We start from the raw sequence: 57,432 nt of genomic DNA, 5'->3' as shown, positions 1-57,432 counted from the left end.
TCAACGCGCCAAAGTCCACCAGTTCCATACGCATGGTTTCGTAGTTAAATGCAGCACCGACAGGGTTTTGCATCCAACCATTGGCAATCAAAATCCACAAGGCCGACATATTCGAGCCAATCGCCACTAACCAAGTTACACCTAAGTGTTGGACTTTAGATAGGCGATCCCAACCAAAGAAGAACAAACCAATAAAGGTAGATTCAAGGAAGAAAGCCATTAGGCCTTCAATTGCAAGCGGTGCCCCGAAAATATCGCCTACATAGTGAGAGTAATAAGCCCAGTTGGTACCGAACTGGAATTCCATAGTCAGACCAGTGGTTACCCCTAAGGCAAAGTTAATCCCGAAGAGTTTCCCCCAGAATTTGGTCATATCTTTATAAATTTCTTTGCCTGAAATCACATAGGTGGTTTCCATGATGGCAAGAATAAAAGCCAGACCTAAAGTTAGAGGGACGAAAAGAAAGTGATACATTGCGGTCATTGCAAATTGGAACCGCGAAAGATCGACCACGCTTTCAGAAATCATCAACGTGTCTCCTGAGTTTTGGACATGTCACCAGCAATACGCTCGGCAACTTCATTGTTAAAATCTTTTGGAATCGTTGGCGCATCAAACCAGATGTGTTTAATCACCAAGAGAAGTGCAACTTTAATAATAAGAATAATCGTGATTTCTCTAATGAGCCGCCGATTTGGATCTTGAGAACTTGTGTTCATTGAACCTAGCCTCATATTTAAAGAAGATGTAAAACATTATTAAATAAAATTCATTAAAAATAAACCTTTAGGGTTTGTAAATAATTTAAAATAAAATAATTGTTTTAAATCAGTATGATAATTAATTTTTATTAAATATTTTAAAATATTTGTTTTAACCAACTAAAATAATCTGAATTTATTTTAAAATCTGATTAAAACAGTTGTATTTATATTTTTAAATCCGATTAAAAAGATATGATTTATACTGAATTAAATAAATATTAAACCAACTAAAATAGTATGTTTATAAAATTGATAATATATACAGTGACTTATCGTTTTAAATACAACATTAAATACTTCTCGTAATCAAGTCTTTATAAAATCGAGTGTATAGGTAGGAATTATTCTAAAAAATGTGATAGTAATCACTGTTGTGTTTTTTGTGCCAGTGAGATCATGAAAACAACAAGAAGGGAAGAGCTAAATTTAAAACTTTTAGCCAGTATATTTGTAACAAAATGTAAATTTAATAGGTTTCATGCAGAAAAGAGCTTTTTTGAATGAAAATTTAGTCTGGTGTAAACAGATTATTTGAAAGTGAGATTTTTTTGGCGAGATAGTGTGAGTTCGATTTTTGACTAATCAACAATACTTGTGATTGCAATTCAAGTTCGCCGTATTCCGGTTCGACTTGTACATAATATAACTGACCAAATTCATCACGGACACGTGCTTGGGCTGAGAATCCAGGACGTGCATTGCCAGTTGAAATAGTGGCTAAACGTCCCACCAAATTGCTATGGGTATGAATGACCTTTGGCTTGATCACCTGATCCAAACAATGAATCATAAATACAGTAAAGAAAATATCAATGATTAAAGCAGGAACAAATAAATAATAAGGTGAAATAAAGTAGTGTTGTAAAGCAAAGAACGAGAGTTCTAAAAAATAGCCTGCAAAACTAAAGTTGATCAATAAGAACACAAAGATCAGGTATTTAGAAAATTTAACATCAAGTAGTGGGGAGTTCAGTAACCATTCTGGCGTCAGCTTCTTAACTAAATGGCTGGGACGTAATCCAATCACAATGCCGATGGTTTCTGCAATACTGAGCACAATTAAAGCAACGACGCTCATATGAAATGGCATCAAGTAGTAATTGAGGAAAAACTCAGTCATTGCAGAATTCATAATTTAGGGATTAATCAATATAGATACCACCATCCGAGTGGACTTCCAATTTTACTTTTTCAAGGTACTCACCCAAACATGGCCCAGAAATACATTCGCCAGTCTCGATTGAAAATAATGCACCATGAGTAGAACATTGAATGTATTCTTTATCTTGATCTAGGAACTGATTCTCTAAATACTCAAGTTCAGTTTGTAAATGTGGGCAAACATTTTGATAGGCGTAGAAACTGCCATCTTTTTGAGTAATAAAAATGGTTGTTCCTTTCATGGTGTCGTATGCACGAGACTCACGTTCAGGAACTTCCTCAGTCATGCAAATCTTTTCCATGTTATGTATATTCCTGTTGAGCTTTTTGAAATTGTTCAAAGAGTTTAGCGTAGTTCTCGACACTTAAACGTGGCCCAAATTGCGCAACTACTTCACTTGAGATCAAAATAGCAAGTTGTGCTGCGGCTTCCAAGCTTAAACCTGCATTAATTGCATATAAAAATGCACCTGAAAATGCATCGCCTGCGCCATTGGTATCGACTGCTTCAACAGCCCGACCATTGACGTGGAAGTGGTGTGCGCCATCTACAATCACAGCACCTTTAGCGCCTTGGGTGATGACCACTTGTTTGTTTTTTAAGCTTAGGCTTTCAATTGCAGCTTCGAGGTTATCAGTTTCTGTAAACATCAGTGCTTCTTGTTCATTACAGAATAATAAGTCCACACCATCATCTAACAGTTCTTCTAAACCTTGACGCGCATATTGCACCATTGCAGGGTCAGACAGCGACAAGGCAATTTTAACACCCTGTGCTTTTGCCAGTTCACGCGCCTGTTTAACCGCAACACGTGCAGTATCGCTGGTCGATAAATAACCTTCGATATACAGCCATTTTGCAGTTTTAAGCGGCTCAAGATCGATTTGTTCAGTTGATAATTCAGCCGTGATACCTAGATAGGTTTGCATGGTACGTTCTGAATCTGGGCTGATTAGAACCATACAGGTGCCTGTTACGCCTTCACTAATCGACAGTGTCGTGGTGGTGATACCTGCCTCGTTCAAGCCGTCTAGATATATTGTACCGAGTTCATCATTACCGACGCGGCAGCCATAAAATGCAGTACCGCCTAAGGCACTAAATGCAACCGTTGTATTCGCTGCTGAACCACCACTTGCTTGCCCTTTATAGCTTTGTGTGCTTTGTAGTTTTTGATATAAATCAGCTTGCGTTTCACCATCGGCTAACTGCATTGTGCCTTTTTGCAATGCCTGTTGCGTTAAAAACTCATTTGAAACCTTAAATTCTTGGTCAATGAGTGCATTACCAATTGCAAAAAGATCAACAGTTGCCATGTTTGTCATCACAGTAAAAATCAAAAAGCAAAGTTTACACGAATGCTACGGATTACAGTAGTTTGTTGAAGAAATTTCAGCAAAGCATGAGATCACAGTGCAATCAAGGAAAGAAGATGAGGCAAGATCGGTTTAGAATTGAAAGAAGCTTGGAATTGCCTGCACAAATCGATGTTCTGATTCAATATTCAGAACTGGAGGGCTTTCACTTTATACGGAGATTAAAGCAAGATTTTCAATCAGGTGCGAATAGTTTTGCTCAGATTGAGGAAGCGCTATTTACAGTTTATGATCAGCAGCATCACTTGGTTGCTGTGGGTGGGCTGAATCAAGATCCTTGGGCCGAGTCAAATAAAATTGGGCGTCTGCGTCGTTTTTACATTCATCCATCCAGATTATCGCCGTAACCAGATTGGTACGTATTTATTAGAGCATATTGAACAATACGCATAGACTTATTTTGAGCGACTTGACCTATTCACAGATACGCTTCAGACGGTGCATTTTTATCAAAGTCGAGGCTATCAGCCCATCGTATCAGCGCATTGTAATTTTTATAAAATTTTCTGAAACTCAGTTTTGAGTTAGGCGCTGCATTTTTCTACAAAAATAGAGTAATTTACATGGATATCGATACGTATTCTTCGGTAGACTCTCTATAATCAATCGTAATGATTTAATAGAGATAAATTGGAGATCACATGACTGTAGATGTTACTGAAAGCATTACTCAAACGACACATCCCGCGTTTCAGCTATTACGTCAACACCATGTAGAAGCACTCGATATTCAAGTTTCAGAATATAAGCATAAAGTGACTGGTGCAGTTCACTATCATTTAGCCACAAGTCATGACGAAAATGTATTCTTGGTGGCATTTAGAACTCAGCCGATGGATTCAAAAGGAACCGCACATATTTTAGAGCATACGGCGCTATGTGGTTCAGAGAAGTTTCCTGTACGTGATCCATTTTTCTTGATGATCCGCCGTTCTTTGAATACGTTTATGAATGCTTTTACTGCGGCGGATTGGACGGCATATCCGTTTGCCACGCAGAATAAAAAAGATTTTCAAAACTTATTGTCAGTTTATTTAGATGCAGCTTTTGCCGCGAATCTGAATCCGCTGGATTTCGCCCAAGAAGGGATTCGTATTGAACTGGAAAACGATCAAGCTGTTTATAAGGGTGTGGTCTTCAATGAAATGAAGGGCGCAATGAGCTCTCCTACAGATCAGTTGTATCACCAACTCGCACATCATTTGTTCCCTGAAACGACCTATCACTATAACTCTGGTGGTGATCCAAAAGATATTCCTGACTTGAGTTATGAGCAATTGGTTGATTTCTATAAAGTTCATTATCACCCAAGTAATGCAGTGTTTATGACTTTTGGTAATCAGAGTGCTTATGACCTGCAAGAGCAATTTGAGAGCTTAGCCTTACATAAGTTTTCACAAGGCACAACTTTGTATTCAACGCCAGAAAAGCGTTTGACTGCACCTGTAGAGGTGACTGAAAGCTATGCTGTCGATAGTGAAGATTTGAAAGATAAAACTTATCATGTGATGTCATGGCTATTGCCTGAAACCAGCGATATTAAACTACGTTTGGGAATGCGTTTGGTTGAAGGGATTTTATTAGAAAACTCTGCTTCGCCTTTACGTCAGTATTTAGAAACATGTGGCTATGCGCAATCTACAGGCCCGTTAATGGGTGTAGATGACAGTAACTTTGAAATGACGTTCTACTGTGGTGTGCAAGGTTCAAATGCAGAACATGCAGAAACATTTAAAACAGGTGTTTTAGATATTCTAAAAGATGTTGCCTCTAAACCTGTTGATACCGATCTGGTGGATGCGATTCTCCATCAGATTGAACTGCATCAACGTGAAATAAATGGTGATGGCACACCGTATGGCTTGAGCTTGATCTTGAATGGTTTAGGCAGTGCGATTCACCACAATGACCCTATTCATGTTTGGGATGTTGACTCAGCAATCGAGCAAGTTAAAGAAGAGCTCAAAGATCCAATGTGGTTATCGAATCTGATTCAAACCCATTTATTGGATAATCCGCATCGTGTGCAAATGACTTTAGTTCCGGATGCAGCCAAGTCGGTGAAAGAACAGCAAGCTGAACAGGCACGCTTGGCTGAGATCACTGCCAATTTAACCGATGCTGAAAAAGTTACAATTCAGGAAAAAACGGAAGCGCTGAAAAAGCGTCAAGATACACCAGATAATCTTGAGTTGTTACCTAAAGTCGGTTTGGAGGATATCCCAGCAGAATTGCAGATTGTACAAGGGCAATTACGTGAGATTATCTGCAATGGTCTGGATACGCCGTTGAATCTTTATCATGCAGGCACCAATGGTATTTACTATCAGCAAGTGCTGATTCAGATTCCAGATGAAATCGTGCAATCACCTTACTTTAATCTACTCTCAATTTTGATGGGTGAAGTGGGTGCGGGCGAGTATGATTATCTTGAATTGCAGCAAATCCAAACTGCGGTCAGTGGCGGCCTCGGTATGGGAGCATCTTTACGCAGTAAAGTAGATGATAAAGACCGCATCAGTGCGTGGCTCACTTTAACCACCAAATCATTAACTCAAAAGTTGGATGCGATTCAGCTGCTTAAACTTGCTTTTGAACAACTCCGTTTTGATGAAAAAGACCGTATTATCGAGTTATTACAGCAACGTAAGACCCGTTGGCAGTCACGTTTATCTGGCTCAGGTCATAGTTACGCCATGCAGGCTGCTTCTCGTCAAATGAGTGCATTGGCTCGCCGTGATTATCACAATACGGGGTTAGGTGCATTAAACTGGCTCAGTGACCTTGTTGCGAAAATTGATCAGGATGATAATGCTTATCAAGGGCTTATTACTGAATTACAAGCGATTCATCGTAAGTTAATGCAAGCGCCAAAACAATTCTTGTTGGTCTGTGAAGAACATCAATCGGATCGTTTGGTGGAAGAAGTGCAAAATGTTTGGGACAAGCTTGCGGTTGATCAAGCAGCTGTGACTTTGACCCAAGTCGATCAAGTGAATAGCAACGACGATGAAGCATGGTTGATTCAAGCCAATGTGCAATTCTGTGCTTCGGCTTATCAGGCTGTGGATGTCGCACATCCAGATGCAGCGCCATTGATGGTATTGGCCGCTTATTTACGTAATGGTTTCTTGCATAGTGCTATTCGCGAAAAAGGCGGTGCATATGGTGGTGGTGCAAGTTATGATGGCAATGCATGTTCATTCCGTTTTTATAGCTACCGCGATCCACGCTTAGCGGAAACGTTTAATGATTTTGAAGCCAGCGTGCAATGGTTACTCAATACGGAACAACAACCACATCAACTCGAAGAAGCCATTCTTGGTTTGGTTGCAAGTATGGACAAGCCAGGTTCACCGGCTGGGGAAGCAATTACGGCATGTTATGCTTTGTTGCATGCACGTACGCCGAAATTCCGTAAACTCTTACGTGAGCGTTTACTCAACGTGAACTTGGATGATTTACAGCGTGTGGCGAAGCAATATCTATTGGCTCAAAAACCTGTGAAAGCTGTGGTCGCGCCATTTGCGAAACGTGAAGAATTGCAGAAACTTGGATTTAATATCCAGCAAGTCAATTAGTAAAATAAAAAATCGGAGAAATCTATGGCGTTCAAATCTTTTGAACGTAGTCATTTGGAGCTGAGTATCCTTGCGATACTTGGTTCTTTAACGACCTCGTTGTCACATGCTGAATCGATAGCACCTGCAAGCCCTGCGACCGTTGATGCCTGTGTAGCTTTGGCTGCAAATGCCGAACGTCTGGCTTGTTATGATCGCCTTTTTAAAGCACCAACCATTATTCCAACACAAGTTCAGACCGATGCTGCACCTGTTGTTGCAGCCACTATGCCCGTGGTTGAGTCGAATGAACCTGCTAAACCTGAGTCTTTGAAAGATAAAGTTGTGCAAAAGGTCAGTGACTTGCATTTATTAGGTGCTGCACCAAAATTTGATCCAAACGTCTCGTTACTTGATCGTCGTTGGGAGTTGTCAGAAGAAAGTAAGTTGGGGGTATGGAATATTCGTGCCTATCAACCTGTTTATCTATTACCGGTGTTCTGGACCAGCGATAAAAATGAATTCCCAACTAGCCCAAACCCTGAAAATACAGTCAAAGATAAGCAAGAGTTGACCTCGAGCGAAGCAAAGTTCCAGCTTTCATTTAAAACCAAAGCTTGGGAAAACATCTTAGGTAATAATGGCGATCTCTGGTTGGGCTATACCCAATCTTCACGCTGGCAGGTGTATAACTCTGAAGAATCACGACCATTCCGTGAGACCAATTACGAGCCTGAAGCAAGTTTGATGTTTAGAACCAATTATGAAATTCTAGGTCTAAATGCACGTTTGCTTGGGGTGACCTTGAACCACCAATCCAATGGTCGTTCAGATCCACTTTCGCGTAGTTGGAATCGTGTGATTTTTAATCTTGGTTTTGAAAAAGACAACTTCGCACTGATGCTGCGTCCTTGGTATCGTGTTGAAGAAGATGCCAAAGATGATAATAACCCAGACATTAAGGATTATATCGGTCGTGGTGATTTAACTGCATTTTACCGTAAAGGGAATAATGATTTCTCCTTGATGTTACGTCATTCATTAAAAGGTGGCGATCGTTCACATGGTGCGGTTCAGTTTGACTGGGCTTTCCCAATTAAAGACAAATTACGTGGCCATTTGCAAATATTTGATGGCTATGGCGAGAGCTTGATTGATTATAACCACCGAGCAACCTATGTGGGCTTGGGCGTATCTTTAATGAACTGGTATTAAATGAGTTTAAATATTCCAGAGTCCTTATTGCAGCTTGAAGCAAATGGTGGGGTCTTTGCACTCTGGTTAATCGTAAAGCAATATCATACCCATGCTGATATTGCTGACTTGATTCGCTTGTCAGGCCATGACCGAGAAGATGGGACATATACCATTGCTTTGGCTGTGGCACTGAAAAAACTAGGGTTTCAGGTATCGTTCTATACGGCGCCTGACCCTAATATTGATGAGAAGGAAAAGCAAAGTTATCTTGATGCACAGCGTCTTCAGATTCCCATTCAAGCTGCTTTAACGTATTCAGAGATTCAACAGGTCTTTGAACAAGGTAAGTTTGTCATTGTGTTTTATGACACGTTACAAGGGATAGGAAACCAATCCTTGGTTTATTCCATTGACACACAAGAAATTAGTTTTTGTGATCATTTTGATGTGATGTCTAAGGTAGTATTCGAGCAACAACGCCAAGCTGACGGAATCTGTCAGCAAGTAATAGTGATTGAGCAACCTCTAGAGCATTATCCAATCTGAATATTGGCATTGGCATGTTTTAAGCGGCTCTTCTTTGGAGTCGCAATCAAATAGGCAAGTGTTAACGGCCCTAATCGTCCCGTAAACATCAGCAAACTCAGCACAAACAAGCTGCCATCATGTAACTGACCTGTTGCACCTCGTGACAGCCCTACAGTACATGCGGCAGAGACCACTTCAAACATCAGGTCGAGTACATCTAATTTTGGTTCCAGCAGGAAGATAATAAAGCAGCCGACAAAGACCAACATACCTGTAATTGCGGTTACAGCAAGTGCTTTATAAGTGGTTTCTTGTGACACTGAATGGTTAAAAATACGGATTTCTTCATTACGCCGTAAAAAAGAAATTACGCAGAGTAGTAAAATTACAAACGTACCGACTTTAATACCGCCAGCGGTACTGAGAGAACCACCACCAATAAACATGAGTAACATCGTGAGTAAGGCTGTACTGTGTTCCATTGAGCCGGTGTCAATGGTATTAAAGCCTGAAGAGCGCGGTACAGTCGCTTGGAACCAAGCATTCATGGCTTGTTCAGCTAAGCCCATTGAGCCAAGCGTGAGCGGGTTGTTAGACTCTAAAATCCAGATTAATACGAAGGCAACAAGGTTTAATATCGCGATGGTACTCAAGATTAGTTTGCTGTTTGGGGTCAGTTTGCTCCAGCGTTTATTCTGTTTCACATCAATCAGTACCAAGAAGCCGATACCACCTAAGGTGTATAGAATACTGATGGTAAGGCAAATTAGATAGTGACTTTGAAAGTTAATCAGACTGTTATCAAATAGGGAAAAACCAGCATTGTTAAATGCCGAAACACTATAGAAAACCGCATAATAAAGACCCCGAGCAAAACCATACATGGGCGCAAAGGAGGCGGTCAGGATAATGACCCCAATCAACTCAAAAAATAGGGTATATAGCACGACGCCCTTGGCAACAAAGGTGACTTTGGAGAGGCTAGTTTGACCCAAGCTGTCTTGCGCCATCATTTGTTGTTTTAGCCCCAGTTTCGGTGCAAGACTTAAGGCAGCCAAGATCGCAAAGGTCATGAAACCCAGACCACCAGATTGAATCAGCAAAAGAATAATAAACTGCCCGAAATGATTGAAGGAATCATTCAGATTGACCACCGATAAGCCTGTAATGGTCACCGCTGAGGTGGCTGTAAACAAGGCATCCATCCAACTGACATTACCTTTATTTGCGATGGGGAGTTTGAGTAATATGGTGCCAATAATAATAAAACTAAGAAACCCTATCGCGAGCAAAGACGGTGGGCTCAGGTTAAATGTCTTTTGGGGGTTTATTTTAAATGCCATATTATGCGAAACATCCTGAAAGTTTTCTTAGATGGCTGAGTGAACCTTCTAAAATCAGGACATCACCCGTTTGCAAGGTAAAGTTTGCATCTGTTTCATAGTGAATCTGTTGATCGCGTTTCAGTAGCAAAAGCTTGATATTCGGTTCTTGTTTTAATATGCCGGATAAATTTACATTGTTGAGTTTTTCATTGACCGGAACTTTAACAATGTAATGATCATCATCTAAAGCCATGTAACGGCTCACCATCGGATAATTGAGGGCTTGAGCAACCCGCACACCCATATCTTCTTCAGGGTGAATTATCTTACTTACATTTAAATGGGAGAGAATCGTGTGATGTGCTTTGGTTTTGGCTTTAACCAGGATTTTTTCCACACCAAGATTCTTGAGGTTTAACACACACAGAATACTGGCTTCAATATCTTCACCAATGGCAACCACAACAGCATCACAATTCTGGATATTGAGTTCTTCTAAAACATGTTCGTCGGTAGCATCGGCAATCACAGCATGGGTAATGCGATCTGCAAGACTTTCGACATTGCGTTTGATGGTATCAATACCAATAACATCATGATTGAGTTTGGTGAGTTCTAATGCAACAGTTGCCCCAAAACTCCCTAAACCAATGACTGCAAACTGTGCCATAACTGTCCTTAACTAAATGATAAAAATATCTTTTTATCCATTTTAAGATGGAATGATTTTCGATTTGTAATGATTTTGTTTGCTGCTGGCATAGATAACCTGAACATTGAACAAAAATAAAGCCGACATCATGTCGGCTTTATCGGATTGCTTTTATTATTTAAGAAAACGCTGGTAGCCAATATTATCGGTGATTTCAGCATATGGATAAGTGATTTTTTCCAATGTTTCCACGAGACCGTCAGGGTTTTGTTTGGCATCAGTTGCTTGTAAACCAACCAACACACGACCTTCAGCTGCGCCGTGGTTACGGTAATGGAATAAGGTAATGTTATGGGTTGGACCCAAACGTTCTAAGAAGGTTAACAGGGCGCCTGGGCGTTCTGGAAACTCAACACGGAATAAACGCTCATGTTCGATATTGGCATGACCACCAATCAAATAGCGGATATGTAGTTTAGCAACCTCATCATCAGACAGGTCATCTACTTCATACTGCTGTTTTAACAGCTCATGAATTTCGTGGCGTTCAGTTTCACCGCCTTTGAGGCTAATCCCGACAAAGACTTGTGCCAGACTACTGTCGCTGGCACGATAGTTGAATTCAGTAATATTACGACCTTGCAGGGCACGACAGAAATGCAAGAAAGCACCTTTCTGCTCAGGAATTGTTACCGCATAGATTGCTTCACGACGTTCACCCAACTCAGTACGTTCCGCAATATAGCGTAAACGATCAAAGTTCATATTGGCACCACACACAATGGATACCATGTTTTTACCACTAAGCTGGTGTTCGGCTACATATTTCTTGATGCCAGCTAAGGCCATTGCACCTGATGGTTCAACAATGCTGCGATTTTCATCAAAGGTATCTTTAATTGCAGCACAGATTTCATCGGTATTGACAGTGACAATGTCAGGGTCGACGATTGGGCCAGAGTTATCTGATTTGCGTAGACGGATAATATCGAAAGGTAACTCACCAATTTGTGCCACTGCGGTACCGTCAGCAAATAGCCCTACATGTGGCAAAATCACACGTTCATTAGTTTCAAGTGCTGCTTTTAAGCAAGCGGATTCTTCGTATTCAACACCAATCACTTTAACGTGCGGTGCAACTTCACCTAAATAGGCTGCAACACCTGCAATGAGACCACCGCCACCAACAGCAACAAAGACGTATTCAACATCACGCCACTGGCGTAATAACTCGTTTGCGATGGTTCCTTGACCCGCAATCACCAGTTCATCGTCATAAGGCGGGATAAATACCAAGCCTTCATCTTCAGCACGTTGTTTTGCATATTTATTGGCAACGTCGAAACTATCACCATGTAGTACGACTTGGCCACCTAAACTTTTCACGGCCTGAACTTTAATATCAGGGGTGGTGCTTGGCATGACAATAATGGCATGAATGCCTAATTTTTTTCCAGATAGCGCAACGCCTTGTGCATGGTTGCCGGCAGATGCGCAAATTACACCACGCTCCAGTTGGTCTTTGGGCAATTGGCTAATGCGGTTATAAGCACCACGTAGCTTGAAAGAGAAAACGGGTTGTAAATCTTCACGTTTAAATCGAATGTTATTATTAATTTTTTGACTAATTCGTGGAGCTGCTTCAAGCGGTGTTTCAATCGCAACATCGTAAACCGTTGCTTGTAAAATTTGTCGTACCACACGAGACAGCATGTTCATCTTCCCTATAACAGTTTAAAATAGGCAATCATTGTAGCAAACCCCTGTGCATTTGCGCTGTTTTCTTGCAGCAAATGTCAAAATAGTTGAGTGAAGTCATGAGTCTATATGCAAGCCAAGATGAAAAGAAACAAGCTGCAGCGACAGCAGCCTTGAAACATTTGCCTAAAGGCGGCATTTTGGGCGTAGGAACAGGAAGTACCGTTAATTTTTTAATTGATTTATTACCTGAATTGCAATTAGAAGCAGCAGTTGCAAGTTCAAATGCAACTGCAGAGCGTTTGCAAAAGCTCGGAATTGAAGTGGTTGATATGAACTCAGTGGGTGGGTTGGATGCCTATGTGGATGGTGCTGATGAAATTGACCGCCATATGCATATGATCAAAGGTGGCGGTGCAGCCTTAACCCGTGAAAAAATTGTGGCGTCAATCGCAAAGAAATTTGTATGTATCGTTGATGACTCTAAATGGGTGGATCAATTAGGACGTGATTTTCCACTGCCTGTTGAGGTCATTCCTATGGCGCGTTCTGCCGTAGCCCGTAAGATTGTTGCCTTAGGTGGTGATCCTGTTTATCGCGAAGGTGTTGTAACCGATAATGGCAATGTGATTTTAGATGTTTTTAATCTCAATATTTTAAATGCACTTGAATTGGAACGCACGCTGAATAATATTCCAGGTGTTGTGACTAATGGTATCTTTGCATTAAATGCAGCAACCATTGCGGTTGTTGCAACGGATCATGGTATCGAAGAGCGTACAGCACAATAATGCAATTAGTTTCATTGGAAACGCTGTTACCTGAAATTAAAGTTGTTCGACATGCAAGGGCGAGAAATTTGCGCTTGCGTGTTGAGCCAACAGGTATTCGTCTCACAGTTCCTTTATTTTGTAGCAAACGACAGATTCAGCAGTTTTTGCATCAATCAGAACAATGGTTGATTGAGACTTGGGCTAAACAGCAACAACAATTTAATCAAAGTACGGTATTTCCTGAACAAATTTCTTTGTTTTTTCATGCACAAGCATTTCAAATTATTCTGCAACAGCAGCGTCATATTTTTAAATTTGATTTTGATCAGCACATCATCTGCGTAAGAGATCAACTGTCAGAACAAGCGTTGCAAGCAGCCGTTTTGGCCTATGCAAAGCAGTTTTTACCTAAATATTTAGCTCAAGTGAGTCAACACATCAGTTTGCCATACCAGCAATGTAGTATCCGAAAACCTAAAACCCGCTGGGGGAGTTGTAGCTCCAAACACGACATCATGTTAAATGCTGCATTGGTGCTGATGCCTGAGCATATTGTACGATCTGTTTGTGTACATGAGTTGGTGCATACCAAACATTTTGATCATAGTGCAGCATTCTGGAATGAGGTCGCAAAGCACGATACGCATTATCTTGAGCATCGAAAACAGCTGAAACAGACGCAATTGCCCAATTGGTATTATAAAAAATAAAATCGCCTAGCCATTAAAGAGACGATTTTGTTGGACCGGCAAGCCTTTGCGAATACGGAATGCCTGTTTCAGGCTCGGTACATCATTTTGCCATTGCTTAAGTACTAGAATAATAGCGATGATCTCAGCTCGTGTCAGAATACCCAACCCAAAAACAATCCAGAATAAAATTTGACTTTGGCCTATGAGTGTCACTTGTACCAATAAGGCAAAGAGAAATAAGGTCCAAATTTTTGCACCAATACTATGAGTGGCCACTTCTTTATGGAATTTAATCCAGCTAACCATATAGATCGCCACTTCAAATAAAATTAGAATGAGAATCGGCCAAATGTATTGTTGAAAAAAAAGAGGTTGTTGTAAGTAAATTGATATGATTGCACAAATAAAGAAGATTTGATCAATATTGGAGTCTAAGCGACGCAATTTTTCATTTGATACACCTAAATGTCTTGCAATGATGCCATCAAAGATGTCACTCATCAGTCCCAGCGTTAAAAATACCACGGTATAAATAGGGAAGAACTGAGGTTGTAGTAGGGTCACAATAAGAATGAGAAAACCCAAGAGTAGTCTGGAATAAACAAGTAAAGTTGGAATTTGATACTTAAATGACATTACATACAAGATAGTTGTGTTCATTAAGATTAAGTATATCAGCTGAAGCTGAAAACTCAGGTTGAAATAACATGTCTCATATAAAACAACAGCTTAAATAAAGCTATTGTTTTATCGGAAAAGCTAAGATCATTTTGAGTCTGATGTGTTGAACAATGTCTTAACTTAGCTTTAACTATGAAAAATTACATTGCAATTGGGTCGTCTGTAACTGGTCGGGTGCTTTGCGATTATCCAGACCAGCACTTGCGCTTAGCACCTGATTTGCTTTAATTTTTACTTGAATAAAATTATATTGCAATGTGCTGTTGTTTGGTTCTGTTGAGCTGCTATTTAATAAATATTCAGCATTGGCCTTATTTACCTGCAATAAATTATCAGTACTATCACCATCTAATTTTGAGCTAAAAGTTTGTCCATCCCGAATAAGTTCTAACCAGCCATCACCACGGACATTCAGCTGACAATTACCAGAAGAGTCTTTGTAGCTGCCGATTAAATATTCAATTGAAGGTAAACTTGCATCTACAATATTGATACCAGTGATGCCTTGTTTACATGCATAAGCAGAACCATTGCATGTTTGAGTAGTATCTGCGAATCCAACCGCACGACGATAGTCGCCAGCACCAATGACACGGAAAGCATTGGCTGTATTATTTATTGGTGTATTTCCAGCATAAGACTTTTGTTGCAGTAAGGTATAACCTTGTGGATTTAAAGAGGTTTGACGATAATTGTCCGCCAGTTGCAGTACGGCTTGTTTTAAAGACGCTGCAAAAGTATCCCTTGTATTCTTTTGAGCTTCTGCAATAAATATCAGGTTGTTTTTAGATGGGTCGAGATTATCGGGGGGAGGGACCACTAAAGAGGTTAAGCTGCTTTGATCTCCGCGTAATTTTTTGGCGTCAAGATAGCCATCTTTTAAATCAACCGCTAGGTTCTTGGTGAATTCCGCAAAATTATTGCTAGGGTATAGATTCGCCCATTGCTGTATTAAACCAAAACTGAGATAGCTATTAATGTATAAATTCGACTTAAAGGTTGCATTTACTGGCGAAAAAACATTTAAAAGTGAAGATGAATTTAAATTGGGGATATCCAATTGATAAAAAGCACTGGTCAGTGCGGAATTTACATCTGCTGTAGCAAGATTTAGCTGTAATGTACTAACTTTTGTCAGATTGTTATTACTATCTGAAGGTAGTGTTCCAGAGCGTACTAGCGCACGTTGATAAATAGCTTCTGAGCTAGGATTGATATAAATTGTTTGAGTTAGGTTGCTGGTATTAACTTCAACTAAACTATGCAAAGTCATCGAAATATTTGAATATTGGCCACTTTGGAAGTCATAAATCAATGAGTTTGGTGTTGTCGAGATTTCTATTCGGTATAAACGCTCTTTATCTAGAACACGCGGTAAAGTGATATTGATGTCAGAGGTCGTACTTAAATTCTGTTCTAAAACGAGTGTGTTATCAAAGTTATCAAAGATTTTAAGCACAACATCTCGCATTTCAACTGCAGCTTTGATATTGAAACTCTTTGGTTTAGGTTCTTGTACTGTAGGTGTTGTTTCTATGTTTGCTTTACTTTCACCACTTCCACAGCCAATTAATGCAGAGCTGAGAAGAAGGGTACTGAGTCCTAAGCAAATATGATGATGTAGTCTATGTTTTGACATCAAAGAAGGCATTCCAGCTCTCCAAAAAATTTTGCATCCATGAAATTTATTATTACCGCAATTTTTTTATTCTATTCGAATAGTGAAATGATTCAATAGTATTTCTTGACCAATGGTAGAATCAGCCCAAATATAATCTATTTATTTGTATCCAAGTTTAGACTTTTGACTGTATAGGGGCTTAACTGTCCTGTTATTTTCTTAAAAGTTAGATACTTGAAGATTGTGTAAAATGGGTCAAACTGCCATACTATTTATCTAATTGAACGCTTGAGGTGTCACACGTGATTTCTGTTGGTATTGTTGGTGGAACTGGATACACTGGGGTTGAGCTATTACGTCTTTTATTAAGACATTCACAAGTTCAGGTTCGTATTCTCACTTCTCGTACAGAAACAGGAAAGCGTGTTGCAGATATGTTCCCAAGTCTACGCGGGCATACAACACTCGAGTTTTCAGATCTGGATTTAGATCAATTAGCACAATGTGATGTTGTGTTTTTTGCAACGCCACATGGTGTCGCAATGCAACATGCTGAAAAATTGATTGCTGCAGGGACAAAAGTGATTGATCTTGCCGCTGATTTTCGTTTGCAGGATTTGGTTCAGTTTGAGAAATGGTATGGTATGCAACATAGTTGTCCTGCCATATTAAAAGATTCTGTTTATGGTTTAACTGAGTTAAATCGAGAGAAGATCAAGCAAGCACAAGTAATTGGCAATCCAGGTTGTTATCCAACCACGGTGCAACTAGGCCTAGCTCCATTACTTAAAAATCCAGACCAGCTGATTCAAACACAAAGTATTATTGTGGATGCGAAGTCTGGCGTGTCTGGAGCGGGGCGTAAAGCAAGTCTGGGTATGATTTATAGCGAAAATGCTGATAATTTTAAGGCTTATGGTGTGGCTGGACATCGTCATCATCCAGAGATTGTTGAAGCGCTTGAAAATATCTCGGGGCAAAAAGGGCAATTCGATCAGCTTATTTTTGTGCCACATCTTGTGCCCATGATTCGTGGCATGTTGAGTACGATTTATGTTGATTTGAGCGAACGAGGTCAGCAACTAGACTTACAAGCACTTTATGAGGATTTCTATAAAGATGAACGCTTTGTTGATGTCATGCCTGCAAATAGTTCCCCAGAAACCCGTAGTGTTCGTGGTGCGAATGAGCTCAGAATTGCACTCTACCGCCCACAACCCAATAAACTGATTATCTTGGTTGCTCAAGACAACCTGGTCAAAGGTGCTGCAGGTCAGGCGATTCAAAATATGAACTTAATGTTTGGTTTTGATGAGGCTGCAGGCTTGGAAGGTATTGGTTTATTACCATAAAAAACGCTTTTTTACTTCACACACATTTAAATTTCGATTTTAATGTGTGCTTTGATGCAGATCATAACGATAGAGATGATGATGGAAAACGTTGAACCGACTACTTCACCAGACAGTTCCGTTGAAAAAAATAAATTCTTAAAAACGAATTTACCTTTGATTATTGGTGCTACTGTTCTTATTGGTAGCAGTTTTTTGCTTGGTTATACTGTCGGCCACCGTCAAGGTTTAACAGTGGTTGGTTATGATGCAGATGCTGAACAATTGGTTGATGTTGTTCAGAAACAAAAGACTGCATTGGATTCAGTCAGCAAGAGTTTGAATGCTGCTGTTCAAGAGCGTGATATGGCTGTTGGTAATGCAGATGATTTATTCAAAGCAGTGAATCAAGCCAATGCGGATAAGACCCAATTTGAAGGAATGAATGCGATTTATCGTGATATTTTGAGACAACGTGGTGGTGTAAGCTTAACCATTCAAAATATGGCAATTAAATCCTTACCGGAAAATGCCTTTGAATATCAGATTGATCTCGTTCAAGTAAGCCCAAATAAACGTCGTGCTTCTGGTTCGGTTGAATTGCGCTTAATCAAAGATACTGAAATTTTAGTTGTACCTTTAGAAGATAAGAACTTTAATTTTGATGATTTTGAGCGTCTAACAGGGCGTTGGACAATGCCTAAAGGGTTTACACCTCAATTCATTGAAGTTCGTTTAACGGGTTCTGGTACACCTGTAATCAAGCGTTTTAGCTGGCAACGTGGTAAGCCTGTAGATGTAGGTTCTGCTTTCGTGTCAGAAATCCCTCAAGCTGAAGCAAATGCCCAATAATTTTTTAGATTAAGAACCCAATATGCGAAGATACAAACGTCAGATGAATTTAAGTGAAGTGAAAAACTCTTTTCATCAATCAGGTTATGTCGATTGGCACTTAAATCCACGTTTAAGTGATTCGCAAGAGGATCATGAGGGTGAGGTGGTTGTTCAAACTGCCCCACCAGAGTTAAAACGGCCACCTTTATATGCGGTCGTGCTCATGAATGATGATTACACACCAATGGATTTTGTCATTGAAGTACTACAAAGCTATTTTGGGTTGGACTTCGATCAGGCTAGTCAGGTGATGTTAACCGTTCATTATGAAGGTAAGGGAACAGCGGGTATTTATCCACGAGATATTGCCGAAACAAAAGCAAATCAAGTGAATAACTACGCAAGAGCTCAAGGTCATCCTTTATTGTGTCAGATCGAACCTGAGCAGCGTTAAGAAAAGCAACGCTTTTTAGCTGCGCAAGTCGAACAGCTATGCTGTGAGTGAAGGCGTTAAGAAAAGCAACGCTCTTGCGGAATATATTCCTCATGCGTAAGACGAGCAACTATGTTGCGAGTAAAAGCGTTAAGATGAGGAATCTATTCGACGAACAGCTATGCTGTGAGTGAAGGCGTTAAGAAAAGCAACGCTCTTGCGGAATTTTATTCCTCATGTGTAAGATCTTGCGCCATCGTATGACTTGTATGTTATGAGTGGAATAGTGCAAGTATTTCTAAAAGCATCTAAAGTAAAGCTTTTCGACTTGATGAATGAATGCATATCTTGTTTTGTGCTAAAAACATGAAACAATATACTGAGTGTTAATATATTAAACTTATGGATGATTTGTTAGGCTTTAAGCAAGATCATGCAGTATTACATTTTTTCATAAGTTTAATATTGTTTTATAAATGAATAACAAATTCGCTGTCTTTTTGAACGATTAGATCAGTCTAATTCTCTTTGTAATTGAATTTTTACAACAATACTTTGTTTTGAATCTTGACCAAGATAGTCAACTAATGCTAACAGTAGATTATGAAGCAAAGAGACTTGTAGACGTATATTCAATCACGATTACAGAAGCTCAGCGGATCAAGTCAATAATTCGCTTTTTCATTAAAAGATTTTCTTTTTTTGATAGAGCCCAAGATATAAGGGGGTTACATGCTCAGTCGTCAATTAGAAGTATCGTTACGTTTGGCTGTTAGCATGGCTCGTCAAAAGAGACATGAGTTTCTGACAGTTGAACATTTGTTGCTTGCCTTGCTAGATAATGACTCCGCCGTAAATGCATTAAAAGCATGTGGTGCGGATATCGTTACTTTGCGTAAAGAATTAGAGGAATATGTAGAGCAACATACCCCAAAACTTGGTGATAATAGTGAACAGGCCCCTCATCCAACTGAGAGCTTTGATCGAATTTTGCAACGTGCAATTTTCCATGTTCAATCGAGCGGTGGTGACCGTACGGTTGAAGGTGCAGATGTTTTAGTTGCGATGTATTCAGAACGAGATTCGTTCGCGGTTTATTTACTTAAACGCCATCAAATTAACCGTTTAACTTTGACTCAATACCTATCTCATGGCACACGCAAAGATGAGATTCAGGTTGAAGAAGAAGTAGAAGATATTGAAGGTGAAAGTGCGGCTTCTGCAAATGCTGGACCACTCGAACAATACACACTGAACTTAAATATCGAAGCGCAAAAGGGTAAAACAGATCCTTTAATTGGTCGTGAAAAAGAAATTGAGCGTGCAGCACAAATTTTATGCCGTCGCCGTAAAAATAATCCATTGCTCGTTGGTGATCCGGGTGTAGGTAAAACCTCGATTGCGGAAGGCTTGGCTTGGTTGATTGTCAATGGCAAGGCACCGAAACCACTTGCCAATGCTGAAGTTTATAGCTTAGACATCGGTGCATTGGTTGCAGGGACTAAATATCGTGGTGACTATGAGAAGCGCTTAAAACAATTGTTGAATGCGTTGAAAAAGAATCCAAATGCAATTTTATTCATTGATGAAATTCATATGATCATTGGCGCAGGCTCAAGCATGGGCAGTACCATGGATGCATCGAATTTAATCAAACCTGCTTTGGCAAATGGTAGCCTACGTTGCATTGGTTCAACAACTTTCCAAGAATATCGTCAGGTATTCGAGAAAGACCATGCTTTATCGCGTCGCTTCCAAAAAATTGACGTGAATGAACCAAGCATTAATGAAACGATTGAAATTTTACGTGGCTTGAAAAACAAGTTCGAAGATTTCCATCATGTTGAATACGATGATAAAGCTTTAGTTGCTGCTGTTGAGTTATCAGCTAAATTTATCAATGATCGTTTCTTGCCAGACAAAGCGATTGATGTGATTGATGAGGCTGGTGCGCAACGTCGCTTGAAAGCAGAAGTTGATGGTACGACGATCTCAGTTGAGAATATCGAAGATATCGTTTCCAAGATTGCCCGTATTCCACCGAAAACAGTTTCTAAAGATGACAAGTCTGTACTCGAGAATCTGGAACGTGATCTTAAACGTGTGGTATTTGGTCAGGATGAGGCGATTACAGCGCTTGCATCAGCGATCAAATTATCTCGCGCAGGCTTAAAAGCACCAGATAAACCAGTGGGTAGTTTTGTATTTGCTGGTCCAACAGGTGTGGGTAAAACCGAAGTCACTAAACAATTGGCGAAATTGCTTGGTGTAGAGCTAGTTCGTTTCGATATGTCTGAGTATATGGAGCGTCATGCGGTTTCTCGTTTGATTGGTGCGCCTCCAGGTTATGTTGGCTATGATCAAGGTGGTTTGCTGACCGATGCGATCCATAAAAATCCACATTGTGTGCTGTTGCTGGATGAAATTGAAAAAGCCCATCCAGATGTATTCAACTTGTTATTGCAAGTCATGGATCATGGTGCTTTGACTGACAACAATGGTCGTAAATCTGACTTCAGAAATGTGATTATTGTGCTCACTACCAATATTGGTGCAGAAAGTATTGTCCGTGCAAGTATTGGTTTTACTGAGCAAGATCACAGCGCAGATAATCAAGATGCAATGAAACGCGCATTCTCGCCTGAATTCCGTAACCGTTTGGATGGTGTGATTCAATTTAAAGCACTTCCGACGACAATCATCGATTCAGTGGTAGACAAATTCTTAACTGAATTGCAAGCACAGCTAGATGAGAAACAAGTGGTACTTGATGTTGATCAAAGTGCACGTGACTGGTTATCTGCTAATGGTTATGACCGTCTCATGGGTGCTCGTCCGATGCAACGTCTGATTCAAGAACATTTGAAAAAGCCGCTTGCTGAGATGATTTTATTTGGTGAGCTTGCTGAGCATGGTGGTAATGTTGCAGTTTCTGTGAAAACAGAGAACGGCAAAGATATCGGCTTAAAATTGGAAGTATTTGAAGATCATATTAACCCGAGTGCTGAACCTGCTTAATGTTTGAATTGTCTTTTTCAATAACCCAAGTACTTAAAGTATTTGGGTTATTTTTCGTCACAGCAATTGCTGAAATTTTAGGTTGTTATTTTCCTTATCTCATTTTGAATCAAGGAAAATCACATTGGTTGTGGATTCCGACTGCTTTAAGCTTAGCGATCTTTGTTTGGTTGCTGACGTTGCATCCTGCCGCATCAGGTCGTATTTATGCGGCTTATGGAGGAATCTATATTTTTACTGCCTTATTGTGGCTGCGTTATGTTGATCAAGTCATGTTGACACGTTGGGATATTCTAGGTGGTCTTGTGGTTTTGTGTGGGGCTGGCTTAATCATTTTGCAGCCGCAAGGATTGGTGCGTTGAGGATTCAGCATGATAATGATGATTATCATGCTGATAAGATTTATGATACCGATTATTTCATCTGATACGTTGTTGTAATTCCACATTCTTCAACAAAAGTTTCATCATGCGACACCAGTATCACAGCACCATTAAAAGAACGAATGGCTTGAGCCAGTAACTCACGAGACTCAATATCGAGATGATTTTCAGGTTCATCTAAAAGTAACAGCTCCACAGTCTGTTGTTTTAAAGCAAGTAACGCGACTTTTAAGCGTTCACCGCCACTTAGGGTGGAGATGGGGATAAGGGCTTTATCTCTTCGAATTTGAAGATTGCCTAATAAGGTTCGTGCGTGTTGCTCTGTTAGTTCAGTATCAATACGCTGTAAATATTCAAGAGCTGAAATATTGTCATCAACTAGCGAAAGCGTCTGATCAAGATAAATTGAAATTACTTTGCGATAAATCTCTCCTGTTATTGGCGACATTACACCTTGAAGGGTCTTCAATAAGGTTGATTTTCCAGTTCCATTTGCACCACGTAAATGCAACTTTTCCCCAGCCCTAATTGCCAGATCAATGGGTTTTGTCTTCGCATAAGCGAGTTGTAATTGATGACAACGTAAGATTTCTCCTGACTTTCTGGTTATAAGCGCAAATTCGAAAGATTGAGTTTTGAGATGTTCCAGTTGAGTTTGCTTCTGTTGCAATTGATCTTTTACATCTGTGAGCTGCTTAATCTGTTGTTTGCGTAGGTGGGAAAGAGATTGCTCTGACTGTTCCTTCTTGGCATCCAGTAAAATGGGCGCTTGTGAACCAGAAGCCCTTAACTTTTGACCTGCTTTTTGACGTTTCTGCGATTTCATCTGGCTTTGATGTTGCTGTTCTTTCAGTAGTTTTAATTCACGCTTTTCTTGTTGCACTGCGTGCGATAATGATTCGACTTGTAACTGATGCTGCTGCTGATAAAGTGCATAATTGCCGCCGTAATAGTGCAGTCCCAGCTGACTTAAGGAAAAAATACCCTGCACATGAGACAGTAGCTGCCGATCGTGGCTAATGATGAGCCCACCTGTTGGATGTTGAGACATTTGCTGGATCAGCCATTCTCGTCCCCGTGTATCTAAGTGATTACTGGGTTCATCCAGTAATAGATAATGATCTTTGACTAGAAATAGGCGACACAGTGCGAGTTTGGTTTTTTGGCCTTCACTCAAATATTGAATGGGGGTATCAAGATCTATTGGTAAATCCGCACTTTGCAAAAGCTGTTGCCATTCTGTTGGTAAATGCCACAGATGTTCGACTTGGTCATAATCGGCAAAAGCTGCAGTACCGTGCTGGATACGTTTGAAGCACTGGTATAAATCCTCAATATGCAAGGCTTGAGCGATTGTATCTGCTTGTACACGCTGAAGCTGAGCTAGATATTGATGTGGACACTGCCATGAGATTTGGCCTGAATAGGGGGGCTTGAATTTTGTCTGTTCATGTAGAAGAGACATCAATAGTGATTTCCCTTGGCCATTGCGCCCGATCAATCCGGTGAACTGATGCAATGGAAGTTGAAAACTCAGATGGTCAAATAGTTTTTGCTGGGCTAATTCAAGGGATAGGTTGGAAATAATACATGCCTGTTGAGTCATATGAAACCTCATAAACAGGATATGCAAAATAGAGATCGAGATAAGTTTTAGAATAAAGCAGCGCTGAACGATAGCTAAGTCTATTTTGCACATCAAAAAGAAAATGAACTTTGATGATGGAAATAGAACTTACTTCATTGGCGTAATCTCAATTTGGTTTATTTTTACACTATTCTATGGGGGAACTGGTGAAAGGTCAAACTTTAAGGTTTTGAAGATAGGATTAAAAAAATATAAAAAGTGCTTGTCAAATGCTGAAATAGTGCGTAATTTAATAGTTAGACACCGTTTTTTAGATATTTGAAATAAATATGTTAAAGCATACTGTAAACACCAACGCATACTTTTACTTTTGGCAATATTGATCGTTGCCTGATGCGTTTCGGGCAGCAAAAGGGTTGCCCAACCAGTTAATACCTGATCGGCAACACCGATCAGGTTTTTTTATGCTTTAACAATCATGATTTTAGGAGAAATACCATGTATACATTTAATTATTCATATTTTAGCAAGATTTCTTGGTTTTACTTTGCAAAAAAATCAACATCGCTTAGATCACACTTGCTCAAATAAATGATAGGACTGCGAAGAAGGCCAGTCCAAAGGAATTGAAAATGAATGCTTTAAATACTGCTTTGACACAACCACAAACACATACAAAAGAATCAATGCTTAGCTTGCCATCACAACTCAAAGCGCAGTATCCCTTGTCTGCAACTTTAGCGCAGCAAATTTCAAAACATCGTCAAACGATTCAGAATATTTTATCTGGACATGATCATCGCTTAATGGTGATTACAGGTCCTTGTTCAATTCATGACCCTATTGCAGTACTCGAATATGCTGATCGCCTACAACAACTACAAGAACAGGTTAAAGATCAGATTTTCCTCGTTATGCGTGCATACATCGAAAAACCGCGTACCACGGTAGGTTGGAAAGGTTTCTTGTATGATCCAAATTTAGATGGATCATCAGACTTACAACTGGGTTTAGAAAAATCTCGTCAGCTTTATATACAATTGATTGAAAAAGGCTTGCCAATTGCCAGTGAGATTTTAAGCCCAATGGCAACAGGCTATTTCGATGATTTATTGGCTTGGGGTGCCATTGGTGCACGTACCAGTGAGTCTCAAATTCATCGTGAAATTGCCAGCCATATGCCATACAGCATTGGTTTCAAAAATGGTACAGATGGATCGATTCAAATTGCTTTAGATGCGATTCAATCAGCACTGCATGGCCATCAATTCTTAGGGATGACCCAACAGGGTTTACCCGCAATTTTGCATAGTGAAGGTAATCCATTACCGCATTTGATTTTACGTGGTTCAAATCATGGGGCTAACTATGATTTAGCTTCGATTCAAGCGATGCATTTCAAACATAAACAATTACCTGCATTGGTGATTGACTGTAGTCATGGTAATAGCGGTAAAGATCCACTACTGCAACCACAGGTTTTACAGCAAATTATTGCAGAGCGCGCTGAATCGAAAGTGCGTGGTGTGATGATTGAAAGCCATCTAGTTGATGGTAATCAAAAAATATCCTGTGATATGACCTATGGTCAGTCAGTTACGGATGGTTGCCTAGGTTGGGATAAAACAGCACAAGTGTTGTTGGATGTTGCTGAGAAAATGCGACATAAAAAATAAACCAGACATAAAAAAGCCAATCTCAATTGATTGGCTTTTTTCTTTGCGGTCGACTTAAGCTGCTTGGGTCGATTGAGCCGCAAGGAAGTGGCCAATTTCTTGGCTGAATTTTCTAGGTTCAGTAATTAGTGGTGTATGTCCTGAACGTTCAAAATAAATCGCTGTAGCATTGCTTAAGCTTTCAGCAATCAGTGTTTGGCCAGTTTCTGGGTAAAGCGTAGATTCACGACCAATAAAGAAGGTGGTTGGGCAACTGAGTTGACTGATGGCTTCACGATAGTCTTCATTATGATGAAGATAATTTTCGACATACCATAGTAAATAGTCTAAACGCTGAATTGGCAGTAAGTATTTTTGCAGGAACGGGCGGTTTAGAGCGAGTTTGAAAATTTTAGGACTATAGTTATTGCTGCCTTGCAACTCAATGAAATCACCCCACAAGCTGACCAGCTTATAGCGGATATCATCGGGTAAGTCCTCTAGTTTCTGAGCATGTTTATAATCGAGTAATAGCGTTTGAATCTCAAGTAATAGATTTTTAAATTGAGGATGCTTTGGACCAAATAAGCCGTATTGCCAAGAATCATCAACTGCAATTTTAGGCGTTTGATCAATATGCAGATAGGCCTTAAGTTTCTCAGCTAAGCCACCATGCTTCATGCCATGCATGGCTGTGGTTGCACCCATGGAATAACCCATCAGGATGAATTGATCGAGCTTTAATTGTTGGATCAGTGAATCTACATCATTCCAATGACTTGAGATTGCATCGAGCTCTGGAATAGCACAATTCTTTGAACCGCCGAAACCACGCCAGTCTGGAATGATAAATTCATATTGTTTACGGTTGGCAAATAAGAAAGGTAACCATTGCCAGCTTTGCATGCCCAGTCCGGATAAGACGAGTACAGGTTCGCCTTCACCAACGCGTCGCACAAATAATTTTTCTTGATCGGACATGCTATAAAACGGCATTATTTTTCTCCACTATTGTTGGCTTCTTCAAACTTTTTCAGTTGAGGAATCATTTGTTCCAACCATTTTATCCATTCATTTTCCTTAATGATACCGAGTTCCAGAATCATCTTATGGATAAACAGAACACGATTGGTTGGTTGGTTATCTTTAAAATCTTTATCATGAATGGCTTGATAAAGGCTTAATTTTTCCTTATGTAACGACAAATGGCGTTCTAATTCAGGCAAAATATTATTGCCACCGAGTTGAGCTTCTGCTCTTAGCCTGACCATGAGGTCATCGCGCAATTGCGCGGGTTCGCTTTGTTGTTCAATCCATGAAGCCAGTTGTATTCTTCCAAGTTGTTCAACTTGATAAGTTTTTTTACGGCTGTTGGCAGCTTGTTCTTCTAAAGTCGAAATCCATCCTTTTTTCAGCATCCCGTTGAGTTCACGATAGATCTGCTGATGAGTCGCATTCCAAAAGAAGCCCATTGAACGGTCAAAGCGACGAGCCAAGTCAAAACCTGTACTTGGTTTTTCCAATAAGCTGGTCAATAAAACATGGGCGAGTGACATGATGTTCCATAATAAAAAATGACTCATCAGAATTATGCAATATGTTGCATAAAAATCAAATCTTGTTTATAACTTTATGCAACAAGTTGCATTAGCTAGCAGAGTGCGAGCCAAAGGAGAAACCATGTCAGCTTATCCACATTTATTAAAGCCACTTGATTTAGGCTTTACCACCTTAAAAAACCGTGTCTTGATGGGGTCTATGCATGTTGGCTTAGAAGAAGCACCTCAAGGCTATGAGCGTATGGCCGCATTCTATGCAGAGCGCGCTAAAGGTGATGTTGGATTAATCGTAACAGGTGGTATTTCTCCAAACGATGCGGGCCTTACGTTTGCACATGCTTCTAAGTTGGATAGCATCGCAGAAGCAGAAAAACATAAAGTGATCACCCAAGCAGTACATGATGCTGGTGGTAAGATTGCGATGCAGATTTTACATACAGGGCGCTATTCTTATCAGCCTGAGATTGTTGCACCGTCTGCGATTCAAGCACCGATTAACCCAATTAAACCTAAAGCATTAAGTTCAGCTGAAGTACAGCAAACCATTGATGACTTTGCCAACTGCGCCAAGCTTGCACAATACGCAGGTTATGATGGTGTCGAAATTATGGGGTCAGAAGGTTATCTGATTAATGAGTTTATTGCGGCACGTACCAACCATCGTGACGATGAATGGGGTGGTAGCTACGAAAACCGTATCCGTTTCCCGATTGAAATCGTAAAGCGTACTCGTGATTTAGTCGGTGAAAACTTTATTATTATTTATCGCTTATCGATGTTGGATTTGGTTGAAGGGGGTTCAAGTTTAGAAGAAGTCATTCAACTCGCAAAAGAAATTGAAAAAGCTGGTGCGACTATTATCAATACAGGAATTGGCTGGCACGAAGCACGTATTCCAACTATTGCAACCAAAGTACCACGTGCTGCATTTACATGGGTTACAGAGAAACTCAAAGGTGAAGTTTCGGTTCCATTAATTACCTCGAACCGTATTAACACACCTGAAATGGCAGAACATGTATTGGCCTCAGGTCATGCAGATATGGTGTCTATGGCGCGCCCAATGCTGGCTGATCCTGAGTTTGTACTAAAAGCCAGTGAAGGCCGTAGTGATGAAATCAATACCTGTATTGGTTGTAACCAAGCCTGTTTAGATCATATTTTCTCAATGAAAATTGCTACTTGCTTAGTCAATCCACGTGCTTGTTACGAAACGGAACTTATTTTTAAAGAAGCCAATGCGGTTAAAAATATTGCAGTGATTGGTGCAGGTCCAGCCGGTTTGAGTTTTGCAGTATATGCAGCAAGTCGCGGGCATAAAGTTAAAGTGTTTGATGCGAGCAATCAAATTGGTGGTCAATTCAATATTGCCAAGACCATTCCAGGTAAAGAAGAGTTCTACGAAACTTTACGCTACTTCAAACGTCAAATTGAATTACAGCCGAATATTGAGCTGGTACTGAACCACACAGCCACTTATGAAGAACTGAGCCAAGCAGGCTACGATGATATTGTGATTGCAACAGGCGTGACGCCGCGTCAATTACAATTTGAAGGCATCGATCATCCAAAAGTATTGAGTTACATTCAAGTATTGAAAGAGCGTGTACCAGTAGGCAAGCGTGTTGCCATTATTGGTGCAGGTGGTATTGGCTTTGATACTGCAGAATACTTAACCCACGAAGGGGATAGTGGCAGCTTAAACCCTGAAAAGTTCTATGCAGAATGGGGTATTGATACTTCTTATGAGCATGTGGGTGGCTTAAAAGCAGCTGAGTTAGAAAAGTCTGAACGTGAGATTTACTTATTGCAACGTAAGAGCGCATCTGTTGGTGCCGGTCTGGGTAAAACCACAGGCTGGATTCATCGTACAGGCTTAAAGCATCGCGATGTGAAAATGATTGCCGGCGCAAGCTACGACAAGGTAGATGATCAAGGTCTACATATCACCGTTGATGGTCAAAGTCGTGTGCTTGAAGTCGATAACGTGGTGATTTGTGCAGGCCAAGAGTCTTATACCGCAATGTTTGATCAGCTTAAAGCGGACGGTAAAAGCGTTCACCTGATTGGTGGAGCTAAAGAAGCGGGCGAGTTAGATGCAAAACGTGCAATTCGCCAAGGTGCTGAGTTAGCAGCAACGTTGTAAACATGCTAGGGAGCATTTTCTATTGAGGACGTGCTCCCGAATTATCCATTAAATCTCAAGGGAGAATAACAATGACATTGGAAACGACAAAACAAGCTTTAGAAAACTGGCATCAGATGATTAAAACAGGTGATCTATCCAACTTAAATGATTTGTTGGCAGATGACGTGGTGTTTCGTTCACCCGTTGCTTATAACCCTTATGAAGGAAAACATGTGGTTTTCTTTATTTTGACCAATGTGATTCAGGTGTTTGAGAATTTTACCTATCATCGTGAATTTTATACCGAAGATGGTGAAAATGTGGTGTTGGAGTTTAGTGCCAATGTCAGCGGAAAATCACTTAAAGGCATTGATATGGTCCGCTTTAATGAACAAGGAAAAATCATTGATTTTGAAGTGATGATTCGTCCGATGAGTGGTTTAGCAGCATTGGCAGAAAAAATGGGTGCACGATTTGCCAAATATCAACCAAATTAATGTCGATAAAATAGCCTAAGTAATATTAAGAGAATTAAAATGTGGTTAAAGCTTTCAACTTTTGCATTATTACCTGTATTAGTCATACAGGGCATGAAAGTTCGTAACAATACACCACGTCTTTCTGAAGCAAGTGGCGACCGCATCGGTATCGTGGGTCAAGGTCAGCCACTTTCTTTACTTATTCTTGGCGATTCGGCTGCGGCGGGTGTTGGGGTTGAAACCCAGCAACAGGCTTTGTCGGGGGCGATTATTGCTGAGTTACAAAATGAATATCTGTTGCAATGGAAACTACATGCTAAAACAGGCGATACCACTCAACAGGTTTTTCAAGCAGTACAACAGTTAGATCAGCAGTGCTATGATGTTGTTATCACTTCAATTGGTGTCAATGATGTGACTAAACTAACTTCTGCAAAATCTTGGCTTAAACAACAAAAACAGCTATTCACTTATATACAGCGTCAGTTTCAACCTAAACTCATTATTGTATCGGGTGTGCCACCAATGCAGCATTTTCCAGCTTTGCCTAATCCTTTGGCTTGGCTGTTTGGAAAATATGCAGAACAAATGAATCAGGCATTACAGCAATGGTTGGCACCACAATCTCAGTTTCGATTTATTCAATATGATATTGAAGCTTTTCAAGCAATGGATTTGCCGATGGCAAGTGATGGTTTTCATCCAAGCAAAGAAATCTATGCCATCTGGGGACAACAGGTCGCAACTTTGGTGCGACAAACATTTACTCATGCTTAGAGAGGCGGTTATTGAATATGGGTATATCTGCTTTAGATAAAATCAAAGTGTTAGGCTCAGAGCTCCTTGATTCGGTGCTCGGTGCTGAACAACCCAAAATGTACTATGACCCGAAAGGGAAAATTAAAGATGTTTTGGAAAAATTACCACAGTTAAAGCAAAAATATCGTCCTACGCCTTGGCTGAGTAATACACATCTACATTTATTGTATTTTGATGTGATTCGTAAGAAAACCATTAAACTTGAATATGACCGTGTTGATCGTTTGATCATGCAGGATGGGGGGATTACCGCCATTGCGTGGTATGGATATGATTTACCCGAAGAAACACCAACTGTTGTGATTATGCATACTATTACAGGAACACCTGAAAGTATGCGTGAACTGGTCAAAGATTTGCATGAATATAATGGATGGCGAATTGCACTGTGTTTGCGCCGTGGTCATGCAGGATTGCCAATGCCAGTGCCTCGTATTTCACTGTTTGGTTCAACCAGTGACCTGAAAGAACAGCTTGCACATATTCAAAACCTGTTTCCACAATCCGATCTATATGCAGTTGGCTCCTCAGCAGGAACGGGGCTCTTGGTTCGTTATTTAGGCGAGCAAGGGGTAGATACGCCATTCAAAGCTGCTTTTGCAATGTGTCCTGGTTATAACACTGAAATCGGTTTTAAAAATGTGCATCCTTTTTATAGCAAAATGATGACCAAGAAGTTATTTAAATACTTCATTTATCCTTATCAAAATACATGGAATCAAATTGCATCTGTAGAAAAAGTGCTGACGACTACAAGCTTGGAAGAGTTTGAAAAAGAATATTTTGAAATGGCAGGATTTCAGGATTATCAGAGCTATTGCCAAGCCATTAATCCAATCTATGTCTTCGAAAATGTCAAAATTCCATTGATGATTCTCAATGCAGAAGATGATCCAGTCTGTTCAATTAAAAACTTAGAACCTTATAAAGATGCCATTCAGCAAATGGACAATATTGCAGTTGTAACGACTAAGAAGGGAAGCCATTGTGGTTTCTATGAAAGTTTGATGGTGAAATCTTGGGCCTCCCGTTTGATGGCGGACTTTTTTAAAAATTACTAATCTATAGATACAAAAAAGCCAGTTGAAAGCAACTGGCTTTTTTACCATTCACGAATGGATTAGTTGTTTAAAGCAGGTGTTGCGGCAGCGATTGCAGCAGCGACAGCGTCATCTTCACTTTGAGCTGGTGCAGATGGTTTTGCAGCTTTCACGGGTTGTTCTGCTTTAGGCTGTTCAGTCTTTGCTGGTTTCTGTTCAGCTTTTACAGGTTTTGGCTCTTCTGCGCGTGGAGCTTCAGTTGGTGTTTGGGATGCTGCAGGCGTTTCTGTTTGAGCTGGGTGAGTCTCACGACGAATCTCAGTCGTTGTATTTGGTGTTTCTTCACGCGTTGTTTCTACAACAGGCGCTGGAGCTTCATGCTTATCGACACTTTCTAAAGACTCGAACTCTTGAATTTTTTCAGGTTCAGGCTGAGCTTGAGTCTCAGTTGCGGTCTGCTCTTGCTGCTCTTCGTTTTTAGGTTCTTCTTTTTTCACACAAGCAGTTAATAAAAGACCAGTCGCAAGTGCTGCACAAATTAAAAGTTTTTTATTCGCCATTGCTAAAACAACATATTAAAAAAGGACAGCAGCAATTATAACAGTAAATCTATGTGAAGAAATCACTACGCTTTGTTGAGTTTGTTGATATTTTATAAATGCTTGCAAAGGAGCTTAGGCCGGGAAGCTGATATGTCTGTGATGAAAACCTGATTTCTAATCCATTTGTTGATGAATTTGATTGATGAACACTCATTTATGGATGAAAAATCCACAAAACCCGTAAATTTTTATCGAAAATGCTGATAGAATAGCCAGTTGTTTATAGTTCTTTGAATTGATGCGGTTTGACTTTGCTTTATAGGGGCAGAGTACAGTAAAATTGCCCAACATTGTAGGCCGATTTCGGCTCGATTGTACGAGAAACTCAATGACCCATTTTATTTTTGTCACTGGTGGTGTGGTTTCATCACTAGGTAAAGGTATTTCTGCTGCTTCTGTTGCTGCACTTTTGGAAGCTCGTGGCTTAAAAGTCACTATGGTAAAAATGGATCCATACATTAATGTAGATCCAGGTACCATGAGCCCATTTCAGCACGGTGAAGTTTTCGTCACAGAGGATGGTGCTGAAACTGACTTAGATTTGGGATATTACGAACGTTTCTTACGTCGTGCGAAAATGACCAAACTGAATAACTTTACCAGTGGTCGCGTATATCAAGACGTTTTAAATAAAGAACGTCGTGGTGACTACTTAGGTGGTACGGTTCAAGTTATTCCACATATTACAGACAACATTAAAGAACGTGTACTTCGCGCAGGTGAAGGTTACGACGTTGCAATCGTTGAGATTGGTGGTACAGTTGGTGATATCGAATCACTTCCATTTATGGAATCAGTACGTCAGTTGATGGTCGAGCTTGGTCATAAACGTACCATGCTGATGCATTTGACTTTGTTGCCATATATCAAATCGGCGGCTGAACTCAAAACCAAGCCAACTCAACACTCAGTGAAAGAGCTTCTTTCAATTGGTATTCAGCCAGATATTTTGATCTGTCGTACTGAATACGATGTCGATGTTGATACCAAGCGTAAAATTGCATTGTTCACAAATGTGGAAGCGCGTGCCGTCGTAGTATGTAAAGATGCGAAAACGATTTATCAAATTCCACGTACGTTCTACGAGCAAAATGTTGATGATTTAATTTGTGAACGTTTTGGTTTTAATGATCTTCCAGAAGCAAATCTTGAAGATTGGGACAATGTGGTTGAAGCATTATTGAACCCAGAATACACAGTTCGTGTTGCGATGGTGGGCAAATATGTAGAACTTCCAGATGCTTATAAATCTGTAAATGAAGCACTTCTACATGCGGGTATTCAAAATCGTGTCAAAGTTCAGATTGATTATGTCAATGCTGAAGAGCTTGAACAGCAAGATATCGGCGTTTTAAGCACAGCTGATGCGATCTTGGTTCCAGGTGGTTTTGGTGAGCGTGGTACTGAAGGCAAAATGAAAGCCATTCAATATGCACGTGAAAACAAGATTCCATTCCTTGGTATTTGTTTAGGCATGCAATTGGCTGTGATTGAATATGCACGTAACGTTGCAGCGATGCCAGAAGCAAGTTCAACTGAATTTAACCGTTCAACGAAATACCCATTGATTGGCTTAATCACTGAATGGTTAGATGAGCGTGGCGAATTACAACAGCGTAGTCTTGAGTCTGATCTAGGTGGTACCATGCGTTTAGGTGCACAAAAATCAGAATTGGTTGAAGGCACGAAGACACGTGAAGTTTATGGTAAAGCTGAAATTACTGAGCGTCATCGTCATCGTTATGAAATGAATGATCGTTTTATTCCAGCACTTGAACAGGCCGGTATGAAAATTTCAGGTTATTCATCAGTACAACATTTAGTTGAAACTGTAGAAATTCCTGAACATCCTTGGTTTATTGCTGTACAATTCCACCCGGAATTTACAAGTTCACCACGTGATGGACATCCATTATTTGCTAGTTTTATCGAGGCTGCCAAAAAACAGCATCAAAAGTAAGTAATGAAAGTTTAAATAAACTGGGAAAGTTTAAATGTCACAATTAAAACCACAAGAAGTTGTACGTTTAGGCGATATACAAATGGCAAATCATTTGCCATTTGTATTATTTGGCGGAATGAACGTATTAGAGTCAAAAGATTTAGCATTTGAAATTGCTGAAACTTATGTTGATATTTGCAAACGCTTAGACATTCCTTATGTGTTTAAAGCGAGCTTTGATAAAGCAAACCGTTCAAGCCTAAATTCTTATCGTGGACCTGGTCTGGAAAAGGGTATTGAATGGCTTGCCGACATTAAAAAGCATTTTAATGTGCCCATTATCACAGACGTTCATGAGCCTTACCAAGCAGCGCCTGTTGCTGAAGTTGCCGACATTATTCAACTTCCTGCCTTCTTAAGTCGCCAGACTGATCTTGTTGAAGCAATGGCGAAAACCCAAGCCATTATCAATATCAAAAAAGCACAGTTCTTAGCACCACATGAAATGCGCCATATTTTGCATAAGTGTTTGGAAGCTGGGAATGACAAACTCATTCTTTGTGAACGCGGTTCAGCATTTGGCTATAACAACTTGGTTGTCGATATGCTTGGCTTTGACATCATGAAAGAAATGAATGTGCCCGTATTCTTTGATGTCACCCATGCATTGCAAACCCCAGGCGGACGTGCAGATTCTGCTGGTGGTCGTCGTGCTCAAATCACGACTTTAGCGCGTGCAGGTATGGCAACAGGATTGGCTGGTTTATTCTTGGAAGCACATCCAGAGCCAGAAATCGCAAAATGTGATGGACCATGTGCATTGCGTTTATCGCAGCTTGAGCCATTCTTGGCGCAGTTAAAAGAATTGGATACTTTGGTTAAAGGATTCAAAAAGTTAGACACCCATTGATGCAATCATTTGCATCTTGTTTTTCATTCAACAGAGGAATTGTTCATGAGCCAAATCGTTGACATCCGCGCACGTGAAATTTTGGACTCTCGTGGTAACCCAACCATCGAAGCAGACGTTATTTTAGAATCTGGGGTTGTTGGTCGTGCATGTGCACCATCTGGTGCTTCAACTGGTTCTCGTGAAGCTTTAGAACTTCGTGATGGCGACAAAGCACGTTATTTGGGTAAAGGTGTTAAAACTGCGGTTAATAACGTAAATACGATTATCCGTGACGCTTTAGTGGGCAAATCAGTATTTGAACAAAAAGACATCGATAATACGATGATCGCGCTTGATGGTACTGAAAACAAAGAAAAATTAGGTGCTAACGCAACTTTAGCTGTTTCATTGGCTGCTGCACGTGCTGCTGCAGATGAAAAGAAAATTCCTCTTTTCCAATATATCGCTGATCTTCGTGGCCAAACGACTTTGACGATGCCTGTACCAATGATGAATATCATCAACGGTGGTTCGCATGCAGACAATAATGTTGATATTCAAGAGTTCATGATTGAGCCTGTAGGCTTCACTTCTTTTGCTGAAGCATTACGTGCAGGTGCTGAAATCTTCCATTCACTAAAATCAGTTTTAAACAAAAAAGGTTTAAACACTGCTGTGGGTGATGAAGGCGGTTTTGCGCCAAACTTGCGTTCAAACGAAGAAGCAATCACGGTTATTCTTGAAGCGATTGGTCAAACTGGTTACAAAGCTGGTTCTGATATTATGTTGGCACTTGACTGTGCTTCTTCAGAATTCTACAAAAATGGTCAGTACATCCTTGCTGGTGAAGGCAATAAAGCATTCACAAGCAACCAGTTCTCTGACTATTTAGCGGGTCTTGTAAACCAATACCCAATCATTTCAATTGAAGATGGTTTAGATGAATCTGACTGGGAAGGTTGGAGCTACTTAACTTCAATCCTTGGTGACAAAATCCAATTGGTTGGCGACGATTTATTCGTAACTAATCCTAAGATTTTACAACGCGGTATTAATGAGAAAGTAGGTAACTCTATTCTGATTAAATACAACCAGATTGGTACATTGACTGAAACTTTAGATGCAATCTACCTTGCGAAAGCGAATGGCTATAGCACTGTAATTTCACACCGTTCTGGTGAAACTGAAGATTCTACTATTGCTGACTTGGCAGTAGGTACAGCAGCGGGTCAAATCAAGACGGGTTCACTTTGCCGTTCTGACCGTGTAGCGAAATATAATCAATTACTTCGCATTGAAGAATTAACGAATGCAGCTTACCGCGGTAAAGCTGAATTCAAAGGTCTAAAATAAGGTCAAATTATCTATGTTGAATACTTCTGATCATCTTTCTTTACAAAAGAGAGAAACTCTGCAAATTCATAATCATATAGAATTTGCAGATGATCTTCCTTGTAAGAAGGATGTAGGGAATTTTTCATGATAGAGATGTTTCGATCGACCTCGAGTAAATTGATTCTAGTGCTTGTCATCGCTTTGGTGGCAAGCTTGCAGTATCAATTCTGGCTAGGTGAGGGTGGTTATTTTCCTCACCAAGCTTTAACTCAACAAATTACGCAACAAGCAGAAATTAATACTGAGCTAAAAGAACGTAATCGTATTTTAGCGGCGGAAGTTTTTGATTTAAAAAATGGCAGCGAAGCCATTGAAGAACATGCACGTTTAGACTTAGGTTTGATTAAACCGAATGAGACGTTTGTACAAATGAGTACCATTAGTACCCATTACAAACCGATTTATATCGATCCAAACGCAAAAGAAGACACTGCAACCAATGAAAACCCAGACTAAGCTATGGGCGGTTGTACCAGCAGCAGGTTCGGGCAGTCGTTTTTCAAAAACTGAATTAAAACAATACCAGTATATTCAAGATCATACCGTACTTGAACACACCGTCAATCGACTGAATTCCTTAGATTTAGCAGGTTGCGTACTTGCCATTGGTGCACAAGATAATTTTGCGAAAACCCTCGCTTTTCGGCATAGTGATAAACTTCATTTTTGTTTGGGTGGCGAGGAGCGTGTACATTCTGTTTTAAATGCCTTGATCTATCTATCTGAAATTGCACATGAAGATGATTGGGTGTTGGTCCATGATGCTGCACGGCCATGCGTAACTGTAAACTGCCTAACAAAGTTAGTCGAATCAGCACAGCATTCAAATCAAAGTGCGATTTTGGCTATTCCAGTTCGTGATACGCTAAAACAAGTAGCTCAGCAAGATCAGATCGAGAAAACCGTGAGCCGAGAGTTATTGTGGCAAGCACAAACGCCACAAATGGCACAACTCGGCGTTCTTAAAAGTGCAATTGAACAGGCTTTAGCCAATCACATCGTGATCACTGATGAAGCAAGTGCTTTGGAATATGTGAATGAGCCTATACACGTGGTGCAGGGACGTTCAGATAATATTAAAATTACTTATGCTGACGATTTAGAACTTGCTCGCTTAATTCTTCAAGCTCAAAACTAAGCCTAATTTGCCTATCTAAAAGCGCTTATTTTTTATTTAATTCAAAATAGCCTAAGTAGATTTAAGTGATTTTTCCATTTTTTTTACATCAATCTAAATGACAAAATTTCTACGATTTGTTAAATTTGAATAACATACTTTATAACGGATCAACAAATGAAAAAATTATTCATTGCGGGCCTTTTTACTTTTTCTTTAGTTGGCTGCGCAACAACACCTCAACAACCTCAGGATACGGCGCAAGAAACAATCCGCTATTCATCTAGCCCTTGCTTTGGTGCATGCCCAATCTATTCTGTTGAGATTACACCTGAAGGTGCTGTTCATTTCGACGGTAAACAGTACACCAAAGTGACAGGTACTCAGGATTTAACAGTTGATCCTTCTGTTTATAAGAAATTACAGCAAGAGCTAAAAACCTATCGTCCAGCGACGGGTGCAAATGTAAAAACAACAGGTTGTGAAGAAACCGCAACTGACCAGCCGAGTGCTTATTTCTCGTGGAAAAAGCCTGATGGTACTGTAACGAAACTTAGCCATTACACAGGATGTATTTCTCCAGCAAACGCTGAGTTGAATAAAGTAATTGATAAATTACCAAAACTCATCGGTATTGAATATCTGGTTCGTTAAACTCGCTGCTGCAAAAATAGACAAAACTAGCATTTATGCTAGTATAGGTATAAGCGCAATCAGGCGGAGGAGTCTTTAATGACAGCTTTTACAATCATGAAAATGAGTACGCAAGAGGAAAGTCTTCTTCCTAAGCTTGCTGTAGAAGCATTCCGTAATGCGTTTGAAGAGGCAAGTGAATCCTCTTCTGTCGTCTATGCCAAAGGACATCAATTGTTAAAACAGCATCCAACTGGTGAGACTGAAGTGATCAAGGATATATCAGGCGCTTATACTGCTATTGAAGCATCGCGTACTCTATTGAAGCGTAAAAAAAAGCAGGCTGTTGTATAGGTTAATGCGACAGTCTATGCCTAGAATTCGCATGTTTGCTGGTCCAAACGGTTCTGGTAAAAGTACGATTAAAGAATATTTATTGCCCCGACATATTGGGGCATATTTAAATGCAGATGAACTCGAAAAAAACTTAAATCAAACTCATCGCTTGGACTTAAAGATTTATCATGAGTCTCTAGATGCACTAAAATTGATTGCTTTTTTAAAAACCAAAAAGAAAAAATTGAATCAAAGAACCTGTAAGTTATTAAGCCAAGAACCTAAATTGCTCGGTGAGCACCTTATTCTTTTTGCTATTCAAGATATTGATTCATATCTTGCTGCCAGAATCATCGATTTTATCCGTTTAGAATTTCTAAGCTTAAAAATTAGTTTTACCTTTGAAACTGTTATGTCGCATATCAGCAAAGTTGAGTTTCTGAGAATGGCTCAGGAGCAAGGGTTTAAAACTTATCTGTATTACGTTTCAACGGTTGACCCTGAAATCAATATTGCGCGGGTACAGTATCGGGTAAGTACAGGTGGACATGCTGTACCAGAACTCAAAATTCGTGATCGTTATTACCGCAGTATGAACTTACTTATGCAAGCCATTGAAGTGAGTGATCGAGCTTTTATATTTGATAATTCTTCGAATGGTGAAAAAGCAGCTTTTTTAGCAGAAATTGAACAGGCTGATCGACTAAGAATCAATCCGATCGTGACAGTATTTCCTGTTTGGTTTGCAGAAAGAGTACTTTCTGAGTTTGAATAGTCGGCCTATTCAAGAAATACGATACTTGTTCACAGCATGTTTTTATGCTCAACAGTCAAATTAACTTACTTAATTTTAGTAAATATTTACCAAGATGTGCCATTTTTCGTATAAATCACGATTTAAAGGCTAAGATTGAATAGATTTATTTCAATGTTATTTAAAATAATATATTATAAAAACATATATTGATTAGTGAGAGAGGATGATGACAAGTATTATTCTAGCTTTGATTGGTGGCGCGTTAATTGGATTAGCGGCTGTAGGTTATTTGTACGTCAATGGGCGTGTCGCGGGTGTGAGTGGTTTGATTGCCCAATTATTACAGCCCAAAACATTTTTACATAGTTCGGCTTTTTGGTTTTTATTAGGCCTGATTATTACACCATTTATTTATCAAATTTTTGTCAAGCCTGAAATTATTATGCAGTCGTCTCCGCTCGCTTTGATCATTGCTGGACTGTTGGTAGGCTTTGGGACACGCTTAGGCTCAGGTTGTACCAGTGGGCATGGGATCTGCGGGATTAGCCGTTTATCGCCACGTTCAATGGTTGCCACAATCACATTCATGTTCGCTGGTTTTGTTACGGTCTATATAGTGCGTCATATTCTGGGAGCAGCATAATGAAGAATTTGTTTGCCTTGATCTTTGGTAGTCTATTTGCACTAGGCCTTTTGATTTCTGGAATGTCAAATCCTGAGAAGGTATTAAGTTTTCTAGACATTTTTGGTACATGGGATATTAGTTTGATGTTTGTGATGATTGGTGCAATTGCAGTTGCATTCATCCCATTTCAGAAAGCCTTACGCAATCCCAAAACATTATCAGGTGAGGCGATTGCTTTACCAAAGAATAATCAAATTGATAAGAAGTTGATCACAGGTGCGATATTATTTGGTATAGGTTGGGGAATTGCAGGTATTTGCCCAGCACCCGCAATTACCTTGATCGGACTGGGTTATTTTGAAGTTTGGTATTTTATTGCAGCAATGCTGCTCGGCATGTTGATCCATCGTCTTTGGGCCAAACAGTAGGAGAAATGCAGTGCAACATCCAACAGTCAAAGCCTTTTTTGATGAGCAAAGTAATACCTTTAGTTATGTTGTGCATGATGCTGAAACAAAGCATTGTGCAATTATTGATAGTGTTTTGGATTATGATGCTGCCTCTGCATCAACCTCCACGCAGCATGCAGATGAGATTATTAACTATATTGAATCTCAAGCTTTCACAGTGGAATGGATATTGGAAACGCATGTTCATGCAGATCACTTAACCGCGTCACAATATCTGAAATCCAAGCTTGGTGGCAAGATTGCAATGAGTGAGAAAATTGCCATTGTTCAGGAAACATTTAGTGCGATTTATCATATTGATATGAAGTATTTTAATACGCATCAGGTATTTGATTATCTGTTTAAAGACCATGAACATTTCAATATCGGAAACCTAGCGGCATATAACATACCGACACCAGGCCATACACCCGCGTGTTTAAGTTATGTGATCGGTGATGCTGTTTTTATTGGTGATACCTTATTTATGCCCGATTATGGAACGGCACGTTGTGATTTTCCGAAAGGTAGTGCAAATATCTTATTTGATTCTGTACAAAAGCTATATCAGTTGCCTGAGCAAACGCGTGTCTTTTTATGTCACGACTATAAACCACAAGGCCGTGATGAATATATTTACGAAACCGATATTCGAGCACAGAAGCAAAGTAATATTCACTTAAACGCAAAAACACTGAAGCATGATTTTGTACAAATGCGTCAAAGACGTGATGCGACTTTGTCGATGCCTAAACTCATCTTACCAGCAATTCAAATCAATATGGATGCAGGCCGATTCCCAGAACCCGAGTCTAATGGGGTTCGCTATTTAAAATTACCTTTGAATTATTTTAATTAATCATCACAAACTCAATTGCTCAAAAGGATTTGAGCGATGTCTTTTACTCGCACATTAAGAATGAAAAATGAAGCTTAGGTTTCGTTTGAACACTTAATTGTTATGTTATAACATTGCAATTGAAAATAAGGAGTTCAATGTGCGTTACAAAGCCTTGGCAATAGCCATTCTATTTATTCATCAGCAAGCATTTGCAAATGAGCAGGACAGCCCTGTCATCTTGCCAAATATCAGTTTAAAAGCAGAAACAGATCTTTCAATCGGGAACAATATCGTTGTAGAAAACCGAAATACACAAAATCAAACTTTAGGGGATGCACTCAAGCAGGTATCAGGTGTACAGAGTAGCTCTTTTGGTCCCAATGCAGGCGCACCAGTTATCCGCAGCTTAAGTGGAAATCGTGTACAAATTCTTGAGGACGGGTTATCAATTTATGGCATGAATGCGATCAGTGGCAATATTGCCCTTCCATTTGATCCTTTATTTAATCAGTCTATTCAGGTGAATAAGTCATCGGATAGTGTGCGATACGGCGGAAATGCAATTGGTGGCAGTGTAAATGTAGAAAATGGTCTGATTAGCAAAGAAATTCCCAAGAAAGATCATAATTTAGAGCTGGCTGTACGAAAAGGTTGGAATAATGCAGATGCACATGGTTTTAAATTGAACCTCAATAACCAAAGTAATTTTTCAACTAACTTCTTATTCTCAAAACAAGACATTTCTTCTTATAAAATTCCGGGAAATAGCAAAGCTGAGCAATGTAATAGCGCAGTTTTCCCAGCAACGGGCGGTGTGAATTCAGCATTAGCAGATGCTTGTCAAAAAGATACGCGCATACAGCAGATCTATAACACCGCATCGCAAAAGTATATTGACCAATTTATGACTGAAAATCCGGATTGGGCTGATGGTCAGTTTTCATTCTATACCGATAAACCTTCATCTGTTTGGAGTGGTAAGACATATATCAACCCAGTAAATCCTGAATATATTGCTGATACACCCAAGTTTAAAGAAAATAGAATTAATAACGATGTGACACCAAATTACAATCGAAAGCTAGGCAATAGCTATTTGGAAAACCAGCATTATGCGATCGGAAGTACTTACTTTCTGCAAAATGGTTATATCGGCTTGAGTGCGGATTCAAAGAAAAATGCATACGGCGTACCAGGTTTTTCTTTAGAAAATAAGTCATTTCAATCTTCCTATGAGGATGGCTTGCCCGTTGGTGTAAAGACCGATCAAAGGAAATATAGCCTAGACAGCCAAATTAATTTTGATATTCCATTTTTAAAAGGCATTGATATCAAAGCGAATCAGGTGATCAATCGTTCAGGTGAATATCTCGGGACACAGTTAGCAAATGATTACCGCTTTGATACCAAACAAGCCGAAATTGTATTGAGACATCAGCCTTTTACTTATTTGAATAGTTTACTTGGGCTGAGTCAGAGTAACCGAAGCGTTGAAGGACAGGGGAAACTACGCTATTTACCCAATGTAAATACCAAGACACAAGCCATTTTTATTCAAGAGAAAATTGATTTGGGTCGAGTTTCCTTTGATGCAGGTTATCGTCAAGAAAGTATTGATCATACGATCAAAGACAGTGATTTTAAAGTCTCTCGTAATTCACCAAATACAACACTACAAGACACCAGTTTTGATCTGGAAAATTATAGTTTCGGTTCATATCTCAGAATGAATGACTATCTAGGCATGAAGGTTAGATATTCAGTATCAGAGCGTGCACCTGAGCTGAATGAGCTTTATGCCAGTGGCAATCACTATTCGATCATGGTTAATGAGCAAGGAAATCAAAAGTTAGAGGCTGAAAAATCTAAAAATACAGAGCTGACTGCTTTATTCAATTATCAAGATTTTAATCTTGAGGCTACTGTATATAAGATGAAATTTGAAAACTATCTCTATCTTACTCATTCTGGCATGCAAACGGCGAATCGCTTACCACTCAAATATTGGACTCAAACAGATACTGAAATTACAGGTTTTGAGGTTGATCTTAAACAGAGAATCAATACGCAGCAATTTGGCATTTTTACGCTTGGCGCGTTTGCTGATTTTGTGAAAAATAAGAATTTAAATCCGAATCGAACGAGCTTGTTTAATGATGGCAATTATTTACCAAACATGCCAACCAGTCGCTATGGTGCAAGCGTAGAGTGGAGTAAAGGGGATTGGGCGGCACGCCTCTCAAGTATTTATTATGATAAACCTAAATATCTAGGGAAGAATGTTTCGGAGGAAGAGCCTTTACCATCCTTCAATATGGTCGATATGCAGATTAGCAAGCATCTAAAATTAAAGAACTCTGATATTGACGTGTTCTTGAATGGTTCAAATCTGCTGAATGAGGAAGCGAGACCGCATAACTCACCATTGAAATATATTGCACCATTGCCAGGGCGTGGTTTTCAGCTTGGCATAAGTATGAAGATATAAGGTATAAAACTGGCCACTGAAAGAAAATCTCAAGAACTGCTTTCAGTGGTCGCCACTTAACACGATCGATTTAAATTTTTTAATGAATTTTTGACGATGAGATCATGCACCAAGGAGACAGGAAGCATATAAATTTTTCCGAAAAAATTGTAAGTAATCACACTGGTTGTGATCGTTAATTCATTCTTAAGCTCGTCATGCTCCTGAAGCTGTAATGCGACTAACACACTGAGGTGCTTATCTGTAGATTGTAAATATAATTCCTTGTCCGTAATTTTCACCACATCAAAAAAATCCAACTTTTCGTTGATCGAAACATTTTCTGGTTTAACTGAACTAAAGCCTTTGATCGGTTGAACACCTCCAAACTTTAAACTTAAAAAATCTCTGATCTTAAAGGCGATACGTAGCCAAAAGGGCGGATGACCTGTCATTAAGTTATAAACTTGCATTACTGTCAGATTCTTGTCGATATATTGATGTGCTTCATGTAAGTAGTTAAGCGATGCTAATGGAGCAACCAAAGGATGAAGGTCATTCTGATGTTCCATTGTGCTTATTCCTAGATTTATAGATATATGAAATTTATAATAATTTATAGATGAATTGCTGAATGTTTGTCAATCACATTATCTGACGATTATTTTGAATTTGATTTGATGTTCTAGTATAAAATAGCTTTTCTAATTGATATTTATTTTGCTAAGCTAAATTACATTTCACATAATTTATAGAAAATTTAACCATAGCAGGACCGATTTTAAAACATAGATAAATAAGTCCTTACTTTGATAAAAGTTGGCTTTTTCGGGAAGTGGATTTTCCCATTCAAAATTTTTAACGAATTATATTAAAAAGGAAAAATCATGCATCAACACAACTTCAACTTATCTGATCACTTTAAATTAGGCATTTTTGCCTCTAATTGTTCTGGAGGTCTAACACCTTCGACTCTGGATGATGGTTGGGATGCCAGCTGGAGCCAAAACTTAGAATTGGCACAAATGGCCGATGATGCAGGAATTGATTTTATGTTATCCGCTGCACGTTTTATTGGTCACGGCGGTCAAAAAGATTTTCACGGAACTGTGTTAGAGACCGTGACATGGACATCGGCGTTACTAGCTAAAACGAAAAATATTCATATCTTTGCCACACTGCATACAGTGCTGAATCATCCAATTGTGGTTGCCAAGCAAATTGCGACTATGGCACAAGTCAGTGACAATCGTGTGGGTTTAAATATTGTAGCAGGTTGGAATAAGCCTGAATACGACGCGATGGGATTACAATTACCGGATGATCATGAAACACGATATGGTTATGCACAAGAATGGTATGAATTAATTAAAAAAACTTGGCAAAGTAATGAGCCTTTTGATTGGCAAGGAAAATTTTTTCAAACGCAAGGCACCTATGGCAAACCAGCTCCTCAAGTTTTTCCACCCATTTTTAATGCTGCTGGTTCAAAAGAAGGGCGCGAGTTTGCCATTAAAAACTCAGATTTTTTATTTACACCCGCCGCTGATTTATCACGCTCTGTGACAGAAATTAAAGAACTTAAAGATGAGGCTGAGACTTTAGGTCGCAAAACTAAAGTTCTGACCTTTGCTCATGTGATTTGTCGTGCTACTGAAGAAGAAGCCAAAGCTGAGTGGAATAGACAGCTAAATCATGCTGATCATGGTGCAGTAGCACATTTGATGGATACCTTATTTGCCTTTTGTAAATCATTCCCTGCTGATTTACGTGAACAATTACGCCAACGTATTGCCGTAGGCCATGGTGGTTTTCCGTTGGTTGGGACGCCTGAACAAGTGGCAGAAGGGCTGATACTGTTAGATGAAACAGGTTTTTCAGGTAGTACTTTATCTTTTCTCAACTACACTCAAGAATTTCCATATTTCAGGGATCATGTTTTACCGATTTTAAAGGACAGAGGCTTACTGAAAGCTTAGGCTGATGGGGTTTGTGATGATCTTTAGATGTGTCACAGATCATCACAGTTTGTTGTGAGTCTTTTATTCAAATGAAAAATACTTAAACTTACACTATAAAATAGCTCAATAATTAAACTTGAGAATAACAAATGTCATAACAGAAGTACGATTATTACTTAACTGGCAATACTTTTAATGATAAGCATAATAATGGAAATACTAGAAATTTTAGTATTTAACTCCCATTAGAAACATTTCTTCCATCAATCTCGAAGAAAAAATTGAATGCTATCGGAGCAGAGTGGATCAAAAAGAATGATCCTACGACTCAGCTAGAAAATCTATTTGAAATCTCGATCAGTTACAGCATTTAAAGACATTACAGCCAAAATGTTTGTAAGCAAATCGTTAATTACTAAGTATCAAAACATTGAAAATAGTTGCATAATTAGGATAAAAAACTAGAAAGTATCAGTTTTATAAAGTGGAATGGTTAGGTTCTTTCTTAGCTTTGGCATTAAAATTTCAATTAACGTAAGAGTCGATAGAGATGTTAAAAGCATCATAAAAACTTCTAGAGAATGACTTAATATAAAAAGTAGGCTAAAAAATACAGAAAAGCATAATAGACTAACTAGAAAGTTTTTAAAGTATAGTGTGATAAAAACAGAGTATAAGAATGAGGAAAAGAATAAATTAAAATTTTTATTCATTCCCATTTTGTCAAACAAGATGATTGCTAACGAAATAATTATTACTGAAAGAGAAAAAATAAAAAAATTCTTGATGATATTCATTTCTTTTCCTCAATTTAATTTCATAAGAGAATACCCACCTTTAAGGGCCTCATCTCAAAGGTGGGTGTTGGGTCTTACACCATTATTAAAAGTAAGCCTTTATATTATTTTGTAGTCTAAAATTATCATGGCTAATTATTTTAAACTCAATAAAAATAATGGATTATCGAAATTTGGTGTATGAAAAAATTATAATTATTCAAGAAATAATCGGTATAAGCTTTGGCTTACATAATCATGAGAAATTTCGCACACTTGGTTATTAAATGATCTATTTTTCTGTCAAATAATTCAGTATTTTTAAAATAAATCAGTTGTTTATATTTAATTGATTTAATTTTATTCGAAGTTTATTAATATTTCTTAACATAAGTATTGTGTATGTTATACGAAAGAAAGTAAAAAATAAAAATAGCATTAAAAAACAAAAACCTGTATGGTGTAATTCAAGCTTTCCTCAAAGACTAAATCTCAAAAGGCTTTTTCTTAAGAAAATGTTTGGCATCTCTCTAAGTAATTTTTGTATGTGGGTGTATCCAAAATGGAATTCGTTAGAGTTTTATATGCAAGTAAGGCCTCAAATATCTATCCTGATCTTAAACATGATTTATTAAAAATCCTTGATACAGCTGTTGATTTCAACTCTAGAAACGACATCACAGGAGTCCTTTACTATGGACATGGTTACTTTGTTCAATGTTTGGAAGGTCGAAAAAGTAAAGTTGATGAACTGTTTTATCAAAAAATTTTAAAAGATGATCGTCATAAAAATTGTGAAATTTTATTTTACGAAAAATGTGATTTTGGTCTTTTTAAACATTGGAATATGAAGTTTGCACCAATTAATAAAAGATTAGGTGATTTTTTCTTAGAAAATCATAGGGATGATTTTAATCCATTTTTACTTACCACAGACTCTATACCTTCATTTATTCAACTTTTAGCCGCAGAGTATGCAACTGAGCCGTATGTTTTTGAAGTAAATGAATAGTGTAAAAGTTTACTACCGCATTGTACATAAGAGAAGAAAATGAAAATTCAATTGTGCTATGCAAGTTCACGACAAGGTCTTGCAGATGATTTGATTGATGATTTAAGCAATATTTTGACAGTAGCCAGAGACTTTAACTCTAAAAATGTTGTATTTGGTGTATTGTATTATGCCAATAATGCATTTTTTCAGTGCTTGGAAGGGGAAGACTTCATTGTTTTACCTTTATTTGAAAGTATCAAAAAAGATCCAAGACATAAAAATATTATTGAATTTAAAGTAAAAAAAATTCAAAAATATAGTTTTAGAAATTGGTCTATGAAGTATGTCCAAAAAAGCTCTAAAGTAGATATTTTCTTTAATCGTTTGGGCTATGCAGAATTTGCTCCTTCAGTTCTAAATGATCAAAACTTGGATGGATTGCTTGAAGCATTATTGAATGAAAATCAAACTCGCGTTCGTAAAAAAGTAGGGTTGAATCAAAGAGGCATTCATCCCTATTTTTGAAAATAGGTTTATTTAAGCTTTTAAGTTTGTTGAATTTTAGGCCAACAGTGTTACAGATTACATCGTTTAAGAATATCTAATTTTGCCAATAGAGTTAATTTCAATAACTTTATATAGCTTATTTTTATAATGGATGACTTTATTGATGTATGCATTGTCTAACTCATCCCATATGTCAAAGTTAAAAAACTCAGCAGTTTCTGCATAAATCCATAACCAGTTTGAGACTCTACTCTTTTGGACAGCGTCATATACCGAATCTTGAACTTTTCGGAGTTTATGTAATTTTAAGTCTTCATCCTGAAGAACAACTGCTTTAACTTTCAAATACAATACCGTTAAGAAAAGAACTGTAGCTCTTATTTTATACAATTAAAATCTTTCATCCCATTTCAGAATGTAAAATAAAAGCTATGATGAGATTCATTATTCAAAAAGGAGTTAATAACGTGATAACAACTCGTAATCAGCTATTCAAACTTCCCATTTTTCTTGCTCTGATCATTTTCTTAGGTATTCAGTATGTACATGCTGAAGGGAATTGTCCTTCAGGCTATTATCCAATAGGTGGGCAAGGTGTTCAGGGGTGTGCACCAATTCCTGGTGGGGCTAGTGGGGGAAACACCAATGATAATCCAACTTTGTATCCTATGGCTGAAACATTGTGGGGAGCGATTGCCGAAGATAAAAGTAAAGGATTAAAGGGGCGGGCCTTTGGTTCTACAAGAAATTTTAAATCTAAAGAAGAGGCACAAACAAATGCATTAAAAGGATGTCAGAAGGATGGCGGACAAAAATGTGAGCTATCACATACATATAAAAATGGCTGCGTTGCTGTGGCTGATCCGAATAACGGTGGCCAAAAATCAGAAATTAAATATAATGTTTCAGAAGATAAGGCTAAAGAAGCTGCATTACTTTTTTGCTCGTTAAATAATCAGCAATCGTGTCGCATCGTGTATTCTGGATGTAGTTTGTAAAAATTGTAAGTATTTGAATATCTTTAATATGCGCCGATTGTATTCCGAATTTAGCATGAATGACTATTTTATTTCAAATCAATAAAGACTTGGCGGTTTACGAATTTTTCAGATTTTGATTGGTTTAATTGGCCATGCCAAAAAAGAGATTACATTGGCACGCCCATCATCCACTTGATGGGCTTTTTTCAACCTACAAAACAATAGGCTGTAAATTTTCAGTAATCATTGTTCTGTAATTGTCAGATTCAAAGAAATACGCTTGTTGGTTCAAATTTTATTGATTAAATTCTACAAGTCGTATTGTTTTGAGCTGATTACAGTACGATGGGTTTAGTTGAAAATGACATGATCGAAATTGAACCCCTTGGCCCGTCAAATTAATTTTTTGATGGGCTTTTTTTAAGAGTGAAATTTGATCATTCGTCACTTACCTAAGATTCAAGCTTTTAGTTACTTTTATGTACAAGAACATCGTATTTATAACATTAAGTTATTAAAGGCTCACTCATTGTAAAGAATGGACATGGTACAAAAAATCTCCAACTAAGGAGAGAATTATGACAATCATTACTTTAAAAAATATAGTGACTGGAACTAAAACTCGTATTCAATCAATTATTGAACCTCTAGTGAACATCGACTCAAACTGGAACTCTAGAGTTACCCCAATAGTAAAATGGATAGATGCGGAAACAGGGGATGATGTCCCCAAGGAACTTCTAGAGTTACTCAGAAGGCCCAAGCTTTATCAAGTTGTAAGTAAGAATGTACTTATTTACAAGATTGAATAGCACTTACACCTCCTTCGGGAGGTTTTTTATATGCTTAATACAACTTGAAATTGGACTTTTTTATTGATCAAATTTGATTAGAATATGTATATGAAAATATCCTCTTTAAAGCCTCAGCCTATTCTTACCAGTTGGACTACCGAGCAAGACTGTTTTTTGATAGAGAATAGTTCTTTATCCATTGAAGAATTGAGAGTGCATCTACCTTACACTGAAGATGAGATACGAGTACGCAAATCTGTACTAGGGCTTGTACGCAGACAAAGACAGATGAATAGAATGTAAATTTCACCATATTCAAAGTGAGTTGTTACTTCGCGAAATCTTAATTACAGAACACACTACTTAAAAACATTAAGTTCTAGAAAAATTACCTTTTGCAATAATTTCCCATGGTACAAAAAGTCTCTCGTATAAGGAGATAACAATAATGACAATTATTACATTAAAGGACATAAATACTGGTGAGAAGTTACGAGTGAGATCATTCATTGATCCAGTCGTGAATTCTTTTGATTGCCAATATGTAGAAATTGAGCAGAAGATTCGTTGGGTTTATGAATTTAACGGAGAAGATGTACATCCAGAATTCCATGATGTCTTAAATCTTCAAGAACCCAAAAGGTTTGTTGGACGTGAACATATAATAGATATGATTGAATAAACTTGATTTTAATTAATATTCAAGGAGATCATAATGTTAGTTCAAATAGATTCAGAGAGTTATATTAATACTGAACATATTGTAGCTCTTACTACGTTCACTTCAATAGATGGTAATGTCAAAATTACGATTGATACTGTGACTTCGGCAAGTGGCCATGGACCATATGTTTTCAATAGAAGTAATGATGAAGATGCCAAACGATTAATAAATATATTAGTTGAATCTTTAAAATGATTACAGAAATGCTCCTAGTTAAGTGTTAAAGGAGTAGATTATTTAATTTCTGAATTTAATAAGGACGATAGGTCATGATAGATGAAAATAAGCCTTTAAATTTTGATGATGACGATGAACCTTTAGACTTAGAGGATGAAGAATTTATCGATGATAAGAAAGAGGATGAGCTTTACAATAGCATCACTAAAGATGGTTCAAGTGTAGATCCAGCAGATGATGGAACTAAACATATCCGTCCTGAAGATGGTGATCCTATAGAGGTCGAAGAATAAGCATTGTTTAATTTTGCTTTAGAAATAAGTAGGCCATACGTAATGCTCATCGAAAGGTGAGCATTCTTTTAAGTTTTCTCAATCCAATACAGAAGCTTTAGAAACACTAAGTTCAACGAGAGACTTTTTAAATAAAGAATGAATAATCCCACTTCGGGTGGTTTTTTAATAACCTTTTATCTGATTTAACAATTATTGAAAGTGATTTATTTATACTACTTATTCAAGTATAAAAAAGGTAAACGAAGTGAAGAAGATAATATTGGGCATCCTTATCACAGCCATTCCTGCAATGAACACTTTCGCAGAGTGTACTTATAATTTTGATGCAAACCAGACACAATTAAATGCAGTTTCATCAGGATCTCTACCTTTTCCGACTATTTCTGGACAAAAAGTTTCTTTAACTATAAGTCCTACAACAGGATCTAAAAGATACGTTGCTGCAAGTGGAAACTTTGGCAATAAGCAAATAAGTCAACCAGGAAAAATGATCGGGGATGTTACGCTATCCCAAAGTAACATTATTGCCTATGAAATGATTGTGAAAGTTCCAAATGTGGTTTTAAGTAACAATAGTATTATTGGCCTTTTTCCATTTACTTTTTTTGGAACTAAAGATGATAAACATGTTTTATCAAATTCGATTATGAGTCTAAATAATATTTCTGAGGTTCCAAACCAAATATTATCAGCATGGCAATCAAGAGATCTGTCAAACAGTGCTTTAATTGGTGAGAATACTATTGATAATAATGTGTTGAATAATGGTGCAAGGCTAGGTTTTTACATCAATCAACAAACGCAACAAATAGGCGTAATCTCAAATGGAACAAATTATGGTTATGTGGGGAGTTACTCTACAAAGCCAAATGAAGGTTATTTTCTAGCACAGATTGCTGTACAAGATGTTCCATCAAACTCAGCTATGGTAGGGAAAACATTTTCGCTTGAGCTAGTTACAGACCGTACTAAACTTCAAAACACTTATCCCACTGGGGCCAAAGATATTTGTGGAAATACGATTTAATTGAATTAAACCACCTTCGGGTGGTTTTTTTATGAATATGGAAAAGCCCTTGAGCTCCTTTATTCCATCTCTGATGTGAAAAATAAAGTCATTTTTGAGAAAATTTTCCTTTATTTAAAAATTTGTAAAATAGAATGATTATTTCATGTCATTTGAGTCAATAAAGATATTATTAAAATATTGTGAAGGTGAAATTTTCACCAACAAAAGATCCAAGCAAAAAACGGGAATATTCTATAAAATAAACGAAACTTTTCGCTCAATTTAAAATTTGGCTCTTTATATAAATGACTGATATAGAAGTAGAAACACATCCATTACAACCGTTTTTACCTTCCAATGCGAAGCTATTGATGCTGGGTAGTTTTCCACTACCACAAACTCGCTGAAAGATGGATTTTTACTATCCCAACTATCAAAATGTAATGGCGATAAATTAAATTAAGATAATGATTTATATGAATTATTGTGGTGAAAATTAGCGTTTTTAACGTAAAAATGGGACTTATAGAAACCATAGAAAACAATAACTTAGAAATCCCATTTGTGAAGCGTATTTATGTCATTTAGGCAAATGGCAGGGTAATTCCGACATCAACATCATTCCAAACAATTTCATGTCCAGCCTCATAATGTTCGGTCATTTTTACTGAGCTATGGCCAGCCAAAGCTTGAGCACTTCGACCTGCTTTTTTATGTAAGAAAATAGCCAGTGATCGTATTTCATGAAAAGTCGGAATTTGCCTACCTTTCAGATCTGGATATGCCTTAGCAAGTTTAACGATCTTCAAGAACTCCTCGGATAAATACTGAGGAAGAATTTGAGTCCAGTGCTCTTTATTTGCATTCTTAGTTTTACGCTTAGGAAGTTGATAAATTACAAACGGAGTAACAACTTTAGCTGATTTGCATCGATCTAAAACCTTTTGCAGTTCTGCATCAATTTTAATTCGAACATATCCAGCACCTTCCATCACCTCAAATTCATCGAATGAATCGGTGGTGGTTTTCTGTTGTGCAATATGAATATATCCATCATAAATATCAGTCCAATGTAGAGCCACTATATCCGTACGTCTTTGAGTGGTTAAAAGAGATAGGTCAATTGCGTTCTGGAGCCATAATGGGGAATGAGCCCTAATCTGTTGTAGCCCTGCAACCGTATGGCGCTTACGTTGTCTCTGAACGTGCTTTGTCAAAGTAATGCGGGTAGGGTTATCAGGACAGATCCCTTTACTCATCGCTACATCAAAAATATTACAAAGCAAGCTTCTAAGCGCCTTACGGTTTGATGGTGTCAGCTCATCTAATTGATCATTTACCATTTTTAAAGTAATGGAGTCTAAAGATTTATTACCCCAAACTTTGAAAATTCGGTTCAACTGAATTTGATAATTCTTCTTTGTGTTGTCCGATATAGGGCGACAATCTTTACGTCTCTTTTCTTCAAGGAACTGTTCGCAAAAATCTTTAAATGAGACTGCTTTGCCAGTTACGCTAGAAACATAATCTTCTTCCTGAATCAGCAGTGAGTTAAGTTTACGGGCAGCTTGAACTGCAATAGCCTTGTTACTCCCCATAGAATGAAATTTACCCGTTTCAGGATGGCGATATCGCCATGATTTACCATTATCCCTATAGAGATTCGCAGGCAAGTCTTTGTTGCCTGCATTTCTAGAACGTGACATTTTTAACCTTGCAGTACTTTATTTACTAACTCATCGCCAGTTTGCTTTTCATAAGCTTCCCAGTTGATGTACCAGGTACCGCGTTTGCCATCTTCTGCGCCATGTAATTCAGCAGGCAATTTACCGATGCGGCATTTACGGGTGATGGTTTGGGGAGTGGGAGGAGTGGCGCCATTTTCAGCGTCTCCATACACGCGCTTAATAAATTCAGATACTCGAATTAAGCAAGACATAGTTAATTCACCTCAAATTAGTTATTTATTTTTTCAAAAGACTGCGTGCGTGCAGCCTTTTGATTGGTTAATAGCGATACTGAGACATCCTTGATCAATTCATTGCCTTGCAATATCAGCTGTTTTGCTTGGAGAGCTGTCGTAGCCTCTACACGTCCTCGTAAGCTGCCTTTGCCGTGAAGCTTGGCCAAATACTTAAAGATGTAGGTTTTTACGCACTCCAACCCTCCATGTCCTTTTTTGCCTTACACGCCTGCACAATCTGATTTTCATAGCGTGTGCCCTTTAAATTGTTTATAGATCACACCTAGATCTGCTTCTTTGTCGGTGTGATGAATGGCGTTTAAAGCCTGTTGAAAATCATTGGTCAATTGCTGCGCCGCATTTGGCTGTGCGGTTTGGTTTTGCTGCTGACGTTGTTGTGCAGGTTGTTGGTTCTGATTGCGTTGCTGATTTTGAGCAGGGGCATTCTGTTGATTGTTCCGACTCTGTGCATTGGTTTGCTGATGGTATGCATCAGTATCGGCATCTTGGGTATCATCAATCAGGAATAGACCATTCAATGCGTATTTACGGGCATAGGAACTGGATGAACCAAATGTCTGGGCAACATCCATTCCTTTTTTATTGATCTCCACACCAGCATGTGCGGTAGTCATGGTTTGTTTGCCTTGGGCATCGGTAAAGACTGCTTTGGCTGTAATCACGACAACAGGACCGATCTCTTGCACTTCATCACTAACAACAAGGCTAGCGCCGTACTTTTGCAATAATGGCTTAACACCTTCAAGAATGTCTTCTAGGCTACGGTAATGGAATTTACCAAAGCTGTTGTATTTGCTCTTTGGTGCTTTTAACTCAAGCTGAATAAGTTGTAAGGCATCTAGTGTACTAGTTGATGCCATTTGTTGATTCACGGCTGCATTCATCATAAATCTCCTTAGGCACCGTTATATTGCGCGTTGCGGTAATCGATACGCTGTTCTTTGCTGTAGCGTGGTGTTTGGCTTTTCACTCTGCGTTCTATGGCACGTTGGTAATTAACGATTTTCTTGATATTACCTTTTAGCCAATACACCGCTAATTCTTCGTCTGTGATTGGGCGAGCTTGGCTTTCTAGCGATTCTTTAACAAGAATTGAATGCCACTCAAAATGTGGGGCTTGAGCACCACCAAAGAATTCACCATCAAAATCAGGGGTGTAATTTAACGATACGTTGACCAGATAAATTTTTGGGCCAAGGCGTACATTGTAGTAGCCGTTCACGTCTTTACAGATGAATTGCGCGAAAGGTGTGGTATAGCGTTTCTTTTGCATGACAGGCTCCAAAATATTGGTCTTACCCTGTGTATATGATGCTGAACCTCCAGTATTTACAGGGCTTACAAGTCGCTGTGCGTCATAGCTTGTCGGTTGTATTTTGTTCGATAATGAGCCGTTGAATAGCTTAGTTTTTTGGTTAGAAGCCGTATGTAATTGTCCCATGTGCTTATCCTCCAAAGATGCCGTAAATGATAAAGGTGAGGAGTAGCCAGAGCAGGAAAACGACTAGAATAATAGGAAAGAGCTTAAGCGCATCTTTTAGATTGGCTTTGATGAAGTCGAATGTACTGACCTGATAATCAGTAGCAGAAGGGTGTTGATGCAAACGTTGGGACGTTTGACTATGTATAGGCTTTTGTTTCATACTTATCTCGCTTAATTGCAAAGCCCCGTCGCCGTCCAAAGTTTCGGGGCTTTTTGTTGGTTACGAGATAAATATTACCAAAAAGGTAATTTATTGCAATATTTAAATTACCGTTTTGTCAATTTTTTTCTTATTTGATTTAAAAGTAAAAAGCTCACTTATGGGGTGAGCTTTTATTGACTTATCAAGTTTATTGTCTGCTGTGAATTATGACAAATTCTTCATTCATTGAAGAAACAGCTTCATTTTTTACTTTTGAAGTTATCCTTGGAGTTCTTTTCATTGGGATATCCCTGCTTAGAGTATCTACCAAAATGAATCCATTGGATGCTAAATATCTCGAAGTAATTTCTGTTAAATTGATATTTACTCTATCTACGGTTCTATTACCTAATGTCATAACAATATATTTGTCTGTCACACGACATATATCATCTAATGAAATAAAATAATCAGCGAAGAAATTTATAACTTTGGCTTGTTTTTCCTGAGAAATTTCGGCTAAGTAAGGTGTTAGCAAGGATTGGCCAAATTGCGTTAAAGAGTTTTTTTGCTTACCACCTAAACTCATCCTGTCTATTTTTGAATAGTTATCTAATTCCCAACCTTCCAGTTTTAAATCCTTAGGATCAATCCAAAACAATGCTAAGGATGAAAACTGTCCATAAGGAACAGTTGTTCCATTATCTCCATATGGTGGTGAAGTGATAGTTAAGTCCATACATCTATCATTGAGTTTATGAGACATTTTTAAAACATCTCCTTTTAAAAGTGTCACATTAGGAACTTTTAAATTAAACTTCTCATAGTTCTTTGCAATTTGATTCTTGAAGTCTCGAATCACATTATTCTGAAGCTTATTAATATCAACAGATTCCTTGATATGAAGTTTGTATGTTGATGATCTACTGTTGCTGTATTTCCTAATAATATTAGCAAATACAATCCAGAAAAATGCACGGTTACGTTTGCTGGAAATTTGAGTAATTGACCATCTAATTTTTTTCAAAGAATTGATTATATCTGTTCTAAACCACTTGCCAATATTATGAAACTCAAAATGATATTCTGGGCTATTTTCAATAAGAATGAAAAGAGATTGTATATCGGCTTTGATTTTTTGAGTGACACCTTTTAGCTTGCTATAAGTTATTAAATGAGCTAAAGGATTAATATCACATCCTGTTATTTTACAATCAATATTCAGTTTTGCTGCTTCGAATAAAGCTGTACCAGAACCATGATATGGGTCATAAACGGAATTTATTTGATTTATCTCAAATAAATTTTCCATAATTTTCTGTTGAACAGGAGCAATCATTGTTGCTGGATATAGGCTAACCCCATGAATATCATTTTTTCTATACTGACTAAAAGAAATATCTGTACTCATCAACTTATTAATCCTTTTACTCGGCAATGTGCATCAACTAATTGAGCGTAGTAACCCGCATGCATAGCAATATCTTTAATTGTTTCTTCACTTAGATGGCTAGATCCTGTGTGAGATCCTAAATTGGATGTTGCAACTCTTTGCGCAAAAAGTCCAGGAGAAAATGTATTTTTATTAATTTTATGCCTTGGATCTAAGCGTGCAGCTACTTTAGTGAAATGGCGACCTTGATCTTCAGAAATAATTTTAGTAATTATATTTTCAACTTGTTTTTCAAGCGGATCAGAATTAATTTCATCTTTGGTAAGTTGTTGATATCTATAGGTTGTTAAGTCAAAAATTAAACGAAGTGCTGAAGCCAAACACATATCAAACTCTTTATAGTTTTCATAAAGAAGATTAATTTGTGTAATAAGTCTATCGACTCCATCCAATATTATTTGATAATCAGAGTATCCAATGGGTTTAATCAAGATAGCATTAGTGTCTTTTGGATCAAATTTTGAATCTTTTTTAACAAAAGTTAGAGTTAATGATTTGCTTACTACTAATGGATTACCGTCACTATCAATTAGATGGTCGTCAACAAATGAATATTTTACAATTTTTGAGGTTGAATGATCTATTGATGATAAAAATGGAGATAAAATAGAAACATTATTAACACTTATTTTGATGGAATCTATTAATATATTTCTACCATTACTATTTTTTGCATTTTCAAAATATTGTTTTAAATCAATAATTTCTGATTCATTGTTAAATTTAATCGTGTCTTTGGTCTTGTTAAGATTTATGAAGGGTGTGAAGTTCTCACCACCAGCAGCTTGACCACCAGCAG

At 38.5% G+C, this 57,432-nt stretch carries 62 protein-coding genes and 4 pseudogenes (1 of these 66 running past the window's edge); 42 read left to right on the top strand and 24 right to left on the bottom strand.

What is annotated here, in order from left to right; all coding sequences use genetic code 11:
• The 5 genes from F993_RS11715 to F993_RS11735 all read right to left on the bottom strand — a co-directional run.
• Positions 1 to 529, bottom strand: the 5' portion of a protein-coding gene (locus tag F993_RS11715) for a cytochrome ubiquinol oxidase subunit I (protein ID WP_004653759.1). It extends 1,049 nt beyond the left edge of the window; the window shows 529 of its 1,578 coding nt (coding positions 1-529); its start codon is at positions 527 to 529; its stop codon lies off the left edge, out of view.
• Entirely contained in the window at positions 529 to 720 is a 192-nt protein-coding gene (cydP, locus tag F993_RS11720; protein WP_004653758.1) for a cytochrome oxidase putative small subunit CydP, read from the bottom strand. The genes F993_RS11715 and cydP overlap by 1 nt, the downstream gene beginning before the upstream one ends.
• Before the next feature lie 553 nt (positions 721 to 1,273).
• A complete protein-coding gene (locus F993_RS11725) occupies positions 1,274 to 1,885 on the bottom strand; it encodes an OB-fold-containig protein (RefSeq protein ID WP_004653757.1) in 612 nt (203 codons plus the stop codon).
• Positions 1,886 to 1,907: 22 nt separating this feature from the next.
• On the bottom strand, positions 1,908 to 2,213 hold the full coding sequence (locus F993_RS11730) for a Rieske (2Fe-2S) protein (protein ID WP_085942735.1): 306 nt from the start codon (positions 2,211 to 2,213) through the stop codon (positions 1,908 to 1,910).
• 16 nt (positions 2,214 to 2,229) lie between these two features.
• Entirely contained in the window at positions 2,230 to 3,243 is a 1,014-nt protein-coding gene (locus F993_RS11735; RefSeq protein ID WP_004653755.1) for an adenosine kinase, read from the bottom strand.
• A 116-nt stretch (positions 3,244 to 3,359) separates the two neighbouring features.
• On the opposite strand from F993_RS11735, the gene F993_RS20730 reads away from it, so the two are divergent.
• The 5 genes from F993_RS20730 to F993_RS11750 all read left to right on the top strand — a co-directional run bounded on the left by F993_RS20730 (position 3,360) and on the right by F993_RS11750 (position 8,606).
• Positions 3,360 to 3,650: a hypothetical protein gene (locus F993_RS20730; protein ID WP_004653754.1), complete on the top strand. Its 291-nt coding sequence runs from the start codon at positions 3,360 to 3,362 to the stop codon at positions 3,648 to 3,650.
• Complete coding sequence (locus F993_RS20905) at positions 3,628 to 3,696, top strand: GNAT family N-acetyltransferase (protein ID WP_228254124.1); 69 nt, start codon at positions 3,628 to 3,630, stop codon at positions 3,694 to 3,696. The genes F993_RS20730 and F993_RS20905 overlap by 23 nt, the downstream gene beginning before the upstream one ends.
• Before the next feature lie 248 nt (positions 3,697 to 3,944).
• Complete coding sequence (locus F993_RS11740) at positions 3,945 to 6,884, top strand: insulinase family protein (RefSeq protein WP_004653753.1); 2,940 nt, start codon at positions 3,945 to 3,947, stop codon at positions 6,882 to 6,884.
• Positions 6,885 to 6,908: 24 nt separating this feature from the next.
• Entirely contained in the window at positions 6,909 to 8,078 is a 1,170-nt protein-coding gene (locus tag F993_RS11745) for a phospholipase A (RefSeq protein WP_004653752.1), read from the top strand.
• Positions 8,079 to 8,606 (top strand): hypothetical protein, encoded by a 528-nt coding sequence (locus tag F993_RS11750; RefSeq protein WP_004653751.1) that lies wholly within the window; start codon positions 8,079 to 8,081, stop codon positions 8,604 to 8,606.
• On the opposite strand, the gene F993_RS11755 is transcribed toward F993_RS11750, so the two are convergent.
• The 3 genes from F993_RS11755 to ilvA form a co-directional block, all read right to left on the bottom strand.
• Positions 8,594 to 9,931 (bottom strand): TrkH family potassium uptake protein, encoded by a 1,338-nt coding sequence (locus F993_RS11755; RefSeq protein ID WP_032812462.1) that lies wholly within the window; start codon positions 9,929 to 9,931, stop codon positions 8,594 to 8,596. The genes F993_RS11750 and F993_RS11755 overlap by 13 nt on opposite strands.
• 1 nt (position 9,932) lies before the next feature.
• Positions 9,933 to 10,583: a potassium channel family protein gene (locus F993_RS11760; RefSeq protein WP_004653749.1), complete on the bottom strand. Its 651-nt coding sequence runs from the start codon at positions 10,581 to 10,583 to the stop codon at positions 9,933 to 9,935.
• 156 nt (positions 10,584 to 10,739) lie between these two features.
• Positions 10,740 to 12,284, bottom strand: a complete 1,545-nt coding sequence (gene ilvA / locus F993_RS11765; RefSeq protein ID WP_171066004.1) for a threonine ammonia-lyase, biosynthetic — start codon at positions 12,282 to 12,284, stop codon at positions 10,740 to 10,742.
• A gap of 98 nt (positions 12,285 to 12,382) precedes the next feature.
• Between ilvA and rpiA the strand changes: the two genes are divergently transcribed.
• Together rpiA and F993_RS11775 are read left to right on the top strand one after the other, a co-directional pair.
• The gene (gene rpiA, locus F993_RS11770; RefSeq protein ID WP_004653746.1) at positions 12,383 to 13,054 is read left to right on the top strand and encodes a ribose-5-phosphate isomerase RpiA; all 672 of its coding nucleotides are present in this window, start codon (positions 12,383 to 12,385) and stop codon (positions 13,052 to 13,054) included.
• Positions 13,054 to 13,746: a M48 family metallopeptidase gene (locus F993_RS11775; protein WP_004653745.1), complete on the top strand. Its 693-nt coding sequence runs from the start codon at positions 13,054 to 13,056 to the stop codon at positions 13,744 to 13,746. Before rpiA ends, F993_RS11775 begins: the two co-directional genes overlap by 1 nt.
• A 6-nt stretch (positions 13,747 to 13,752) precedes the next feature.
• Here F993_RS11775 and F993_RS11780 read toward each other — a convergent pair whose 3' ends face one another.
• The gene (locus F993_RS11780; protein WP_004653744.1) at positions 13,753 to 14,364 is read right to left on the bottom strand and encodes a CDP-alcohol phosphatidyltransferase family protein; all 612 of its coding nucleotides are present in this window, start codon (positions 14,362 to 14,364) and stop codon (positions 13,753 to 13,755) included.
• A gap of 175 nt (positions 14,365 to 14,539) precedes the next feature.
• Positions 14,540 to 16,060, bottom strand: coding sequence for a hypothetical protein (locus tag F993_RS11785; protein WP_004653742.1), 1,521 nt, complete (start codon positions 16,058 to 16,060; stop codon positions 14,540 to 14,542).
• Between the two features lie 272 nt (positions 16,061 to 16,332).
• On the opposite strand from F993_RS11785, the gene argC reads away from it, so the two are divergent.
• The 6 genes and pseudogenes from argC (at position 16,333) to F993_RS11810 (ending at position 22,008) form a co-directional block, all read left to right on the top strand.
• The gene (argC, locus tag F993_RS11790) at positions 16,333 to 17,382 is read left to right on the top strand and encodes an N-acetyl-gamma-glutamyl-phosphate reductase (RefSeq protein WP_004653741.1); all 1,050 of its coding nucleotides are present in this window, start codon (positions 16,333 to 16,335) and stop codon (positions 17,380 to 17,382) included.
• An 81-nt stretch (positions 17,383 to 17,463) separates the two neighbouring features.
• Positions 17,464 to 18,213: a DUF6776 family protein gene (locus tag F993_RS11795; RefSeq protein ID WP_004653740.1), complete on the top strand. Its 750-nt coding sequence runs from the start codon at positions 17,464 to 17,466 to the stop codon at positions 18,211 to 18,213.
• A 22-nt stretch (positions 18,214 to 18,235) separates the two neighbouring features.
• Complete coding sequence (gene clpS / locus F993_RS11800; RefSeq protein ID WP_167353046.1) at positions 18,236 to 18,649, top strand: ATP-dependent Clp protease adapter ClpS; 414 nt, start codon at positions 18,236 to 18,238, stop codon at positions 18,647 to 18,649.
• A 506-nt stretch (positions 18,650 to 19,155) separates the two neighbouring features.
• A pseudogene (locus tag F993_RS20900) lies at positions 19,156 to 19,316 on the top strand (ATP-dependent Clp protease adaptor ClpS); the annotation flags it as partial.
• 44 nt (positions 19,317 to 19,360) lie between these two features.
• Positions 19,361 to 21,646 carry an ATP-dependent Clp protease ATP-binding subunit ClpA gene (clpA, locus tag F993_RS11805; protein ID WP_004653737.1) on the top strand — a complete coding sequence of 762 codons (2,286 nt, stop codon included), beginning with the start codon at positions 19,361 to 19,363 and terminating at the stop codon, positions 21,644 to 21,646.
• Positions 21,646 to 22,008, top strand: a complete 363-nt coding sequence (locus F993_RS11810; protein ID WP_004653736.1) for a YnfA family protein — start codon at positions 21,646 to 21,648, stop codon at positions 22,006 to 22,008. The genes clpA and F993_RS11810 overlap by 1 nt, the downstream gene beginning before the upstream one ends.
• A 52-nt stretch (positions 22,009 to 22,060) precedes the next feature.
• On the opposite strand, the gene F993_RS11815 is transcribed toward F993_RS11810, so the two are convergent.
• A complete protein-coding gene (locus F993_RS11815; protein WP_004653735.1) occupies positions 22,061 to 23,635 on the bottom strand; it encodes an ATP-binding cassette domain-containing protein in 1,575 nt (524 codons plus the stop codon).
• A 614-nt stretch (positions 23,636 to 24,249) separates the two neighbouring features.
• Between F993_RS11815 and F993_RS11820 the strand changes: the two genes are divergently transcribed.
• A complete protein-coding gene (locus tag F993_RS11820; protein WP_004653734.1) occupies positions 24,250 to 25,293 on the top strand; it encodes a 3-deoxy-7-phosphoheptulonate synthase in 1,044 nt (347 codons plus the stop codon).
• Between the two features lie 54 nt (positions 25,294 to 25,347).
• Here the strand turns inward: F993_RS11820 and F993_RS11825 are convergent, their stop codons facing one another.
• Both F993_RS11825 and F993_RS11830 read right to left on the bottom strand, forming a co-directional pair.
• Positions 25,348 to 26,268, bottom strand: coding sequence for an alpha/beta fold hydrolase (locus F993_RS11825; protein ID WP_004653732.1), 921 nt, complete (start codon positions 26,266 to 26,268; stop codon positions 25,348 to 25,350).
• The gene (locus tag F993_RS11830) at positions 26,268 to 26,828 is read right to left on the bottom strand and encodes a PadR family transcriptional regulator (protein WP_004653731.1); all 561 of its coding nucleotides are present in this window, start codon (positions 26,826 to 26,828) and stop codon (positions 26,268 to 26,270) included. The genes F993_RS11825 and F993_RS11830 overlap by 1 nt, the downstream gene beginning before the upstream one ends.
• Before the next feature lie 124 nt (positions 26,829 to 26,952).
• On the opposite strand from F993_RS11830, the gene F993_RS11835 reads away from it, so the two are divergent.
• The 4 genes from F993_RS11835 to F993_RS11850 all read left to right on the top strand — a co-directional run bounded on the left by F993_RS11835 (position 26,953) and on the right by F993_RS11850 (position 31,318).
• The gene (locus F993_RS11835) at positions 26,953 to 28,977 is read left to right on the top strand and encodes an NADPH-dependent 2,4-dienoyl-CoA reductase (protein ID WP_004653730.1); all 2,025 of its coding nucleotides are present in this window, start codon (positions 26,953 to 26,955) and stop codon (positions 28,975 to 28,977) included.
• Positions 28,978 to 29,048: 71 nt separating this feature from the next.
• A complete protein-coding gene (locus tag F993_RS11840) occupies positions 29,049 to 29,456 on the top strand; it encodes a nuclear transport factor 2 family protein (protein ID WP_004653729.1) in 408 nt (135 codons plus the stop codon).
• 39 nt (positions 29,457 to 29,495) lie between these two features.
• Entirely contained in the window at positions 29,496 to 30,215 is a 720-nt protein-coding gene (locus F993_RS11845) for an SGNH/GDSL hydrolase family protein (protein WP_004653728.1), read from the top strand.
• A gap of 17 nt (positions 30,216 to 30,232) precedes the next feature.
• Complete coding sequence (locus tag F993_RS11850; RefSeq protein WP_004653726.1) at positions 30,233 to 31,318, top strand: YheT family hydrolase; 1,086 nt, start codon at positions 30,233 to 30,235, stop codon at positions 31,316 to 31,318.
• 59 nt (positions 31,319 to 31,377) lie between these two features.
• Here the strand turns inward: F993_RS11850 and F993_RS11855 are convergent, their stop codons facing one another.
• Positions 31,378 to 31,857 (bottom strand): hypothetical protein, encoded by a 480-nt coding sequence (locus F993_RS11855; protein ID WP_004653725.1) that lies wholly within the window; start codon positions 31,855 to 31,857, stop codon positions 31,378 to 31,380.
• A gap of 370 nt (positions 31,858 to 32,227) precedes the next feature.
• Between F993_RS11855 and F993_RS11860 the strand changes: the two genes are divergently transcribed.
• The 12 genes from F993_RS11860 (at position 32,228) to F993_RS11915 (ending at position 43,374) form a co-directional block, all read left to right on the top strand.
• Positions 32,228 to 33,859, top strand: a complete 1,632-nt coding sequence (locus tag F993_RS11860) for a CTP synthase (RefSeq protein WP_004653724.1) — start codon at positions 32,228 to 32,230, stop codon at positions 33,857 to 33,859.
• Positions 33,860 to 33,893: 34 nt separating this feature from the next.
• Positions 33,894 to 34,751, top strand: coding sequence for a 3-deoxy-8-phosphooctulonate synthase (kdsA, locus tag F993_RS11865; protein WP_004653722.1), 858 nt, complete (start codon positions 33,894 to 33,896; stop codon positions 34,749 to 34,751).
• 45 nt (positions 34,752 to 34,796) lie between these two features.
• On the top strand, positions 34,797 to 36,086 hold the full coding sequence (gene eno / locus F993_RS11870; RefSeq protein WP_004653721.1) for a phosphopyruvate hydratase: 1,290 nt from the start codon (positions 34,797 to 34,799) through the stop codon (positions 36,084 to 36,086).
• A 126-nt stretch (positions 36,087 to 36,212) separates the two neighbouring features.
• Positions 36,213 to 36,584 carry a cell division protein FtsB gene (ftsB, locus tag F993_RS11875; protein WP_004653719.1) on the top strand — a complete coding sequence of 124 codons (372 nt, stop codon included), beginning with the start codon at positions 36,213 to 36,215 and terminating at the stop codon, positions 36,582 to 36,584.
• Positions 36,568 to 37,266 (top strand): 2-C-methyl-D-erythritol 4-phosphate cytidylyltransferase, encoded by a 699-nt coding sequence (gene ispD, locus F993_RS11880; RefSeq protein ID WP_004653718.1) that lies wholly within the window; start codon positions 36,568 to 36,570, stop codon positions 37,264 to 37,266. The genes ftsB and ispD overlap by 17 nt, the downstream gene beginning before the upstream one ends.
• Positions 37,267 to 37,422: 156 nt before the next feature.
• Positions 37,423 to 37,899 (top strand): DUF6438 domain-containing protein, encoded by a 477-nt coding sequence (locus F993_RS11885; protein ID WP_004653717.1) that lies wholly within the window; start codon positions 37,423 to 37,425, stop codon positions 37,897 to 37,899.
• 78 nt (positions 37,900 to 37,977) lie between these two features.
• Positions 37,978 to 38,232: a hypothetical protein gene (locus F993_RS11890; RefSeq protein ID WP_004653716.1), complete on the top strand. Its 255-nt coding sequence runs from the start codon at positions 37,978 to 37,980 to the stop codon at positions 38,230 to 38,232.
• A 4-nt stretch (positions 38,233 to 38,236) separates the two neighbouring features.
• On the top strand, positions 38,237 to 38,989 hold the full coding sequence (locus tag F993_RS11895) for an ATPase (protein WP_004653715.1): 753 nt from the start codon (positions 38,237 to 38,239) through the stop codon (positions 38,987 to 38,989).
• A 208-nt stretch (positions 38,990 to 39,197) separates the two neighbouring features.
• On the top strand, positions 39,198 to 39,614 hold the full coding sequence (locus tag F993_RS11900; RefSeq protein ID WP_004653714.1) for a YeeE/YedE family protein: 417 nt from the start codon (positions 39,198 to 39,200) through the stop codon (positions 39,612 to 39,614).
• A complete protein-coding gene (locus tag F993_RS11905) occupies positions 39,614 to 40,024 on the top strand; it encodes a DUF6691 family protein (protein WP_004653712.1) in 411 nt (136 codons plus the stop codon). Before F993_RS11900 ends, F993_RS11905 begins: the two co-directional genes overlap by 1 nt.
• A 10-nt stretch (positions 40,025 to 40,034) precedes the next feature.
• Positions 40,035 to 40,904 carry an MBL fold metallo-hydrolase gene (locus F993_RS11910; protein ID WP_004653711.1) on the top strand — a complete coding sequence of 290 codons (870 nt, stop codon included), beginning with the start codon at positions 40,035 to 40,037 and terminating at the stop codon, positions 40,902 to 40,904.
• Between the two features lie 139 nt (positions 40,905 to 41,043).
• Positions 41,044 to 43,374, top strand: coding sequence for a TonB-dependent receptor (locus F993_RS11915; protein ID WP_004653710.1), 2,331 nt, complete (start codon positions 41,044 to 41,046; stop codon positions 43,372 to 43,374).
• Between the two features lie 56 nt (positions 43,375 to 43,430).
• Here the strand turns inward: F993_RS11915 and F993_RS11920 are convergent, their stop codons facing one another.
• Positions 43,431 to 43,925, bottom strand: a complete 495-nt coding sequence (locus F993_RS11920) for a DUF2867 domain-containing protein (protein WP_004653709.1) — start codon at positions 43,923 to 43,925, stop codon at positions 43,431 to 43,433.
• 315 nt (positions 43,926 to 44,240) lie between these two features.
• Between F993_RS11920 and F993_RS11925 the strand changes: the two genes are divergently transcribed.
• Together F993_RS11925 and F993_RS20855 are read left to right on the top strand one after the other, a co-directional pair.
• A complete protein-coding gene (locus F993_RS11925; RefSeq protein ID WP_004653708.1) occupies positions 44,241 to 45,332 on the top strand; it encodes an LLM class flavin-dependent oxidoreductase in 1,092 nt (363 codons plus the stop codon).
• A gap of 140 nt (positions 45,333 to 45,472) precedes the next feature.
• Positions 45,473 to 45,688 (top strand): annotated as a pseudogene (locus F993_RS20855) (hypothetical protein); the annotation flags it as partial.
• Positions 45,689 to 45,775: 87 nt separating this feature from the next.
• Here the strand turns inward: F993_RS20855 and F993_RS20720 are convergent.
• Positions 45,776 to 46,111, bottom strand: coding sequence for a hypothetical protein (locus F993_RS20720; protein ID WP_004653707.1), 336 nt, complete (start codon positions 46,109 to 46,111; stop codon positions 45,776 to 45,778).
• 541 nt (positions 46,112 to 46,652) lie between these two features.
• Here F993_RS20720 and F993_RS11935 point away from each other — a divergent pair.
• Positions 46,653 to 47,102, top strand: coding sequence for a BLUF domain-containing protein (locus F993_RS11935; protein ID WP_004653706.1), 450 nt, complete (start codon positions 46,653 to 46,655; stop codon positions 47,100 to 47,102).
• 39 nt (positions 47,103 to 47,141) lie between these two features.
• Positions 47,142 to 47,609: a BLUF domain-containing protein gene (locus F993_RS11940; protein WP_004653704.1), complete on the top strand. Its 468-nt coding sequence runs from the start codon at positions 47,142 to 47,144 to the stop codon at positions 47,607 to 47,609.
• A 66-nt stretch (positions 47,610 to 47,675) separates the two neighbouring features.
• On the opposite strand, the gene F993_RS0119670 is transcribed toward F993_RS11940, so the two are convergent.
• Positions 47,676 to 47,936 carry a hypothetical protein gene (locus F993_RS0119670; protein ID WP_032812701.1) on the bottom strand — a complete coding sequence of 87 codons (261 nt, stop codon included), beginning with the start codon at positions 47,934 to 47,936 and terminating at the stop codon, positions 47,676 to 47,678.
• A 122-nt stretch (positions 47,937 to 48,058) separates the two neighbouring features.
• On the opposite strand from F993_RS0119670, the gene F993_RS20715 reads away from it, so the two are divergent.
• From F993_RS20715 to F993_RS20705, 8 genes and pseudogenes are all read left to right on the top strand, one after another.
• On the top strand, positions 48,059 to 48,589 hold the full coding sequence (locus F993_RS20715; RefSeq protein WP_004653703.1) for a DUF4189 domain-containing protein: 531 nt from the start codon (positions 48,059 to 48,061) through the stop codon (positions 48,587 to 48,589).
• Between the two features lie 560 nt (positions 48,590 to 49,149).
• Positions 49,150 to 49,383: a hypothetical protein gene (locus F993_RS11945; protein ID WP_004653702.1), complete on the top strand. Its 234-nt coding sequence runs from the start codon at positions 49,150 to 49,152 to the stop codon at positions 49,381 to 49,383.
• 90 nt (positions 49,384 to 49,473) lie between these two features.
• The gene (locus F993_RS20710) at positions 49,474 to 49,668 is read left to right on the top strand and encodes a hypothetical protein (protein ID WP_081401984.1); all 195 of its coding nucleotides are present in this window, start codon (positions 49,474 to 49,476) and stop codon (positions 49,666 to 49,668) included.
• Positions 49,669 to 49,813: 145 nt separating this feature from the next.
• Entirely contained in the window at positions 49,814 to 50,047 is a 234-nt protein-coding gene (locus tag F993_RS11950) for a hypothetical protein (protein WP_004653701.1), read from the top strand.
• 33 nt (positions 50,048 to 50,080) lie between these two features.
• A complete protein-coding gene (locus F993_RS11955; RefSeq protein ID WP_004653700.1) occupies positions 50,081 to 50,284 on the top strand; it encodes a hypothetical protein in 204 nt (67 codons plus the stop codon).
• Positions 50,285 to 50,358: 74 nt separating this feature from the next.
• Complete coding sequence (locus F993_RS11960; protein ID WP_004653699.1) at positions 50,359 to 50,559, top strand: hypothetical protein; 201 nt, start codon at positions 50,359 to 50,361, stop codon at positions 50,557 to 50,559.
• Between the two features lie 247 nt (positions 50,560 to 50,806).
• On the top strand, positions 50,807 to 51,589 hold the full coding sequence (locus F993_RS11965; protein WP_004653698.1) for a DUF4882 family protein: 783 nt from the start codon (positions 50,807 to 50,809) through the stop codon (positions 51,587 to 51,589).
• A gap of 287 nt (positions 51,590 to 51,876) precedes the next feature.
• Positions 51,877 to 51,975 (top strand): annotated as a pseudogene (locus F993_RS20705) (hypothetical protein); the annotation flags it as partial.
• Between the two features lie 180 nt (positions 51,976 to 52,155).
• Here the strand turns inward: F993_RS20705 and F993_RS11970 are convergent.
• The 7 genes and pseudogenes from F993_RS11970 to F993_RS20495 form a co-directional block, all read right to left on the bottom strand.
• The gene (locus F993_RS11970; protein ID WP_004653696.1) at positions 52,156 to 53,277 is read right to left on the bottom strand and encodes a phage integrase Arm DNA-binding domain-containing protein; all 1,122 of its coding nucleotides are present in this window, start codon (positions 53,275 to 53,277) and stop codon (positions 52,156 to 52,158) included.
• 2 nt (positions 53,278 to 53,279) lie between these two features.
• Complete coding sequence (locus F993_RS11975; RefSeq protein WP_004653695.1) at positions 53,280 to 53,510, bottom strand: hypothetical protein; 231 nt, start codon at positions 53,508 to 53,510, stop codon at positions 53,280 to 53,282.
• A gap of 211 nt (positions 53,511 to 53,721) precedes the next feature.
• Positions 53,722 to 54,439, bottom strand: a pseudogene (locus tag F993_RS11980) (ERF family protein).
• Between the two features lie 11 nt (positions 54,440 to 54,450).
• The gene (locus F993_RS11985; protein WP_004653693.1) at positions 54,451 to 54,996 is read right to left on the bottom strand and encodes a hypothetical protein; all 546 of its coding nucleotides are present in this window, start codon (positions 54,994 to 54,996) and stop codon (positions 54,451 to 54,453) included.
• A 4-nt stretch (positions 54,997 to 55,000) separates the two neighbouring features.
• The gene (locus F993_RS20620; RefSeq protein ID WP_004653692.1) at positions 55,001 to 55,198 is read right to left on the bottom strand and encodes a hypothetical protein; all 198 of its coding nucleotides are present in this window, start codon (positions 55,196 to 55,198) and stop codon (positions 55,001 to 55,003) included.
• Between the two features lie 190 nt (positions 55,199 to 55,388).
• Positions 55,389 to 56,591: a hypothetical protein gene (locus tag F993_RS11995; protein WP_004653691.1), complete on the bottom strand. Its 1,203-nt coding sequence runs from the start codon at positions 56,589 to 56,591 to the stop codon at positions 55,389 to 55,391.
• The coding region (locus tag F993_RS20495; protein WP_004653690.1) for a hypothetical protein at positions 56,591 to 57,432 on the bottom strand (842 nt) is incomplete at its 5' end. The genes F993_RS20495 and F993_RS11995, both read right to left, overlap by 1 nt.

Source organism: Acinetobacter proteolyticus (genome assembly GCF_000367945.1).
Taxonomy (GTDB): domain Bacteria; phylum Pseudomonadota; class Gammaproteobacteria; order Pseudomonadales; family Moraxellaceae; genus Acinetobacter; species Acinetobacter proteolyticus.
This window is presented reverse-complemented; position numbering and strand designations above follow the sequence as displayed.

Bases quoted from the DNA above. Each gene is read 5' to 3' on its own strand.
- cydP (WP_004653758.1), bottom strand. From the start codon at position 720: ATGAACACAAGTTCTCAAGATCCAAATCGGCGGCTCATTAGAGAAATC.
- F993_RS11725 (WP_004653757.1), bottom strand. From the start codon at position 1,885: ATGACTGAGTTTTTCCTCAATTACTACTTGATGCCATTTCATATGAGC.
- F993_RS11730 (WP_085942735.1), bottom strand. From the start codon at position 2,213: ATGACTGAGGAAGTTCCTGAACGTGAGTCTCGTGCATACGACACCATG.
- F993_RS11735 (WP_004653755.1), bottom strand. From the start codon at position 3,243: ATGGCAACTGTTGATCTTTTTGCAATTGGTAATGCACTCATTGACCAA.
- F993_RS20730 (WP_004653754.1), top strand. From the start codon at position 3,360: ATGAGGCAAGATCGGTTTAGAATTGAAAGAAGCTTGGAATTGCCTGCA.
- F993_RS11740 (WP_004653753.1), top strand. From the start codon at position 3,945: ATGACTGTAGATGTTACTGAAAGCATTACTCAAACGACACATCCCGCG.
- F993_RS11745 (WP_004653752.1), top strand. From the start codon at position 6,909: ATGGCGTTCAAATCTTTTGAACGTAGTCATTTGGAGCTGAGTATCCTT.
- F993_RS11750 (WP_004653751.1), top strand. From the start codon at position 8,079: ATGAGTTTAAATATTCCAGAGTCCTTATTGCAGCTTGAAGCAAATGGT.
- F993_RS11755 (WP_032812462.1), bottom strand. From the start codon at position 9,931: ATGGCATTTAAAATAAACCCCCAAAAGACATTTAACCTGAGCCCACCG.
- F993_RS11760 (WP_004653749.1), bottom strand. From the start codon at position 10,583: ATGGCACAGTTTGCAGTCATTGGTTTAGGGAGTTTTGGGGCAACTGTT.
- ilvA (WP_171066004.1), bottom strand. From the start codon at position 12,284: ATGAACATGCTGTCTCGTGTGGTACGACAAATTTTACAAGCAACGGTT.
- rpiA (WP_004653746.1), top strand. From the start codon at position 12,383: ATGAGTCTATATGCAAGCCAAGATGAAAAGAAACAAGCTGCAGCGACA.
- F993_RS11775 (WP_004653745.1), top strand. From the start codon at position 13,054: ATGCAATTAGTTTCATTGGAAACGCTGTTACCTGAAATTAAAGTTGTT.
- F993_RS11780 (WP_004653744.1), bottom strand. From the start codon at position 14,364: ATGTCATTTAAGTATCAAATTCCAACTTTACTTGTTTATTCCAGACTA.
- F993_RS11785 (WP_004653742.1), bottom strand. From the start codon at position 16,060: ATGCCTTCTTTGATGTCAAAACATAGACTACATCATCATATTTGCTTA.
- F993_RS11795 (WP_004653740.1), top strand. From the start codon at position 17,464: ATGGAAAACGTTGAACCGACTACTTCACCAGACAGTTCCGTTGAAAAA.
- clpS (WP_167353046.1), top strand. From the start codon at position 18,236: ATGCGAAGATACAAACGTCAGATGAATTTAAGTGAAGTGAAAAACTCT.
- clpA (WP_004653737.1), top strand. From the start codon at position 19,361: ATGCTCAGTCGTCAATTAGAAGTATCGTTACGTTTGGCTGTTAGCATG.
- F993_RS11810 (WP_004653736.1), top strand. From the start codon at position 21,646: ATGTTTGAATTGTCTTTTTCAATAACCCAAGTACTTAAAGTATTTGGG.
- F993_RS11815 (WP_004653735.1), bottom strand. From the start codon at position 23,635: ATGACTCAACAGGCATGTATTATTTCCAACCTATCCCTTGAATTAGCC.
- F993_RS11820 (WP_004653734.1), top strand. From the start codon at position 24,250: ATGAATGCTTTAAATACTGCTTTGACACAACCACAAACACATACAAAA.
- F993_RS11825 (WP_004653732.1), bottom strand. From the start codon at position 26,268: ATGCCGTTTTATAGCATGTCCGATCAAGAAAAATTATTTGTGCGACGC.
- F993_RS11830 (WP_004653731.1), bottom strand. From the start codon at position 26,828: ATGTCACTCGCCCATGTTTTATTGACCAGCTTATTGGAAAAACCAAGT.
- F993_RS11835 (WP_004653730.1), top strand. From the start codon at position 26,953: ATGTCAGCTTATCCACATTTATTAAAGCCACTTGATTTAGGCTTTACC.
- F993_RS11840 (WP_004653729.1), top strand. From the start codon at position 29,049: ATGACATTGGAAACGACAAAACAAGCTTTAGAAAACTGGCATCAGATG.
- F993_RS11845 (WP_004653728.1), top strand. From the start codon at position 29,496: ATGTGGTTAAAGCTTTCAACTTTTGCATTATTACCTGTATTAGTCATA.
- F993_RS11850 (WP_004653726.1), top strand. From the start codon at position 30,233: ATGGGTATATCTGCTTTAGATAAAATCAAAGTGTTAGGCTCAGAGCTC.
- F993_RS11855 (WP_004653725.1), bottom strand. From the start codon at position 31,857: ATGGCGAATAAAAAACTTTTAATTTGTGCAGCACTTGCGACTGGTCTT.
- F993_RS11860 (WP_004653724.1), top strand. From the start codon at position 32,228: ATGACCCATTTTATTTTTGTCACTGGTGGTGTGGTTTCATCACTAGGT.
- kdsA (WP_004653722.1), top strand. From the start codon at position 33,894: ATGTCACAATTAAAACCACAAGAAGTTGTACGTTTAGGCGATATACAA.
- eno (WP_004653721.1), top strand. From the start codon at position 34,797: ATGAGCCAAATCGTTGACATCCGCGCACGTGAAATTTTGGACTCTCGT.
- ftsB (WP_004653719.1), top strand. From the start codon at position 36,213: ATGATAGAGATGTTTCGATCGACCTCGAGTAAATTGATTCTAGTGCTT.
- ispD (WP_004653718.1), top strand. From the start codon at position 36,568: ATGAAAACCCAGACTAAGCTATGGGCGGTTGTACCAGCAGCAGGTTCG.
- F993_RS11885 (WP_004653717.1), top strand. From the start codon at position 37,423: ATGAAAAAATTATTCATTGCGGGCCTTTTTACTTTTTCTTTAGTTGGC.
- F993_RS11890 (WP_004653716.1), top strand. From the start codon at position 37,978: ATGACAGCTTTTACAATCATGAAAATGAGTACGCAAGAGGAAAGTCTT.
- F993_RS11895 (WP_004653715.1), top strand. From the start codon at position 38,237: ATGCGACAGTCTATGCCTAGAATTCGCATGTTTGCTGGTCCAAACGGT.
- F993_RS11900 (WP_004653714.1), top strand. From the start codon at position 39,198: ATGACAAGTATTATTCTAGCTTTGATTGGTGGCGCGTTAATTGGATTA.
- F993_RS11905 (WP_004653712.1), top strand. From the start codon at position 39,614: ATGAAGAATTTGTTTGCCTTGATCTTTGGTAGTCTATTTGCACTAGGC.
- F993_RS11920 (WP_004653709.1), bottom strand. From the start codon at position 43,925: ATGGAACATCAGAATGACCTTCATCCTTTGGTTGCTCCATTAGCATCG.
- F993_RS11925 (WP_004653708.1), top strand. From the start codon at position 44,241: ATGCATCAACACAACTTCAACTTATCTGATCACTTTAAATTAGGCATT.
- F993_RS20720 (WP_004653707.1), bottom strand. From the start codon at position 46,111: ATGAATATCATCAAGAATTTTTTTATTTTTTCTCTTTCAGTAATAATT.
- F993_RS11935 (WP_004653706.1), top strand. From the start codon at position 46,653: ATGGAATTCGTTAGAGTTTTATATGCAAGTAAGGCCTCAAATATCTAT.
- F993_RS11940 (WP_004653704.1), top strand. From the start codon at position 47,142: ATGAAAATTCAATTGTGCTATGCAAGTTCACGACAAGGTCTTGCAGAT.
- F993_RS11945 (WP_004653702.1), top strand. From the start codon at position 49,150: ATGACAATCATTACTTTAAAAAATATAGTGACTGGAACTAAAACTCGT.
- F993_RS20710 (WP_081401984.1), top strand. From the start codon at position 49,474: ATGAAAATATCCTCTTTAAAGCCTCAGCCTATTCTTACCAGTTGGACT.
- F993_RS11950 (WP_004653701.1), top strand. From the start codon at position 49,814: ATGACAATTATTACATTAAAGGACATAAATACTGGTGAGAAGTTACGA.
- F993_RS11955 (WP_004653700.1), top strand. From the start codon at position 50,081: ATGTTAGTTCAAATAGATTCAGAGAGTTATATTAATACTGAACATATT.
- F993_RS11960 (WP_004653699.1), top strand. From the start codon at position 50,359: ATGATAGATGAAAATAAGCCTTTAAATTTTGATGATGACGATGAACCT.
- F993_RS11970 (WP_004653696.1), bottom strand. From the start codon at position 53,277: ATGTCACGTTCTAGAAATGCAGGCAACAAAGACTTGCCTGCGAATCTC.
- F993_RS11975 (WP_004653695.1), bottom strand. From the start codon at position 53,510: ATGTCTTGCTTAATTCGAGTATCTGAATTTATTAAGCGCGTGTATGGA.
- F993_RS11985 (WP_004653693.1), bottom strand. From the start codon at position 54,996: ATGGGACAATTACATACGGCTTCTAACCAAAAAACTAAGCTATTCAAC.
- F993_RS20620 (WP_004653692.1), bottom strand. From the start codon at position 55,198: ATGAAACAAAAGCCTATACATAGTCAAACGTCCCAACGTTTGCATCAA.
- F993_RS11995 (WP_004653691.1), bottom strand. From the start codon at position 56,591: ATGAGTACAGATATTTCTTTTAGTCAGTATAGAAAAAATGATATTCAT.